This is a genomic window from Pedobacter sp. Bi126 (assembly GCF_918698245.1).
Lineage (GTDB): Bacteria > Bacteroidota > Bacteroidia > Sphingobacteriales > Sphingobacteriaceae > Pedobacter.
The window spans coordinates 1-50654 of record NZ_CAKKMS010000013.1; the positions used below are offsets into that span (position 1 = coordinate 1).

General features: G+C 41.9%; 32 protein-coding genes. 14 read left to right on the plus strand and 18 right to left on the minus strand.

Going from position 1 to position 50654, the window contains the following annotated elements:
- Window positions 1-394: 394 nt before the first annotated feature.
- From LQ201_RS25280 to LQ201_RS25330, 11 genes are all read right to left on the minus strand, one after another.
- Entirely contained in the window at window positions 395-2020 is a 1626-nt protein-coding gene (locus LQ201_RS25280; protein ID WP_230146455.1) for a RagB/SusD family nutrient uptake outer membrane protein, read from the minus strand.
- Between the two features lie 33 nt (window positions 2021-2053).
- Window positions 2054-5161, minus strand: coding sequence for a TonB-dependent receptor (locus tag LQ201_RS25285; RefSeq protein ID WP_230146456.1), 3108 nt, complete (start codon window positions 5159-5161; stop codon window positions 2054-2056).
- Between the two features lie 834 nt (window positions 5162-5995).
- The gene (locus LQ201_RS25290) at window positions 5996-7177 is read right to left on the minus strand and encodes a DUF4998 domain-containing protein (protein ID WP_230146457.1); all 1182 of its coding nucleotides are present in this window, start codon (window positions 7175-7177) and stop codon (window positions 5996-5998) included.
- 20 nt (window positions 7178-7197) lie between these two features.
- On the minus strand, window positions 7198-8376 hold the full coding sequence (locus LQ201_RS25295; RefSeq protein WP_230146458.1) for a DUF5000 domain-containing lipoprotein: 1179 nt from the start codon (window positions 8374-8376) through the stop codon (window positions 7198-7200).
- A 32-nt stretch (window positions 8377-8408) separates the two neighbouring features.
- Window positions 8409-10304, minus strand: coding sequence for a RagB/SusD family nutrient uptake outer membrane protein (locus tag LQ201_RS25300; RefSeq protein WP_230146459.1), 1896 nt, complete (start codon window positions 10302-10304; stop codon window positions 8409-8411).
- A 2-nt stretch (window positions 10305-10306) separates the two neighbouring features.
- Complete coding sequence (locus LQ201_RS25305; RefSeq protein ID WP_230146715.1) at window positions 10307-13510, minus strand: TonB-dependent receptor; 3204 nt, start codon at window positions 13508-13510, stop codon at window positions 10307-10309.
- Window positions 13511-14266: 756 nt separating this feature from the next.
- Complete coding sequence (locus tag LQ201_RS25310) at window positions 14267-15154, minus strand: helix-turn-helix domain-containing protein (protein WP_230146462.1); 888 nt, start codon at window positions 15152-15154, stop codon at window positions 14267-14269.
- Window positions 15155-15501: 347 nt separating this feature from the next.
- The gene (locus LQ201_RS25315; protein ID WP_230146463.1) at window positions 15502-19605 is read right to left on the minus strand and encodes a two-component regulator propeller domain-containing protein; all 4104 of its coding nucleotides are present in this window, start codon (window positions 19603-19605) and stop codon (window positions 15502-15504) included.
- A 251-nt stretch (window positions 19606-19856) separates the two neighbouring features.
- The gene (locus LQ201_RS25320; protein ID WP_230146464.1) at window positions 19857-20207 is read right to left on the minus strand and encodes an L-rhamnose mutarotase; all 351 of its coding nucleotides are present in this window, start codon (window positions 20205-20207) and stop codon (window positions 19857-19859) included.
- A gap of 215 nt (window positions 20208-20422) precedes the next feature.
- Window positions 20423-22087 (minus strand): alpha-L-fucosidase, encoded by a 1665-nt coding sequence (locus LQ201_RS25325; RefSeq protein ID WP_230146465.1) that lies wholly within the window; start codon window positions 22085-22087, stop codon window positions 20423-20425.
- Between the two features lie 275 nt (window positions 22088-22362).
- The gene (locus tag LQ201_RS25330) at window positions 22363-22695 is read right to left on the minus strand and encodes a helix-turn-helix domain-containing protein (protein ID WP_230146466.1); all 333 of its coding nucleotides are present in this window, start codon (window positions 22693-22695) and stop codon (window positions 22363-22365) included.
- Window positions 22696-22804: 109 nt separating this feature from the next.
- Between LQ201_RS25330 and LQ201_RS25335 the strand changes: the two genes are divergently transcribed.
- Together LQ201_RS25335 and LQ201_RS25340 are read left to right on the plus strand one after the other, a co-directional pair.
- A complete protein-coding gene (locus LQ201_RS25335; protein WP_230146467.1) occupies window positions 22805-23701 on the plus strand; it encodes an SDR family oxidoreductase in 897 nt (298 codons plus the stop codon).
- 13 nt (window positions 23702-23714) lie between these two features.
- Window positions 23715-24104: a nuclear transport factor 2 family protein gene (locus LQ201_RS25340; protein ID WP_230146468.1), complete on the plus strand. Its 390-nt coding sequence runs from the start codon at window positions 23715-23717 to the stop codon at window positions 24102-24104.
- Window positions 24105-24169: 65 nt separating this feature from the next.
- Here the strand turns inward: LQ201_RS25340 and LQ201_RS25345 are convergent, their stop codons facing one another.
- Window positions 24170-25072, minus strand: a complete 903-nt coding sequence (locus LQ201_RS25345; RefSeq protein WP_230146469.1) for an AraC family transcriptional regulator — start codon at window positions 25070-25072, stop codon at window positions 24170-24172.
- 199 nt (window positions 25073-25271) lie between these two features.
- On the opposite strand from LQ201_RS25345, the gene LQ201_RS25350 reads away from it, so the two are divergent.
- A complete protein-coding gene (locus tag LQ201_RS25350; RefSeq protein ID WP_230146470.1) occupies window positions 25272-26111 on the plus strand; it encodes an MBL fold metallo-hydrolase in 840 nt (279 codons plus the stop codon).
- Between the two features lie 171 nt (window positions 26112-26282).
- Here the strand turns inward: LQ201_RS25350 and LQ201_RS25355 are convergent, their stop codons facing one another.
- Window positions 26283-26612, minus strand: coding sequence for a helix-turn-helix domain-containing protein (locus LQ201_RS25355; protein WP_230146471.1), 330 nt, complete (start codon window positions 26610-26612; stop codon window positions 26283-26285).
- Between the two features lie 111 nt (window positions 26613-26723).
- Here LQ201_RS25355 and LQ201_RS25360 point away from each other — a divergent pair, with 111 nt between their 5' ends.
- The 8 genes from LQ201_RS25360 (at window position 26724) to LQ201_RS25385 (ending at window position 36613) form a co-directional block, all read left to right on the plus strand.
- Window positions 26724-27101 (plus strand): nuclear transport factor 2 family protein, encoded by a 378-nt coding sequence (locus tag LQ201_RS25360; protein ID WP_230146472.1) that lies wholly within the window; start codon window positions 26724-26726, stop codon window positions 27099-27101.
- Between the two features lie 188 nt (window positions 27102-27289).
- Complete coding sequence (locus LQ201_RS25760) at window positions 27290-27514, plus strand: DUF417 family protein (protein WP_371823073.1); 225 nt, start codon at window positions 27290-27292, stop codon at window positions 27512-27514.
- A complete protein-coding gene (locus LQ201_RS25765; RefSeq protein WP_371823074.1) occupies window positions 27433-27621 on the plus strand; it encodes a DUF417 family protein in 189 nt (62 codons plus the stop codon). Before LQ201_RS25760 ends, LQ201_RS25765 begins: the two co-directional genes overlap by 82 nt.
- A 271-nt stretch (window positions 27622-27892) precedes the next feature.
- The gene (locus tag LQ201_RS25365) at window positions 27893-28477 is read left to right on the plus strand and encodes an RNA polymerase sigma factor (RefSeq protein WP_230146473.1); all 585 of its coding nucleotides are present in this window, start codon (window positions 27893-27895) and stop codon (window positions 28475-28477) included.
- A 53-nt stretch (window positions 28478-28530) separates the two neighbouring features.
- The gene (locus tag LQ201_RS25370; RefSeq protein ID WP_230146474.1) at window positions 28531-29688 is read left to right on the plus strand and encodes a FecR family protein; all 1158 of its coding nucleotides are present in this window, start codon (window positions 28531-28533) and stop codon (window positions 29686-29688) included.
- Between the two features lie 286 nt (window positions 29689-29974).
- Entirely contained in the window at window positions 29975-33127 is a 3153-nt protein-coding gene (locus tag LQ201_RS25375; protein ID WP_230146716.1) for a SusC/RagA family TonB-linked outer membrane protein, read from the plus strand.
- Window positions 33128-33137: 10 nt separating this feature from the next.
- Complete coding sequence (locus tag LQ201_RS25380; RefSeq protein WP_230146476.1) at window positions 33138-34808, plus strand: RagB/SusD family nutrient uptake outer membrane protein; 1671 nt, start codon at window positions 33138-33140, stop codon at window positions 34806-34808.
- Between the two features lie 2 nt (window positions 34809-34810).
- On the plus strand, window positions 34811-36613 hold the full coding sequence (locus tag LQ201_RS25385) for a hypothetical protein (RefSeq protein WP_230146477.1): 1803 nt from the start codon (window positions 34811-34813) through the stop codon (window positions 36611-36613).
- 161 nt (window positions 36614-36774) lie between these two features.
- On the opposite strand, the gene LQ201_RS25390 is transcribed toward LQ201_RS25385, so the two are convergent.
- Together LQ201_RS25390 and LQ201_RS25395 are read right to left on the minus strand one after the other, a co-directional pair.
- Window positions 36775-37569, minus strand: a complete 795-nt coding sequence (locus tag LQ201_RS25390) for a carbonic anhydrase (RefSeq protein WP_230146478.1) — start codon at window positions 37567-37569, stop codon at window positions 36775-36777.
- Between the two features lie 329 nt (window positions 37570-37898).
- On the minus strand, window positions 37899-38288 hold the full coding sequence (locus LQ201_RS25395; RefSeq protein ID WP_230146479.1) for a nuclear transport factor 2 family protein: 390 nt from the start codon (window positions 38286-38288) through the stop codon (window positions 37899-37901).
- 238 nt (window positions 38289-38526) lie between these two features.
- Between LQ201_RS25395 and LQ201_RS25400 the strand changes: the two genes are divergently transcribed.
- The 3 genes from LQ201_RS25400 to LQ201_RS25410 all read left to right on the plus strand — a co-directional run bounded on the left by LQ201_RS25400 (window position 38527) and on the right by LQ201_RS25410 (window position 43827).
- Window positions 38527-38769: a hypothetical protein gene (locus tag LQ201_RS25400; protein ID WP_230146480.1), complete on the plus strand. Its 243-nt coding sequence runs from the start codon at window positions 38527-38529 to the stop codon at window positions 38767-38769.
- A 54-nt stretch (window positions 38770-38823) separates the two neighbouring features.
- Entirely contained in the window at window positions 38824-40896 is a 2073-nt protein-coding gene (locus LQ201_RS25405; RefSeq protein WP_230146481.1) for a sulfatase-like hydrolase/transferase, read from the plus strand.
- 387 nt (window positions 40897-41283) lie between these two features.
- Entirely contained in the window at window positions 41284-43827 is a 2544-nt protein-coding gene (locus tag LQ201_RS25410) for a heavy metal translocating P-type ATPase (protein ID WP_230146482.1), read from the plus strand.
- A gap of 863 nt (window positions 43828-44690) precedes the next feature.
- Here LQ201_RS25410 and LQ201_RS25415 read toward each other — a convergent pair.
- From LQ201_RS25415 to LQ201_RS25425, 3 genes are all read right to left on the minus strand, one after another.
- A complete protein-coding gene (locus tag LQ201_RS25415; RefSeq protein WP_230146483.1) occupies window positions 44691-46649 on the minus strand; it encodes an OmpA family protein in 1959 nt (652 codons plus the stop codon).
- A gap of 20 nt (window positions 46650-46669) precedes the next feature.
- Complete coding sequence (locus LQ201_RS25420; RefSeq protein ID WP_230146717.1) at window positions 46670-47641, minus strand: type IX secretion system membrane protein PorP/SprF; 972 nt, start codon at window positions 47639-47641, stop codon at window positions 46670-46672.
- Between the two features lie 47 nt (window positions 47642-47688).
- On the minus strand, window positions 47689-50654 hold a 2966-nt coding region (locus tag LQ201_RS25425; protein ID WP_230146718.1), incomplete at its 5' end, for a gliding motility-associated C-terminal domain-containing protein.

Consider the following 50654-nt stretch of genomic DNA (forward strand, 5'->3'; position numbering starts at 1 on the left):
GATGAAAAACTTTGCTTTGGTAATATACTTCCCAGGGGTCGGATTTTTTTGAATAAAATCACATGTTTTTTTTAGGAGAAACGATATGTTTCTCCTTGGAAATATTGCTGGAAATTAAACTCATGTACCTTTTTTGATTGTATATAAATATACTAAAAAAAACTATCTCAAAATCCAAAAAACCTTAACTTAATAGCATTGGACACGCTAAGACCAGATGAGGTATCGTATAGACCTCTTTACCCGCAAGAAGTGAAAAGGCGTAACCTTCTTAAATTAGTGTTAGAAGGAGGATGTTTGCACTATTGAATAGTACTCAAATAAAAACGCCATTCCCTTAGGAATGACGCTCATCATACTAACCAAAAGTATCTTAATTGACTACATCAAAATATCAATAGCCCGGATTTTGGGTTAAATTTTTATTTAGATCCCTTTCTGACTGTGGAATTGGCCAGAGCTCATTTTTACCAACGACAAAACTGCGCTTTTTGAAAATATAGTATCCATTTGCGTTTACGGGATAATCTTTATAATTGGCAGGGTCGTTGGTAAGTTTCATACCGGTAAACTGCTGATTGTTCTCTGAGCCGATGATCCCCCATCTCAAACAATCAAAATACCTGATCCCTTCAAACGCAAATTCTACACGGCGTTCTCTGCGTAGGATTGTTCTGAGTGCTGTTGGATCTAAGGTGGTTATTGCTGGCATTGCCACAGCTGCCCTTCCCCTTACTTTATTTATTGTTGCATCCAATAACACCTGATCTACACCACTGCCAGACTCTAGCTTTGCCTCTAAATAGCCAAGCAATACTTCTGCATACCTGATCAAAGGAAAGTTGTTTCCCGTATTATTGGTTGTTGCTACAGCAGGATCATCCTCGAGGAATTTATAGATAGCATATCCGCTCCAGACACCAGGGTACTGGTTCAAGCGGTCGGGAAGCGTTGTCCCGGGCTTTGCAGAGTAAACTTTTCCGCGAAAACTCGTACGGTCGGAGATCATGATGTTGAAATCCATTCTTGGATCGCGGTTGTTATATGGATTGTTTTTATCAAATAAAGGAGATTCTGCTATCGTTTTCCCGTCCTTACACTCATATGCTTCAACCAGTTCATTAAATGGTGAGTATTGGTGCCACCCGCCCCATGTTTCGGGTGTAAGGTATTGCAACAAGGCATGGTTGTAAGTATCCCTAATGTACTGCATTGACATGATGATCTCACGACTGGTTTCCCCTGCATTTAAGAAAAGTTCACGGTATCTGGGATCGATAGCATAATAATTATAATCGATGATGGTTTTATAAGTAGTCGCTGCCTCTGCCCACTTTTTCTGAGCAAGCTGCAACCGGCCAAGAATGGCCAGTGCCGATGCAGCAGTCATGTGACCAAGACGGTCTGCACTTACAGAAACAGGAAGTGCAGCGGCCGCAGCCTTAAGCTCACTTTCGCAAAATGCCCAAACCTCTGCTTTAGGAGTGCGGGATACAGAGTTTGCCTCATCTACCGTCAACAGTTTTTGTACAAGAGGAACATCGCCGAAATATAAAGCGAGATTGAAGTAGTTGTATGCCCTAATCGTTTTTACCTCACCTATCATTACTGCTTTTTGCGCCGCATCCATACTCACCAGACCAATATTGGCTAAAAAATTATTGCACCTTCCAATCTGTGAATAGGCCTGGGAATAATACGATCCCACAAAGCTATAGGTAGAATTTAATGTACCATTGGTGAAATTATCAGGAATAGACTCCTTTTCGGATCCATTACCAGCCATCAGGTCAAGGTTAACCATTGATGTTGCCGCCCAGAAATTATAACCGGTAAAACCTGCCCCACTGTCATAGACCCCATTCAAAGCAAGTGTTGCATCACCAGCTGTTTTCCAGAAAGTGGCATCTGAAATTGATGAAAGCGGCTGGGTATCTAAAAGGTCTTTTTTACATCCTGCAACCACACTCAGGAAGGTACATCCCACCACAACTGTTAATTTATATATATAATTTTTCATTTTGTTTTATTTAATGATCCTAACTACATTAGATTACAATTTCACATTTATACCAAAGGTATAGATGGCAGAGAGTGGATAGAAGTTTGGGTTGTCTCCCGAACCCTGGCCGTTTTCTGGATCCCATCCTTCGTAAAAATCATTTAATGTGAAAAGATTTTGACCACCGACAAATAGCCTAACCTTATCCAAACTGATTTTTTTAGTCAGATTAGATGGCAAGGTATACCCGATCTGGACGTTTTTCAATCTCAGAAATGTTCCTGATCTATTCCAGTAAGAGTTTCTCTGAACATTGGCACTACCCTGGCTCAGATTGGTAATGCGTGGATAAAGTGCATTTCTGTCAGGATTTTGTGTGGTCCATGCATTTTCATATTGCCATTGCTGAACATTCCCACCGTTATATAATGCGTAGGCCTGATAAGATCCCATCTGCACCGTATATCCTCCAAGTCCGGAAAATAAAGCTGAAAAATCAAACCCTTTGTATGCAGCAGTTAAGTTTAGTCCGTAAGAAGTTTTTGGATTGGTATTTCCTAAAATCTGCCTGTCATAAGTGGCATCTACCTTTCCATCCGGAACCCCGTTTGGTCCGCTGATGTCCTTAAATCTGATGTTACCAGGGACACCACCATTTGGTTGTGTTGGGTAACTTGCAACATCCGCAGCATCAACAAAAAGACCATCGGCCACGAAGCCGTAAATCGGGTTTAATGGTTGGCCTAGAAAGAAATTGGGGATTACGTTTTGAATATCGCCCGCTATTTTGATTACCTTTTGATTATTGTATGAGAAATTTGGTGATACGCCGAAGTTTACCTGACCTATTTTGGCATTGTAGGTTAAACTTACTTCGACACCTCGATTCTGAATTGAACCCGCATTCTGCGTTGGTGCGCTTAAGCCAAGTGTAGAAGATACCGGAACCTGGTATAAAATGTCTTTAGCTGTTCTGTCGTAAATATCCACTGTACCACTAAGCGCATTATTGAACAAGGTGAAATCAAGACCAAGATTGGCAGTTGTTGTTGTTTCCCATTTGATATCCTGATTGGCAGCTGCAGTCACCGCAGCACCAGGGGCAATTACCCCTCCGAAATTATACCTTACATTGGTGCTGATGTTATATTGATATGGGTAATTGGAAATATTGGCATTACCCAAGGAACCATACGATGCTCTTATTTTCAGCTCATTAACCCAATTAATATTATCTTTAATAAATGATTCCTCGGAAAGTCTCCAGCCGGCAGAAACCGCTGGAAAAACCCCATATCTGTTTTTAGGCGCAAATCTTGAAGAACCGTCATAGCGAACATTGGCCTCAAAAAGATATTTACCACCGTAATCATAGTTAAAGCGGGCGAAGAAAGACCTGAAAGCGTATTCATTGGCAGATCCGGCGTTTTGCATATTTGTCGTTGCGCCAGCGTCGAGCTGATACAACAGATTGTTCGGAAATTTGTCGCGGTAGGCACTTGTGAAATTATCGCGGTGTGCTTCTTGCTGATAACCACCTAAGATAGAGAAGTTATTTTTGCCAAAACTTTTAACATATTTTAAAAGTAAATTAAGGGTAACTTCATTTCCATCGGTATTACCTATCCCCAAACTATTTGGGCCCACATAAGTCGTCTTATCAATGTTAATATCCGCAATATATGTTGTATTTACACTCGTGTAATAGTGATATCCAGCAGTTCCACTTAGGTTCAAACTTGGTATGATGTCCCATGCAAGTGTGGTATTACCATAAAAGTTTTTAGCACGAAGATTATTAAAACCTTCACTAGCCAGCCACGCTTCGGGGGCGAAGAAATCCTGTCGGCCGTAGGTACCATCTGATTTCAGTCCTGCAATAGTATTGGGCTCACGTACCGAAAATCCAATAATCCCACCTATTCCAGCGGAATTGGACTGAGGCTGTGTCTGAAATTGAGAAAAACCGAGTATACTGGTTTTAAGGTTCAGATTATCTTTGATACGGGTATCGATGTTAGCCTGTATATCGTATCTTTTGTTGTTGGTTTCTGCCGTTAACCCGTTATGATCCCGATAGCTACCTGATAGATAATACACATTATTGCCTTCACCGCCAGAAACATTAACATTGTGGTACTGCTGAAATCCAGAACCTGTATTCAACAGATCCTTTAAATGGGAAACGTTGGGAAAGTTATCCGGATCGGTACCACTTTTATATTTTGCGACCACATCGGCACTTGCACCAGTTAATTCCGCATAAGTCCATGAGTCGACAAATTGTGGTAAACTCGTTATTTTCTCCCAGCCAAAATAGTTGTTATAACTGATAATGGTTTTCCCCTTTTGTCCACGTTTAGTGGTAATCAATATTACGCCATTTGCCGCCCTGTTGCCATAAATTGCTGCAGAGGCCGCATCTTTCAGTACGGTCATACTGGCAATATTGTCCGGTGCCACATCATCCAGTGACCCTGCAATTCCATCAATCAATATTAGGGGGCTGCTGCCTGCATTGAACGTCCCTACACCTCTAATGATTACCCTTGCTCCGTCACTGCCCGGACGGCCTCCACCCTGCTGCACCTGCACACCCGGGGAAAGCCCAGATAAAGCCTGGGATGCCTGGGTAATGGGTCTGTTATCAAGGTCTTTTGAAGAAACTGTAGATACCGATCCGGTAAGGTTTACTTTCTTTTGGGTTCCGTAACCAACAATAACAACTTCATCTAGTTTTTTATTGTCATCGGCGAGCTGAACATTGATCTGTGTCTGTTGTCCAATAACAATTTCTTTGCTTGTAAAGCCTATAAAGCTAAATACCAGCGTTCCTTTACCATCGGGGATAATTAGTGAATAATTTCCCTGTGAATCTGTCTGAGTTGCTTTTCCAGACTCTTTGTGCCTTACCACAGCCCCTGGTATTGCTTTTCCGGTAAGATCGGTAACTTTACCGCCAACAGTAATATCAATTTTTATATGCCCGGTATTGAAAACACGTGGCTTGTGAATAACAATAATATTATTTAAACTATTGTAACGGCTTAAATTTGTACCTGCTGTTCCGCTAAAGGGGATAGCGAAAAGTATTGAGCAGAAAGTGAACAGTGTTAATAATCGGCGCCATTTTTCTGGCGACTTTGGCATCATTTCCATATTTGGTCAGTTGGTTGTTATTATTGAGAATCAGGCAAGGATATTTCAGTTGCCTGCTTATTGTGACTTGAACAAATTACCTCAGCCCATATAAAAAGGCTGGTCAAATAGCTTTAGATTAAGTTCGTTTTCTTTTCATGGGCATATGATGATTTATTTGCACTTTTCCTACACGATAATTACAGGAATGGATAATATTGAGACTTTTTAGGCCGGAAAGATCCATTTTAGTTATAGGCGACAGTTTTACCATGCTTCAAAATATTTGGTTGCACATTCTTCAAATCAGACAAAGAATATATTTCAAATATAAAAGGCGCAATAGTTGCAGGATTTATGGTAATCAGACTTCTTTTTATACTTTTCCGATTTTTCGCATTAAACCAACGCTGATAATTTTTCCTAAAAAACAAACGAGTTGATTTGCCCTCTATTTTTATGGGACTAGGCTGATGATGGTATGGACAGTTATTTGGCTTTAAACGCTATAAATCAGCAGAATCCTTAAACTGCCGATAAACGAGATCAATTAACAAGCGCAGCTTAATGACTTCTAAAGGATCGTGAAACGCTTAAAGTATTTAACGTGCTTTGTTATCCAGACTCCATTAGACCGGAACACAATTACCAATATACCCTTTTGATTTACAGATACTTACAAAACAACCACATTAACAAACTGATTTATAAATAATTGAGTATTGGAAAAAAGTAGTGATTGTGCCTAACAGGCTAACCCGCAAATCAGAAATCCAAACCATTAACATGGCTTGGATTTCTATTTATTACAGTAAAGGATGTTTCTTGATATCGGATGTATTGTTTCCGAGCCAATCAGTCCTTATATAACCGCACTTTACTGAACCTTACACTACTCTGATTTTTGACTACCATGGTAGAAACAAATCCTAATGTAATCTCCTGGGTCTGTGTCAATGAGAAAGGAACGGCAAAATCTTTTCCATTCTGCGAATTATCCAAAAATTTAAAACTTCCCAGGGCCTGTGAAATGTCGGCCACATCGGGCAGTGTTTGGCCCAGGTTTACAACGGCGTAAGTAGCCTCTAGTGGATTGGCAATTTCAGACACTGTTACCACATAACGATATTTCCCTGGTGGGAGTGTAATAGTTTGATAGATTTTTCCATTTGTAATTTGGGGTGTACCCCAATACTCAAAAGCAATAAAACCACCCCCATTATATGAATCCCACCCACCTACGGCGCCATTGGACATGTTTCTAGCGGCGGCATTGGTAGTCCAATCTGCAACTAAGCCCCACCTTCCATCTCTTTTACTTTGAAGAAATGGTGCTCCCGGGTTTTTTAAATAAAACTCTGTTATTTTCCGGGATGCAGAAGCGCTATAAAATGTATCAATGGCCAAGGAATCTGGTAAAAAAAGAGTCCGGTACTGAATATCTGTACCAGGATTTTGATCGGTCAAGGTCGTCTGTATTGCGTCTTTGGATATCCTTTTAATCGTTACTTTTCCGTTTATGTTGGTATAGGTAACTTCTGCACCTATCGATCCTGCATCTGAAGCGCGCCAGTTGAGATATGTTGTTCCATTGGATGGCTGATAAACAATATTTTCCAATATACGGTTCAACAACGATTTCTCAAAAACATCGCCATAAGCGGCACCTTGCTTCAAGGCTGCGACAGATTTATTTCCACCTTTATCGTAGGTTAACACCTCAAATGAATAATTGCCTTCCGGAAGTGGCGACACCATTGCTTTTATGGTATCTATTCCTTTTCCCCTGGTGATGGAAACATCCTGATGATTTGCCTTGTTGTTCCAGTATATAGTCGCTTTTACGATATTTGGATCGGATATAAGCAGGAACCTGACCAATGCCCTGTTGCGTCCCGGCTGGATCCTTAATGAATCGGCTTTACCTGGGTAGACAATAACTTTGCCATCGGTGAATTTTTTGTAATCATCCATTTTGCTGCAGGAAACCATTAATAAGGTAACTGCAATAACTGAATAAGCAATAATATGTTTCATACTATATAATTTAATAAAGATCATTTGTCGTTTCCATAAAAAGTCATCTCTGAAACGTGAGCTGCCTGTCCCCCTGGTCCTATCCAAGTTTCCAATACCTTAATTCGGATATATCTTACAGGAGGTGCATCCAAAGGAACATTGGTCTCTTCACCGCGTGCAGCAGCGGCTACATCCTCATTGGAGTTGGAACCGATCGGCTGAGCAGAAGGCTTAATAGAAACACATGATGCCAATTTGGTCCAATTGGTATAACTGCCATCGCTGGCCGGATTGGTCGAACCCCAAATTTCATATCTTTTGGGATTTCCATGGTTATAAATCCATATACCCTGTCTTTGCCAAAGCGTAAAACGGCTTATCTTCGCGGTCACACCAAGATCGAAAGTAACCTGGCATGGCATACCGACATCTGTGGTATGCCACATATTTCCCTCTGCCGATATTACGTTGTTCCACAGGTTACTGATAGGCAGGCTCCAGCCAACCGGAGCGTCTGTAGGCAGGGTAAGCACCTTAAATTTGCTTTTGTCGAGCTGTTTTTCAAAAATCGGCGTTAGGGTTGCTTTTGCCGTATCGGTGCGGTTGTCCCATCTGTCTCTGATATAAACCCCGAAAACTGTTTCTTTAGAGGGAAAGCCCCTCGAGGAGAAAAGACCGTTTTTAGATTTGGTATAGATGGTTTCTCTTGTTGCAAAATTGCCCAAAGAATCTTTATAAGTTACCACTACTGCAATATTGGCCTCCGTAGGATTGGCAAAGCTTATATTGATGCCACCAAAATCGGTAACCAAAGCCAGGCTTCTGCGAACGGCGAAAATGGGCGGCTCAAGCGCTTTTACTTTAATGGTTACCGGTGCTGACCTGTTTTCGGATTTGTCTACGGCATAAAGGTTAAGACTGTAAGATGCAGTATCGGCGAAACCATCAACAGTTAAGGCATTGGTGTAAGAAGATGCTTTAACGCTGATTACCTTACCGTATTTATTTGTATATTCTGCCACCACATACATCAGGTCTGCATCTGAGGGCAGATTATAGGAAACCTTAACTGCGCCTGCCATGCGTTCAGAAACGGGATTTGAAATCGGAGGCGGTGCTACTGTATCTTTTTCCAAAGGTGTCAGTATATCTTCTTTGCAGCCAAATATCATCACACAAAACAGTGTGGCCAATACATACCATTTATTATTTTTCATCACATTCAATTATTAAATTATCCTATAATTAATTACCAACCAGGGTTTTGAACCAGATTGGGGTTGACAATCGTATTGTATTCTTTTATTGGCCACAAATAATCACGGGGCGCTACAAACTTCTGGTTGAAGAGCAGTTTTGGCCTATAATATCCAGTAGCATCGGTCTGCTCAATGTCCCATCCATAAACTGGGGTATTGAGCGTAGCTGAAGCTTCTTTCCACCGCCTTAGATCCCAGAACCTGCTCCCTTCGAATGCCATTTCAATTCCGCGTTCCTGATGGATTATCTGTCTTAGCCCTGCCTGATCTTTATATTTGCCAGGGTTATTGGAATAAGTATCCCAAGATAGCTGAACGGCTTGCAGACCGGCTCTTTCCCTAACCAGATTGAGGTATTGATAAACCGGTTCCGAAGGGCCGTTTGCCTCGTTCAATGCTTCGGCATACAACAGATACAGATCGGCTAAACGCATCAAAGGCCAAGGATATTCTTCCTGGGTATAACTCAGGCCATCCTGTATTACAAACTTCCAGTTTACGAGCTTTTTGGTAAAGTATCCTGTAATTGAATAGCCAAATGCTGCACGCCTTGATTGCCCCTGTCCTGATTTAGCCTGTACCGGCCAGGTTTTATTCTGCATATACCATAAAGAGCCGTCAAAGGCCAAATCTGCGTAAAACCGGGGTTCTCTGTCGAAATGTAATGCAGAGGTGGTGTAGCCATCCTGCAGATAATCCCGATCTAAGGAGGAGGCAGTTTTTAGACTGTATCTGTCAGAAAAGTTCCAATTTTTATCCTCGGCGATAGGCACTCCGTTTTTGGTATAAAACAATTCGGCCATGCGTATTGTCGGCGCCAGTTGTCCCAGTAAACTCTCATTGCCCGATCTAGCAGCATCTAGCCTTGGTATGGACTGAAGCTGTATCCCCGATCCCGTTCCATTTGTAAAACCCCAGATCAATTCCTGGTTCCAAGGCTCACAGACACTGTTTCTAATATCCATCTCCTTCTTGAGCTTATCGGATATGCTGGTTAATGCAGAATTGAATTTATACAAACGGATCCCCGCAAGCTCACAAAGATCAATGGCCTGTTTACAGGCATCAGCAGCTTTTTTCCATTTCGCGACGCTATAAGTCGAGTTTACCAACGCTGTCCCATCTGCATTCTTTAATCCGTTATAATCCGAATTTCCATTAAACTGCGGACTTGCGGCCAATGTTAATACCCTTGCTTTTATGGATATGGCAATCGGGCGGGTAATGTGACCTAGTTCAGAAGAGCGGTTTTGAATGGTAATAGGCAACTTGGCAGCAGCGGTATCCATTAAACCTGCGATATAGTCAAATACCTTATCAACCGGCTCACGTTTTATCCTTACCTCCTCGGTTGTTGCGGTAATGGGCAGGTTTTTATCGATGATTGGAATCGGCCCATACATCCTGAGCAAATAAAAATGATAGTAAGCTTTCAAAAACTGCACCTCGCCTGTCCATATATTTTTTTGTGATGGATCCAGGTCTGGCACTTTGTCTACATTATCAAGGAAAATATTGCAGTCACGCAATGCTTTGTAGATGGCTTTACCATCCTGCTCACCGTCCCAATAATTGAGCAAAGGCGATGTAAGGGACTGATTGCCCCTGGCAATCTGCTGAGGGTAAGACGGGAGCCGGCTGAGTGAGGTAATAGGCCAATAAGTCCAGAACTCATCACTGGCCAGCATTGCCGGATTCTGACTGACATTGCTTTCCTGGGGCAGGTAAGAGTAACAGGTAAACAGGTATTTTTCAGCTTCATTCCGATTGGTGAATGCGTTTTCTATTGTTGCGATATTATCCGGAACGATATCCAGATAATCTTTTTTGCAGGAGAGTATCAAGGTTAAGATAACTGCTGCCAAAAATATGCTTGTCTTTTTCATAATTAAAACCCTATTTGTATACCCACATTATAAACTCTCTGTACCGGGTAACCTAAGCCGTTGCCACCCATTTCAATGTCCCATAGCTTAAAACCACTAAGACTCAATAAGTTGGTTCCGCTCACATAAAAGCGTGCATTGCTTAGCTTAACCCTGTTGATTATTTTTTTTGGGATTGAATAACCTACTTCAGCGGATTTCAACCGTAAAAATGAACCGTTGCGCATAAACCAGGTATTTGTCTGTACGTTATTATTGTTCTGACTGTCGCTCAACCGGGGCCAAAGCGCATAGAGGTTCTGGTTGTCTTCAGACCAATGATCGTCTGCATAGGCTTTGATCAATGCATTTTGTGTCCCCCCCAATGATTCACCGGGATAGTTGTAAGGTACAAATGGTGCTGTAGCCCTGGTGTCGATCCAGAATGAGGAACGGGCAGACCCCTGGAAAAACACCGACAGATCAAAGTTTTTATATCCTGAAGAGAAGCCAAAACCGTAAATGATCTCCGGAACGGTAGGCAGGCCGATAGGTACCCGGTCGAGGTTGGTAATCTGACCATCTCCATTTACATCCCGGTATTTGATATCGCCCGCTGCATATTCGCCGAAGGTCTGTTTTGGAGAATTGGCCACATCATATTGATCGATAAATAACCGTTCTGCAATTAAGCCATAATTCTGATTAAGCGACTGCCCGATCCTGGAAAGATAACTTTCTTTGTACTGAGGTTCCTCAAACTGTGAAAATTCACTGTGTGCATAGGTAAAGTTTCCATGCAGACGGAGCCATAAAGAAGAATTAAAGTTTTTGCTATAATCGGCTGAAATATCTACCCCATTTGCTTTTGCCTTACCTGTATTGGCTTTGATGGCAGCAGCAAGGCCCATTGTACTGGGAATAGCAGCACGCTCCATTAAAATGTTATCCCTGGTTTCGGAGAAAATATCTACCTGTAAATTGAAATCGTTAAACAGGGTCAGCTCTGTACCAAAATTGAATTTCTTAGCCCTTTCCCATGTAATAAAAGCATTATCGTAACGATTGACAGTTATTCCCGGCCTGTAATAGGCAAATTGCTCACCAAACCTGGCCCCCTTGCCTCCATCGGACAAGTTAACTTCTGAAAGATAAAAGAAACGGTCTTCCGGTGATCCGATAGCATCATTCCCGACAATTCCATAGGTTGCTTTTAACCTTAGTTTACTTACGATAGTGCTGATCGGTTTCCAGAATTTCTCATTGGATACCTGCCATCCAAGCCCTATCGCTGGAAAAAAACCATACCTTTCGGTTTTGAAAAAACGCTCAGATCCATTATAGCCAAAGCTGAGTTCGGCGAGGTAACGGCTGTTATAGCCATAAGTAAAACGTCCAGACACACCTTGATTACGGTACGGCAAAGATTTTTGCAGGGTACCGCTGTTTGCAAAGAGCTGTTGCCTTCTTTGATATACCAGTAGGGCCGTTATATCATTTACTTTCGAAATCTGCTTCACATAATTTACCGCAGCCTCCATGTAGGTTGTCGTATTGATATCCTTTGCACCTTCGTTGTAATTCAGGTATTCGGTCGCCGAACCCTCATTCAGCAGGGTTAAACCATAAGTATCCTGCAGGCTATTGTAACCACTGGCCGAATAATAAAAAGGATTGTAATTCCGGCTGACATCGAAATAAGAATACCGGGAGGTATTGAACATGCCCCTCGCCGAAAGGCCCTGCGTGATGAATGACAGATCCTGTTTCACCTCAAACTGTGCGTTCATCAGCGATCTTGAGTAATCGCGGTAACCTTTCACCAGATCTGCATAAGGATTGATCAGCAGACCGTTACTTGAATTTCCGAACAAAATGTGGTTTGTTTTTGGCATTTGGCCTGCCGGATAATATGCAGGGAACAAAACGGGATTGCTTCTCATAATTTTGGTATACAACCCGCTTCCACCATCTATCGGCCCTGTATAGTCATCAAAACTTCCGGCTAAACGCACAATGACTTCTGTGGTTTTCGTCATATTGATATTGATGTTCGAGCGTAACTGATAGGATTTAAGGCTGATATTGCTGTTAAAGTTATTACGTTCATCAACTTTAAGAAGACCGTTGTCATTGTTGTAGGTACCTGCTATGTAATAACGGGCTACCTTACCGCCACCATTGGTACTAAAATTCATACGCTGATTATTCGTACGGTTTTTAAGTAACATTGTCCTCCAATCATTTGAAGGATAAATATTAGGATTGGCACCCAATGCGGTCTGATCGATCTTGTTTTGGGCATATGGAAGTATGCCTAACGGATTGCGGGTAACAACGGCCTCATTTGCAAGTTTCATATAGGTTATGGGATCTGCAAACTCCAGGTTTCTTGTATTTTCAGATGTAGAATTTTCAAACCTGACCTGGATTTTTGCTTTCCCTTCCTCACCTGTTTTTGTCACAATCAGGATGACACCATTTGCGCCCCTAGCGCCATAAAGGGAAGTAGCTGTAGCGTCTTTCATGATGGAAAAACTGGCAATGTCATCTGGCTGCATTCTGGCCAGATCGGTTGAGGTAACCTCAATTCCGTCTATTAGTATAAGCGGGTCTTTTTTATACCCAAAAGTTGTTACTCCGCGGATAAAGAAGGATGCATTGTCCTGTCCAGGCTCTCCACTGCGCTGATAGGCAATAACTCCCGCCAGTTTACCTGCTAATGCAGTGGTCAGGTTACTGGATGGAACTTTCAGGTCTTTTGGGTTGATGGTGGTAATCGCACTGATCATGCTGGATTTCTTTTGCGTACCAAAAGCGACTACGGCTACCTCATCGAGATCATTCAGGGACTCCATCACTACATTTATTGTACTTTCGCCCTTAATTTCCACTTCTTTGGTCTTATATCCGACCATACTGAAAACCAGGGTACCATTTGCGGGAACCTTTAGGCTAAATTTCCCATCGTTATCTGCCTGTACCCCTATTTTGGCAAATTTCAGCGTAACGGTTGCACCTGGAAGTGGTCCCTGAGCATCTTTTATGGTTCCTTTGACTACAATCTCATCCCGTAAAAAATAAATATCGGAAAAGGGAGTGTGACCGGTAGTTTTGGAGCGGGCGGTCTCTGGACTGGATAAGCCCAAAATCAAAAAAGGTATGCAGAACAGATTGACTCTGGTTCTCTTCTTCGATCCCAAAAAAGGCGTTGTTCGTCGCTTCATAGCAACATACTTCATTAAAGCATTCACGTTCATTTAGTTTATATTTGGTTAATCGGTTGGTTTTTAATAAGTGGAATACGCCAAATAGCCTGTTCAATGCCCAACTACCAGCAGTATTCTTTAAATTGGGAATGATCGGTAAAATTCCTTTCCCAAGGGCCCGACAGCTGATTGCCAGATGAAACGGCGCGCCTATTCTTTCTTTGATCACTTTAAATTCCCCATCAAATACTCCTGTGGTTGCATTTACCTGCTTACCAGTACTGAAAGCGCTATAAACCATAATTTTGTCTTAAGCAGAACCTTTAATGCGTTATAGTCGCTTTTCATTTGAAGTGCCTAAAAAAAGAGTCAAAGCAGTTCCTTATACCCCGACATACAGGGTTCAAACAGAAAAACGAAATGGTTGTAATGGCCTACCTTAAGTTGCAGACGGGGCTAGTAATAGTTTTCTCATAATTGTCGCGTTAGTTGGTACTTTTATATCCACCTGGCTTACCATGATCTTCATCAGATCACTCAAAATCCGCAGCGGGTATTAAAAATTAATTGTGTAAAGGCAAAACCTGTTGCCTTAAATATTTGGTTATACATCCTTAACAGCCGGTTAATGATGTGATCAAATATAAAATCTAATCAGGCGATATGATTTATTGTAAACAGACTTCTTTTTATACTTTTCCGATTTTTGATGTGCTGTTCAATGGAAATTAAATGATGTTCAGCATGAAATTGATGTGCATTAATCCCGTGGGATCAATCAATAAAATTCAATGTCTTATTCTGCGTTTTGTAAGCGCCTGGTGTTAGTCCGGTAAGCTTCTTAAAAACCCTGGAGAAATAATGAACATTTTCAAATCCAGTTAATTCGGCAATTTCATCTTGTTGTTTTTTACTGGTAATAATGAGGTACTGGGCCCGTTCTATTCTTTTTTGTAAGATATAGTTCACGGGGCTTTGACCTGTGTAGCGGTGAAAGAGCCTTGAAAAATAATCTGTATTCAAATTTGCCCGGTCCGCAAGATGACTTACTTTTAGCGGTGTCCGCAGATTGATCTGTATATAACCAATGGCATCCATCACTGCAGAGGGCTTGGCAATAATCTTGTCTTTATGAAATATTTCCGGTTTTAAGAATCTGGATATCAACTGAAAAATAATCCCCTGTGTTTCATATTGCACAGCAATACTCTGAAGGTTATTCAGCTCGGTGTATTCCTTGTAATAAATATCTTTTTCATACACCATTGGATCGTTGGACCTGTTGATCCCTCTGCCCGGATTAATAGCGATCAGTCGCTTAAAATTGGCGATATCGTTAGTGTTTGCCTCAATCTGCAGACTTTCCATGCAATTGGAAAACAGCGATATCCCGTCTGCCGAATCTTCAAAGAACTGAACAAAATACTGGCTTAAAAAGTGTTCGCAATAGAGGTTACACAGGGTAAAACTGGGAATGAGGTAGAGATTACCGGGAATTAGCCTAAGCGAACCGTTCGGACCGGATATTATACCTTCGCCTTCATCGATATAATACAGTCTATAATACGGGCTGATTACATTTCTAAAGTTCCACTTATTTCCGAGTTTTACGTAGTCGACGTTCAGCAGCCGAAAAGAATGCCTGATGAGCCGTTTATTCATTGTCATATTGCCTTCTTTAATTATTGATAATTTGATAATCGGTTTTTAATAATTTCTGCCATCCACTCATTATCGCGGGTTTGCTGTCAGAAAGTATAATCATACCAACCTTTAAAAGCAGGAGTCCCGTGATAGAAAGGAAACGACAGTTCAATGATCAGTATTGATAATGTTCACTAAATTCAGCCTATTTCAAACTAGAAAGGGGGGGCTAACAGGTAAAATTGGAGGGGCAAACGGAGGGGGTGTCTTTTGGATTGACAAATAAGGGACAATATGCGTCAGACTTGGCTAACCTTACCGTTGAAAAAAAGTTAATATAGGGAGAGCGGCTTAACAGTGTACCCTTATATTTTTTTACGCTTAAGATCCTGGTTGACTGAAACGGTCTTTGAAAAGACTCTTCTATATTTTTTGATGTATTCCGAGGGGTTCATCAGGAATACTTTTTTGAATTGTTCTCTAAAATATTTTATGTCATTCATTCCAACGCTGTACATGGTTTGCCTAATGGTATTTTCGGTGCTAATAAAAATTTCGGCGGCTTTGCGCAAACGTATAAAACGTATGAAACTATTGGATGAATGTCCGGAAATGGATTTGATCCGTTTATATAGATTCTCTCTGGACATTCCCAATTCTTCGGCTAATGTTTTGATATTAAAATCAGGGTCATCAATATGCCGCTCAACAATACTGATACAGTTCTTTAAAAAGTCTTTATATTCTGCGGATATTTTTAAGCTGTTTGGATTCAGCGTGATTTCACTATAAAAATAGTTCTGCAGGCTGTTTTTGCTTCTTAGAATACCCGCGATCCTGGCCATTAACAGATTCTTATCGAATGGCTTACTGATGAAATCATCCGCACCGCTTTCAATACCTTTTAATTTGACTTCTTCAGAAGTATTCGCGGTGAGTAGTACGATGGGAATATGGCAGATAGATTCGTCTTCTTTTACTTTCTGGCAAAGTTCAATCCCCCCGATCCCATTCATCATTACATCACTAATTACCACATCAGGAAGAAGCTCACGTATAATCGATAAGCCACTTTCTCCATTCCAGGCCTGTAGAATGTGATATTCCTTAGCAAAAATTTGACGGAGGTAACTGGCAATCTCTTCATTATCATCGATAATAAGAATAGATTTTCTTTCTTCGGAAACAAAATCGTTAAGCAACAGTTCATCATGCTGCTCAACGGCAATTTCCAGTCCATGCTGATCAAGCGCTTTAAAAAATATTGGATCTTGCTCGACATCGGTATCAATCGTAGAAGAACTGATATAATTTCCGCCTTTTAAGATCTGGACATGGAAGGTTGTTCCGGAATGTGCATCGCTAAGGCAGTTTATCTTTCCCCCATGCAGTTCTACAAAGGTTTTAACCAAATAAAGTCCTATTCCAAAACCACCTCCAAACGACCTGTTTTTTGCAGGTTCCTGATAAAATCTGTTAAAAATCTTTTCCTGTGCTTCAGGGCTGATGCCACATCCCGAATCTTTCACCTCTATAGTAACATCAGCATCATTTTCCTTTATGTCTATCCCTATCTTTCCACCCTCTGGCGTAAACTTAAAGGCATTTGAGAGTAAATTAAAGATCACAATCTCAAGCTTTTCCCTATCGGCAATAATTTGAATGGCCGCTGAAGAGCTATGAAAGGAATAATCGATCCTATTTGATTTTGCCTGATGATCAAAACATAGATAAACCTCTTTCACCAGTTCAACAATATTAACTCCTGATGTTTTTAAGGTATCTCCCTGCGCATCCACCTTACTGTAGCGTAGCAATTGATCGACAAGGCCTAACAGACGCTTAGCATTCCTGTAGATAATATTCATGTTGCGGGTATCCAGGTACCTGCCATCCTGATGGAGAAGATCCTTTACGGGGTTGATGATCAGTGTGAGGGGAGTTCTGAATTCATGCGAAATGTTTGTAAAGAATGTCGATCTCTTTTCATTGAGCTCCTTTTCCTTTTCACTTTCCAGATGGGCAATCTTTATCTCATATCTCAGTTTTTCCTGTTTTCTCCGGTAAGAAATATAAATCCCGGCCCCTAGAAGAATCAGCATAGTATAAATCACATAAGCCCACCATGTCAGATACCATGGAGATCTGATCCTTATAATCAAAGTTGTTGCTTCGTTGTTCCAGGTCCTGTCACTGTTGGTTGCCTTTACTTCAAAACGATAGAGTCCGGGGTTCAGATTTGTATAAGTAGCATTACGCTGATTGCCTACCTCATTCCATTTTTTATCGAAGCCCACTAACCGGTAAGCATATTCTATTTTCATCGGATCGGCATAATTTAGTGCAACAAATTCCAACGAAAAAACACTTTGATCATACTCAAGGACAATTTCTTTTGCAGTATTGATGTTTTCCTTTAAGGGACCGGTTTGCTTTGGCAGCACGGATTTGCTAAATACCATAAAATCGGTAATATAAACTTTGGGACTGCCCTCATTTAAGGTAACCTGTTTAGGGTGAAAAGCAATATAACCTTTGCTTCCGGCAACAAAAATAGAATCGCCGTTACGCCCAAGAATAGCATTTACCGAAAACCCGTCAGCCTCATCAAAATTCCTAACCTTACTGGTCGCTGGAACCAAGCTGGATATACCGTTCTCGGTTATCAGCCAAATGGTTCCCTGGCTATCTTCAATGATATCTTTGAAGATATTACTGGAAAAGCCTTCCCTTTTCGAATAGCCCTGAAACTGCTTTGTGCGTGGATTGTACATATTTAATCCATCAGGAGTACAGATCCAAATATTCTTTTTAGTGTCAAGGAAAATTTTATTTATAACATTGCTGCTTAATCCATTATCAGTCGTGACCTGCGTGAAGCTACCAGTTTTTCTATCGAATATATTTACCCCTCCACCATAAGTCCCTACCCAAATCCTACCATCAGAAGCTTTGCAGAGCACATAAGCGTGATTATTATTTATTGAAAGCGCATTTTGAGGCTGGTTATAGAAATGCTGGTATTTGTTTTTATTCCGGTCAAAAATCTTTATTCCTGCATCAGTCGCCAGAACATATACGCCTTTATCAAGCTCTAAAATACTCCTGAAAACATCTTCGTTAAATAGATTACCGATTGAAGAGTGATGATAGTGGTGGGTGAAGACAGCTTTACGCTCATCGTAGCTATCAAAACCGTTCTCTGTTAATATCCAGAGAATCCCATTGGTGTCGAAATAAAGGTCACTTATGTTATTACTTGTAAGACTGTTAGCTGCTTGGCTCTTTGTAAACAGCTGTGTTTTTCCAGATTTTCTTTCAACTTTAAAAAGGCCATTATCAGTGCCGAACCAAATTGATGAATCTCCTACAAGCATACTGCTGATACCCCTGTTTCCAAACGGCAGTGGCTTAATTTTTAAATTATAACGCTGATGATCTATTTTGTACAGTCCGTTTACTGCATTTATCCACACGATACCGTTCATGTCTTTATACGACTCACCGTTGGCATAGTTTTTTATGCTACCGATCTTTTCCCACTTTTTTGACAGTATACCATAGCGATAAAAACCGTTGCTACCCCCAATGAGCAGCGATCTGTCATCCAAGGGCATAATACTGAAGACGGAATATGTTTCATTTTCCGGATGCTGAATCTTAGAGAATTTACTGCTTTTTACGTCGAAATTAAAAAGACCGTTCCAATAGGTTCCAACCCATATACTTCCATTTGAAGCGTAACTGAGGGACCAAATGTCATTTGGATTTTTCTCTCCATTGACGTGATATTGACGGAAGCTGGTAAAGAGCCTGCTTTTTTTATCAAATTTGTTAAGCCCCCCGCTCCAATTCCCCAGCCATAAATTGTTGCCGTCATCCTGGATGATCGCGTTAACAGATTTGCCTACCATACTGCCTGGTCTTGTGGGATGTGGCTTATAAATCCGAAATTGTTGCCGATCGGGTATATACTGATTAAATCCATCATCGGTACCAATCCAAACGGTTTCTTCCCTATCACACAAAATAGACCATACCTTATTATTGCTTAAAGAGCCTGGCTTTTTTTCGTTGTGGAAAAATCTTTTGAAAGTTTCAGAAAGCGGATCGAACAGATTGAGCCCGTCCATTGTTGCCACCCATATCCGGCCCTGACGGTCCAAACAGAGTGCGTTGATATAATTATTTGTAATGGAGGTGCTATCACCTATTTTCTTTGAAAATACCTTAAAATTAAAGCCATCGAAACGGCACAGGCCATTTTCGGTTCCAACCCATATAAACCCCTTTTTATCTTGTAATGTAGCAGTAGTGCTCTTTGAGGGAAGCCCATTGGCTATCGTATAGTTTTTGGCAGTTAACCATCGTTTGCTGACGGATTCGTCATTTATAGACTGGGCAAAAGCAGCATGAAAGCTAATTATGATCAGACAAAATGAAAAAAACATTCTGATGGCAATCATCATAATATACTTGGTTTGGTGGGTAAACTTAGTACATTAAAGGCGGATATCATACAGGGCGATAAAAATTCACGTGTCTCAGACTATCTAAATGGGCTCATTTTTGTAATCAGACCAAGATGTCTTTTGATCCCATTTAAGATTTCTTATCTCAAAAGCCACATCAGAATAAGATGCAGTACACCATCAGGAAGGTCTTTTTCTAGCGGTTAGCGGGAAGAGGCATAGCGCTGCTTTCATTAATGGCTGGTCGTTTACTTAATTTGTTTTGCGCAATCCAATTCGAATATTTTTTCCATAAGTACCCACTTCACTCCTTCGTCGGCAAAGGGCAAAGGTTGCTGAAACTTCCACATGAGTTTTTCCCATTGCTGGACCTTTTCATTTTTCTCATCCATCTGCGCCTTATGTGAGAAACTGAACTCTTCGGTGGTTTCCATCGACATAAATAGCCGATTTGAAACCCTATAGATTTCCATTTTTAAAATTCCGGAATCAATAATGCTAGCCGTTATTTCCGGCCAGCCATGTTTATGGTAGTCTTCGTATTCTGCAATGAGCGCAGCGTCATCAATTAGATCAAGCGCAAGGGCGTATTTTTTCATATTTAAAGGTGTATTTGAAAGTTCTTTGGCTTGCAATTGAGACGCTGATGGGCAGAATAGATTTTTCTAAACCTTGGCATTTATTGTAAGTCTTCAAGCCAACAATGGGGTAAAGTAAGCTGACCGATGTAAATCTCCGGTTATGTAAACACTACTGATACAACCCACCATGCTTGAGGCTATTATCAATCTCTTAAAACCGGAGAACAATACCATTAAGCAATTCTTAGTGGATTGGCATAAGAAGCCGATGGCTTAACATCAGGAAAGTAAACTTTAAGGCCATCTGCATTTCTTTCAAATTTCAGTTCCTGGCCTGTTGCTACAAGCTGTACACTGTTTATTTTTTGGGGATAAGATGAACTATCTATCGCTAGACTTGTAATAAGCACAGATCCGTCAGTTGGCCAGGCCATCACAGTAGCGAAAAGCGCGTTTCCCTTTGCGGTGAAGCGTATGTCCTGCTGACTAAAAGGCTTTCCTTTACCTTCATTAAACCCCTGTGCAGTTAATGAAGCGGCCTGGTTCTGTGCCGGTCCTTCTCCAAATATCTTCCACGGCCGCGTTCCATAGATACTGTCTCCATTTGCGTTCATCCAGATACCGATTTCTTCAACAATTTTGCGTTCCAGTTCATCAATTGTGCCATCACCCCGAACAGGAATATTCAGCATCAGGTTTCCATTTTTACTCACCACATCAACCAGGGTATGGATAATCGTTTTTGGGGTTTTATAAGCCTTCCTGTCGTATATCCCCCTATCGTAGTGCCAGTCACCGATGCAGGTGTCAGTTTGCCATGGCAGAGGCTCTATACTATTGCTCTGCCCGCGTTCAATATCCCATACCATCGCTTTCCGCTGCTCTTGGGTGAGGATCTTACCGGTGATAACTGCGGTTAGTTTACCATTGTCCTTAATGCTTTTATTGTACATATGAGCAGCAATTTTCAAACCGGCATCACTAATGGGCCACATTGGAAACTGTGAATCATCAAAATATATCATATCCGGGCGGTATTTATCGATCAGGTCGATTGTCCGGTTAAAGAATTTATCGATGTATGCTTTGCTAGGTGGAGTTACGCCATTACCCCAATGCCATTGTTTATGGATCATGCCATCATCTTCGCTGTTTTTACTGAGCTCATGATTTTGGGCGTAAAGTTCCTGTGGATCAAGTCCATCCCACCATTTGCCTTTTCCATCCTTTTTGGTAAGGGTTCCATCATAGGGTACTCCTGCCAACGGGCCCGTTTTATCAGCTCGCTGAGCAGTTTCAAACCAGCTCCAGGTATGTGCTGCATGGACACTTACAGCAAAAGGAAGCCCATGTTTTTTTGCGGCGGCGGCCCAGCCGCCGATGATATCCTTTTTAGGTCCTTGTTTTACCGAATTCCAGTTTTTCTGATATTTACTATCGTATAAGTCTAAATTGTCGTGATGATTGGCGAGTGCCATGAAATATTTTGCCCCTGCGCTTTTGTATAGGGAAACCAATGCTTCCGGATCCCATTTTTCTGCCTTCCAGATATTGATTACATCTTTGAATCCAAATTTAGACGGATGCCCATATTTCTCGACATGGTATTTATATTTCCAATTGCCCTCCATGTACATGTTCCTTGCATACCAGTCTCCTGCTTCCGGCTGGCATTGTGGTCCCCAATGAGCCCACATTCCAAATTTTGCGTCTCTAAACCACTCAGGCGTCTGATAGTTGGAGAGCGATTCCCAAGTTGGAGAAAATGGTCCAGCTAAGATTTTTTCAACAAATTCTTTTGCGGCATCCCTGTTTATTGCCAGGGCAGAAAGTTTACTGGAAAGCAATATTGCAGGCAAACCTAGGCTAAGGCTTTGGATAAGTTTTCTACGGTTCATATACATTTGGTCAGCATGATCTAATACAAAAACAAATTTATCGATGTGACCAGGTACATTTTTATAAAAAAATGACTTTTTTTTATAAAAATCCGACTTTTCGAACATCCTTCACTTACCCTAATGGCCATAATTTTTACTCAGGCAACAATCCTATAAGCCTTGTTAACAATCCATATGATCGAGCGAACTCTATTTCGATAACTTGCCTGACTTATCCAAAACCGTCTACAGAACTCGCTCGCTTTGGTGGCCAAATGATCCTTCCTTCAGCATTACACCAAATTCTCCAGACCGAATTCGATTAATTTATCAAGAACCGGAAGGGTTTTCTTTCCTAGGTCGGTCAGCCTGTATTCAACTTTTGGAGGGATTTCAGGGTAAGCCTTTCTACTGACGAGTTTATTTTTGACCAGCATCGTTAACTCCTGTATGAGCATTTTCTCACTGATATCCGGAATTGCCTTTTTCAGCTGACCGTACCTTATCACATTATCATTGATCTGAAAAATTATCATCAGTGTCCATTTGCCTCCTAAAAGCCTTAATGATGCTTTAACGGGACATCCTTTGTCGCAAGGAATAATTTTTTGTGCTTTTTCTTCCATTGATAATCAATAATTCTAACCAAAAGGTATGTGCCCAACCTTTTGGTAAGTACTTGTACAAAGGTATGTAAATATTGAATTTTGCTCTAGTTAACCTTAAATAAAAAAAATGAAAATATTAGTATTTGGAGCCACAGGCTCCCAACAATTCAATATCATACCTGAGGCAATAAAGAAAAACGCAGAGGTATTTGCTGTAACAAGTAATGAGAAAGGTGCTACCAAGTTAAAGGATGCTGGTGCGGTTCCCTTGTTTGGAAACATGGGCGACGCTGCGCAAATGCTAGAGGTCACAAAAGATATTGATGCAATTGCCTTTATGATTCCAGTTTCGTTGCCCAACCCTCTTGACGGATTCCAATTTTCAAAAAATGTTATCGACGCGGCCAAAGCGAACGGTGTTAAAAAAATTGTTTGGAATACCAGCGGTTGGCTGCCGGACCAAAAGACAGGTATGCCCACGGATGATGTAAAACTGGATGTCAAGGATTATCTTTTGGAAAGCGGGTTGCAGTACGTAATAATCGAACCCACCATTTACATGGAAAATATGATGGGCGCTTTCTGTGCACCTTTTGTTTCCGAAAAGAAAAAACTCGCCTATCCGACTCCTGAGCCTATGCCAATCGGTTGGATTGCCTCTAGGGACGTGAGTGCGCTAGTCGTTGAAGCTATCTACAGCGCCGATCTGACTGCGGATACTTTTCAGGTAAGCGGGCTTGAAAATCTTAAGGGAGATGAGCTTGCGGAACGCTTTTCTCAAGGTGTTAGTGAGAAGATAGATTACTACACACAGCCTACTGAAGAGTTTAAAGGAATTTTGGCGCCATTTGTTGGTGATGCTGCAGCTGACGCGGTAGCTTCATATTACAGAGGCCTTCAGGAAAGCAATAAATATCCCCTGAAATTCAATTCTGAAATGGATAAAATATTGCAGAAGCTGCCTGTAAAGATGACATCGCTGGCCCAGTGGGCCAAAATAAACAAGGATTTTTTTATTAAATAAATGTTGATATTATATGGATGCAAAAGATATTGTAGCATCATACTTTGATGCATTGGCAAAAGGCGAAATGGAGCGGACACTTTCGTTTTTTGCCCTTGAGGCCAAATGGGACCAACCGGGCAGAAACAAATTTGCAGGAATTAAAAGCAACCTGGGTGAAATTATTAAAATGTTTGAAGGCATTATGAGTGATACCTTGGGGCATATGACTGTGGCACCAACCGGAAAAATGATGGAAAATGCCGGTCTGGTGGCAGTTCCAGTTTGGTTTAGCGCCCAAAAGGAAGGCAAAACAATGAACCTTGGAGGTTTAGACCTATTTGAAATCAAAGAGGACAAGATTATCCACGTGTGGACGTTTTCAGCAGACCAGCCGGTTGACGACGAGTTTTGGGGAGAATAGCTGTCGAATAGAACGGAGCTGACCGGAATCTTCAAGCTATGCGGCTCCGTTTAAATATTATTGTTTTAAATGAAAATTTTTCCGGCCATAAATTCTGAAGTTGTCATACCAGTCTGAACTTTAAAAAACCTCATCAGATTGTTCGGCTCAGAGAAATTCAGATCATATGCAATTTCATTGATGGTCCTATTAGAGTGAAGGATCTGGTCCTGTATCTCAAATAACAACCGCTGTTTTAACAGCTGGCTTGCTGTTATCTGAAACTGAGCTTTTACGGCTTTATTAAGTGAAATCCTACTGACACCAAGCATTTCCGTGTAGTCTCCGATCCGCTGTTTTTCCTTGAAATGAAGTTCGATCAGGTTCTTAAACAAAAATGGGATCTGTGTATTTCCATCAACGTTTAAAGGCAGTCCGTATTGGCTGGCATATTGACGGTTCAACGATTGTAAAAGATAATATGTCAAAGATCGGATGATGTGCGAACTATCAAATTTACTGTCAATAAGCTCCGTTTTTATTTCGGTCAAAAACTTACAGTATTTTCGAAGATCCTCATGATCAATTGTAATGGACAATGGGAAGCTGAGCTGGTAAAAATACAGCAGACGATAGGTAAACAGCTTATCTGCGAAAAAGTCGTTTAGGAATTCCTCCTGAAATATTAATGTCGTAACTTCCAGACGCTCGACATCGAGTTGCCAGTTACGCTTTTGATAGGGTGAAATGAATATGATTGAATTATCTGATATGTTTATTTGCTTCTCATTAAGCAAAACAATTCCCGATGCTTTTTTAAAAAATAGAATTTCAAAGTAATCAGTATTAAATGTTGCCGTCAGGCTATAGTCAATATCCTTTTCTGTTAATACATTCAGTAGAAAATGTACACCGCACTCGCCTTTATGGAATTTTATTGTTTTCAATTTTTTCGATCCGGCTAAAATTACTAAAATTCCTGTAACCATTTGATCTGAATGTTTTCTCGTGTATAATACCGGTTTCAAATAGCTCAGCTTAGTGCTCATAAACCGATTCTACCACTACTGCTGATCAATGGTTATCAAAACGCCACTTTTTAAACCAGGTTTGATATCCCATGACCGACGCCTTCTATCGACCTTTGTTGCCATAGATAGAGGAATCAAAAAAAGTAAAGTTTAAGTTATGAAAAAATTATTAGTAACAGCTGTCTTGTCATTGACAGCGATAGCGTCGTTTGGACAGAAAGTGTCCGGATCAAAGTCCAGCATTCAGCTTGTAAGGAACGCTACATTGATCATTCATTATGGTGGCCACAAGATTCTGGTTGACCCCATGCTCTCTGCCAAAGGTGCAATCGAGTCATGGGCCGGTATTGCAAGAAATCCGACAGTGGATATACGGATGCCAATGCAACAAATTACCGATAGTGTCGATTTAGTATTGGTCTCCCATACGCATGCTGATCACTTTGATGATGCTGCAAATAATATTTTGAAAAAATCTATAAAGATTATTAATCAGCCGGCAGATAAGGTATTCTTCAGTTCGAAAGGCTACATCAATGCCGAGACCCTTGAAAACCAGACAAAGTGGGATAATATCAGTATAGAGCGGATAAATGGGGAACATGGATCAGGCAAAGTGTTGGAGATGATGGGCAAAACGTCAGGCTTCGTATTAAGAACAAAAGGTGGACCGACAATTTATATTATGGGTGATGCTATATGGACCGACACCATCAAAGCAAATATCAAAAGCATCAAACCTGATATTATTGTGGTTAACTCAGGAGGAGCGCAGATCAAGGGTTTTGAAAATGTGCCGATCATTATGGATGAAAAACAGGTTATGCAACTTATATCCTCAAGCGGAAAGGCAAAAATACTTGCAGTGCATATGGATGCGCTTGACCACTGCCGTACCACAAGACTCACATTAAGCGAGGAAGCAAAAAAAAATGGCGTTGGTAAGAACAAACTGGTGATCCTTAAGGATACGGAGATTTTTACCCTGACCAAATAATCAGAAAACGAAAATACACCGCCCAAAAAGAGTATTTGACTCATTTTTGCGGGTATTTTTATGCAAAAATAATCAACTGCATTTATCCCGGGCACGGCAAAGGCAATTTTCGGTCAAAGGATCTGCTTTTTCGAAATGGATTTTACTAGCTTAGTTATTTGTGATAGATGGTTATAAGTTTTCCAATCCAAATGCTGCAAGTTTGTCAATAATAGGAAATGTATCCAGGCCAAGTTTGGTTAAACTATATTCAACTCTTGGAGGGATTTCTGGAAACGATTTTTTGGTTACAAATTTATGCTCTACCAAAAAATTCAACTCTTGAATCAGCATTTTTTCGCTGATACCGGGAATAGCTCTTTTAAGTTCTCCGTATCTTAATACGCGTTCGTTTATTTGAAATACTATTAACAGTCTCCATTTACCATTCAATATAATCAACGACTTCCTTACCGGACAGTTTTCATCTGACTGTAAAATAATTTTCTGATTTTTTTCCATTGACACCCAGTGTTTCTAACCATTTAGTAAGTACCTAACCATTTGGTATGTACTTGTACGAAGGTAGTCGTTAGCCTACCTTCGTACAAGTAATTTCTAAAATATAAACTTATGTCACAGGAAGAAACAAACAAGCAGCTGGCTATTACCGCTTATCAAAGAATTTTTGGCGACTTGGATGCCACAGGAGTAGATCAATACATGAGCAGCACTTTCATACAGCATAACCCCACAACACCCGATGGGCCCGAGGGCGTGAAAGCGCTTCTCCAAATGCTTATTTCACAAGGTGTTCCCAAACAAAAAATCATGTTTAAACATGTTGTTGCGGAAGGTGATACTGTTTTTCTTCATTCCCGTTATGAAATGGCTGGAAAAGAATGGAGATTTATCGACATTTATCGAATAGAAGATGGGAAATTAGCTGAACATTGGGATGCAATGATGCCGATGCCTGATGAACGTGGCAATAACAACCCTATGTTCTAATTGTACCGTTAAATAATTAGAAAGATTCCTATTTGTCATCTAGCCAGCTCTGATTAAATCAAAGCTGAGCACTACCATCAAGCATTAAAGTAACTAATTTATATTACTAAGAAAACCATATAATTTCAAAAGACTCTCAGGTTTTATTCGATATTGCCTCTCAACCTTTTTAGTTTTATTAAATCACAATGAGGTTGGGATTATTTCTAATCATCACAGGCATATTTGTAGGGCTCTACAGATTTACTCCACTGTGCAGCATGATTGCATGTCTTCTTGTATTTTTGATGACGGTAGGTACATTATCCTTCCTGATTATCACTCCTGAAAGTTGGGTACCCTGGATAATGATCAGGACTGGGGTTTTTCGTATCTATCCGGTCGCGGAAGATTGGTCCTTAAAGACATTTTAATACTTGGTGAGGCAATAATCAAAATGAGCGAGTCGGCCAAACTTTATTTGTCACTTAGATGGGCACATAACAAACCATTGTTGGTCAACTTTCCCACAAAAGCTTGATTTTATTAAACTTGCTTCACAGAAAATCTCACGGAGGTACTGCTATTGGCATGCAGGAGCTTAGTATTTACCTATGATCGAAACGCAACTTCCAGATACTGAGAAATCAAATACTTGTCTTTAAAAAATTTGCACTTTTGAGAAAAAAAATTACATTCGCAAAAGTAATTATAATGGAAGTCCCTGATATGCTGGCTTTTTGAAGGCTTATAAGGTTTACCAGCAATTAATTTTTTTCCAATAGAATTTATCTGAATTGTAGTATCAAACTATGCCGCTAAACAGAAAGCTGACCGATGATGAGTTATCCAAACTTTTAAGATTGGGGCAAGAATCTGCATTTATAGAAATTTATACCAGATACTGGAAAAAAATATACTCCGCGGCCAAAAGCCGCATCAACGATGCGTATGCGTGCGAGGAAATCGTTCAGGAAATTTTCTGTAACCTATGGCGTAATCGTGAACACTTTGAAATTATTAAGGGCTTCGACAACTATTTTTCGGTGGCAGTCAAAAATCAGGTAATCAATTTTCTGGCAAAAAAGGCGAAGATTCTCCGGTACGAGGAAACGGCTAAAAAAACCCATTCTGAAGCGGATTACAGCACCCTGCAGCAGATCAGTTATTCCGAACTGCAGCTACACATCCAGAAGGCATTAAGTGTCCTCCCTAGTAGATCAGCCGTTATTTTTAATTTAAAATATGTCAGCGGCTACTCTCAAAAAAATATAGCGCAGGAACTATCGATATCCGAAAAAACAGTTGAAGCCCACCTGGCCAGGGCGAGAAAAACAATAAAAGAATCTATTTCTATCCTGCTGTTCGCGCTTTTGTTCTTTTCGATAAAAAATTAATCTTTTAAATAGGGATTTTCCTTCCAGCGCTGTCTGTATATAAAACGGGCTTGATGAATAGTGATAAAAATATCGAACGGATGATGGAACTTGCCAAAAAATGGCAGGAAAATACGATAAGTCTGGCCGAACGGGAAGAATTTGATCGATGGTACAATTCATCGCATAAGCACCTGGAAAAAGATAAGGGCGCTGATGAATATGGGTTAGAACAAAGAATGTTGGATTCTATCCTCAAGGAAATCACTCCTAATGTCGTCAAACGACCATCCTATGGCAGAATAGCATTATTTTCCGCGGCGGCCGTTATTACCGTTCTTATATGTCTTGGCCTTCTTTCAAAGATATACCTGACCCCAAAAGTGGCTGCACCCGTTCAGTCAGCAATACAATATGATGCGCTACCGGGATCGAATAGGGCGACATTAACCCTTGATAACGGCGAGAAAATCGACCTTGCCCATGCCCGCAATGGCGACCTCAAGACCGACATTTCAACAAAGGTCAGCAAAATTTCGGGAAACAGGTTGGTCTACAGCCAACTGAGCCGCCCTGGTTCAACTGACCATTCTCAGCCGGTCTATCATACGCTTAGCACGCCACGCTCGGGTATGTTCCAGTTAACACTCTCTGATGGCACACACGTTTGGCTGAATTCTGGCTCTGTTATCCGCTTCCCGAAGGTTTTCGAAAATAAGGAGCGTGTAGTCTATCTTACAGGAGAAGCTTATTTTGAAGTTACCAAAAACCGTCATAAACCGTTTTTGGTCGTTACACCTAAACAAACCGTAGAAGTGCTCGGAACCCATTTCAATGTGAGTGCATATGAGGACGAAACCGTAACCAAGACTACCCTGCTTGAGGGAAAGGTGAAGGTAGCCAGCACTAACAGTAATGGGTTTAAAGTAATCCATCCCAATGAGCAGGCACTCTCCCAGGCAAATGGAATCCAGATTATAAAGGTCAATGCCTCCGACGTCGTGGGCTGGAAAAACGGGTACTTCATTTTCAACCGCACCGATCTTAGGTCGTTGCTTAGACAGTTTTCAAGATGGTATGATGTCGATATCGTTTATAAAGGTGAAGTGCCAAATGATTTCTTCCAGGGACAGATCCGCCGGGATATCAAGCTTAACCAGGCACTCAAAATCCTGGCTTTTGGCGATATACATTTCAAACTTGAAAACAGAAAGCTTATTGTATTACCCTAAATAAATAATGTAAAACCCTTAATAAATGACTATGACGAATCAAATACACTATTAATCAGGGCCAAAATGCCGAAAGTGCTGCAAACACTTCCGGCTTTGATCGAGCCAGCCAACAAATGCATTTTTCAACTAACCAAATCAAACCAAAATTATGAAATTAAATTCATGTGCGGAAACGCCGTCCACATGGACGGTTATGGCCATACGATTTTCGATAACAAAATCAGCCATTTTCCTACTTCTTAGTACATGCCTATTGTTATCGGTAAAAGGGTATGCTCAAAATGTGAGCATATCTAAAAAAAACACACCGTTATCCCAGGTCTTCGATGAGCTGCGCAAACAGACCGGCTATACCTTTTTTTACAAAGATGCTTCTGTAAAAGACCTCAGGGTTTCTGTTTCGATAAAAGATGTCCAGCTGGACAAAGCGCTGAACATCATTCTTGAAAACCAGCCCCTTGTTTTCAGCATTATCGATAAAACGGTAGTGCTTAAGCGTAAAACCGAAAACCCTAAAACTATACCCAGTGCCGTATCTCCCGTCCAAGTTAAGGGGAAGGTCGTCGATGAAACCGGTGGGCCTATCGTCGGCGCTACAGTAAGCGTCAAAGGCACCAAGACCATATCGGCAACCGATGCATCCGGAAATTTTGCCATTTCGGCGCCCGAAGATGCCGTTTTAGTCGTAAGCTACCTTGGCTATCAAACCCAGGAATATCAAAATGTGGAGGGAAACGCAATCGTCATCAAAATGGTTCCGACACCAAAAAATCTGGATGAGGTGGTCGTTGTTGGATATGGAACCCAAAAAAAATCAGATGTCACCGGATCGATTGTCAGGGCAGATCTGGAGTCTTTCCGGACTTCCCCAAATTCAAATATTGCCCAGCTCCTACAGGGCGCTGTTCCTGGTTTGAATGTTGGGCCGGTAACCTCTGCCGGGCAGACCCCAAGCATACAAGTCAGGGGGCAATCTACACTAAGTGGCTCTCAAGGCGTTCTGATCGTTTTAGATGGTATCGTTTATGCTGGCGATCTCTCCAGGATCAACCCCAATGATATAGCATCTGTCGATGTACTAAAGGATGCAAGCAGTAAGGCAATATATGGTGCCACCGCTGCAAATGGAGTGCTTTTGATCACTACAAAAAAGGGGAAAATCGGTAGCAAGCCGATCATCAATTTTTCTTCATCTTATGCTACACAGAATCCTGCAAATATCCTGCATCCCCTTAACAGGGAACAATTCATCCAGAAGATCAGGGACATCAATTGGCGTACGGCATATCTGGCTCCTGAGTATACAACCCCTAATCCTGCCTTTAATGTTCGCTCCGCACTCGACCCCACACAACAGGCTGGTTATGATAATGGTACTGATTTTGACTGGTACGGTGCCGCTACGAATTCCGGATTTTTATATGACCAGCAGGTAAGCATCAGCAATGCAACCGAAAAGACCAACTTTTTCTTATCAGGTGGATATACCAAGCAGAAAGGGTTTATCATCAATAATCAGTTCAATAGGAAATCGGTAAGATTGAATCTGGAAACAAAGGTATTTGATTGGTTAACAGTCGGTACAAATGCATTCGCCTCCTTCGCTGATTATTCCGGTCTATCGCCAAATTTGAGGGATATCATGCTTTACAGTCCATTGAACACACCCTATGATGCAGCTGGAAATATCATACTCACCCCAAATGCCTCCATCAACAATCCTTTCCTGGCTACTTTGGGAAACAATTATGACCGCAGGAACAATCTTTCGGGCAATTTCTATGGCATTCTGAATCTACCGTTCATTCCGGGACTTTCCTACCGTATAAACTATGGTAACAATTATTTCTGGAACCAAAACTACTCCGCTAATCAGTATGCTGCAAATTTTACGGGAGCAGCATCCAAGACAAATGATAATACCTATGACAGTACGCTGGATCACATCCTCACCTACAAGAGAACTTTAAATAATATCCATTCCCTTGACCTCACCATGGTGTATGGATCCAGATCAACAGGTTACCAGACCACCAATGCCAATGGTACCGGATATAACAATATTGTTTTAGGCTATAACAAACTCGACCAGGCAACAATACAAAAGATATCCTCGGGCGCTTACAGCGAAACATACAATTACCAAACGGCGCGGCTGAGCTATGGCTTCCGCCAGAAATACATTCTCACCTCAACGGTTAGGCGGGATGGCTTTTCGGGCTTTGCCTCCAACAACAAATGGGGCATATTCCCGTCAGCAGCATTTGCATGGGTGGCAAGCAATGAATCATTTATGCGCTTTAGCTGGCTGGACAACTTAAAAATGAGAATAGGCTATGGCGCCAATGGGAATCTTACCAACCGTTATGCTTCGCTTGCAACAGTTGGCCAGGGTGCCGCTTATGTATTTGGTGATGGTGGAACGACCTTGTTTGGCCAGGTTGTAAATTCGATGGGAAACAATGATCTTTCCTGGGAGAAAACGGTTGGGATAAATACAGGACTGGACTTTTCTATACTGAAAGGAAGAATCTCCGGCAGTGTAGATTATTATAACACCATTACAAGCAATCTGCTATATAACATCAATATCCCGGAAATAACAGGCTTTTCGTCTATACCAAGTAACGTGGGCAGGATCAGGAACTCAGGGACTGAAATAAATGTGAACACCATTAACTTAAAGCTAGAGAACTTTCAATGGAACTCTGTTATAAACTTCGCCACCAATAAAAACCGGATAAAAGAGCTCCTTGGTACCGGGGACCTGGTTGCGAGCAATCTTTTTGTTGACCGTTCAATAGGTACAATTTACAACTATCAGACTAATGGATTATGGCAGTTAGGGGAAACACCTCCTTCAGGTTATGCTGTTGGAAGCAATAAGCTGGTAGACCTCAACGGTGACGGAAAGATAGACGCGAATGACCGGACATTCCTTGGTTATACGGAACCTGCTTACAGGGTGAGTTTCGGAAATACTTTCAGTTACAAAAATATTTCCCTTTTTGTTTTTCTTAATGCTGTACAAGGTGGAAAAAACGGTTATATGAATGTGAACAATCCATGGACTGATTTGGGGATCCAACAGGGTGATAATGCAATCAGGAACAACTGGTTCAAGGAAATCGACTACTGGACACCATCAAATCCCGGTGCACAGTACAGGATTACGGGCAGCGTACCTGCAGTAGATCCACAGCTTTATCAGCAACGAAATTTCATCAGGCTACAGGAAGTATCATTAAGGTACAATTTTGACGGCCGGATCACTAAAAAGCTAGGCCTGAACAGTCTACAGGTTTTCGTAAGCGGAAAAAATCTTGCCCTATGGACCAAATGGCGTGGATGGGATCCGGAGACACTGCAAGGCCTGGCTTATGGAGCCAGTCCGATTATAAGGGGATATTCTGCTGGTTTAAATGTTACGTTCTAATTCGATGGTTATGAAAAATTCACTAAAAATATTTGTTTTAATTATATTCTTGACGGCCGGTTCTTGCAAAAGAGCATTTCTGGATGAAAAGCCCCTGGACTTCACAAGTACTACAAACTCCTTCAATACGCTTAAGGATTTTAATGCTTCTATCTACAACATATACAACATTGTGCGTACCGAGTTCTATACCTCGGATGAGAATAACCCATTTGATTATATCTATGGCCTTGACCTAGTATATGACGGACAGCCAAGTGGTCCACAACGTTTTAGTAACTACACCACCTCCACGAACCCTACCAGTACTTATCTGGTAAGCCACTGGAGCCGTTTATACAAAATAATTTCAGAAAGCAACACCATTCTGGATAAGTTAGGCGCATCGCAGGTAGCGGGCAATGATATAACTTTCGTTCAGGCCAATGCCAGGTTCTTCAGGGGATTTGCCTACCGCACGCTTGCCTATCTTTATGGCGGGGTTCCCATCGAATTGCACCAGGTGACAAGCCCGAAGACCGATTATGTACGGGCCAGCCGCGAGGAAGTGCTAAAACAATCTATTGAAGACCTGAAGTTTGCTGCTGGCAATCTTCCCAGCATCACAACTGTGCAGGAGGGACAGATCAGTAATGTAGCCGCGCAGCACTTACTGGCAGAGGTGTATCTTGCTGCCGGTCAGTTCAATGATGCGGTTTCAACTGCTTCCCTTGTTATTAACAACAGTAACATGGCCTTGATGAAAACCAGGTTTGGCGCTCAGGCTACAGATCCCGGAGATGTTTATTGGGATCTATTCAGGCCGAAAAACCAGAATAGGACAAGTGGCAATAAAGAATCCATCTGGGTAATCCAATTTGAAAATGATATTCCCGGGGGCTCTTCCACTGCAACGGATATCGCAGGCAGTTACAGATTAGAAAGACAGATTGCACCCTTGATCAGGGATGTCACACTTAGCAATGGTACCAAGCCATTTCTATGGCCAGTATCAGATTATACTGGCGGGCGGGGAATCGGTTGGGCAATATCCACAACCTATTTCTCAAATACAATATGGGCGAGTGACTTTAACAATGATATGCGCAACTCAAATTTTAATTTTGTTAGAACGTACGTTTATAACGATCCAGGTAAGACGGCCTATTTTGGCAAAACGGTCTCAACCGAAGCGCCTCCTGCCGGGGTTACCGTTCCTAGCCGAGCTTTCTACGCTTACCAATCAAAATGCACCACTCCTGGAAAACATCCCGATGGCCTTTTTTCAAATAAAGCAACCCTATTACTGAGCCCTGCAGCAGGCGGCACTTACACAGATCAATATATGTTCCGACTGGCAGAAACCTATCTTATACGCGCTGAGGCATACCTGGGCACTGGGGATAAAACTAAAGCCGCTGAGGATATTAACGCGATACGTTCTCGTGCAAATGCCAGCCCTGTTTTGGAAGGTAATGTTACCATCAATTACATCCTGGATGAAAGGATGAGAGAATTAGGGATTGAAGAGAAACGCAGGCTGACGCTGTCGCGACTTAATATGGTCTATGAACGTACCGTAAATATTGCCAAAAATCCATTAGCCGCCAACATTCAGCCATTCAATAACCTTTGGCCTATTCCCCAGCGGGAGATCGAACGCAATAAGGATGCAATCCTGACACAAAACCCAGGCTACTAACCATGTTCAGTACAAAAATCATATATTATCTACTACCGTGCCTGTTTGCATTTTGCAAACAGGCTTACGGCCAGACCGAACATGCTCCATTGACATATATTATGGATATGGTGCATAACAATCCAGGTGAGGAACCGTATAAAACCAAGTATAATGACCCTTTGGTTATGAAAGCAAACGGGTTCAATGGAATGGTAACCCACTGGTTTGTAAACTGTGCCATCACCTATGACGATTATCAGAAGGGATTGCTGCCTTTAGGAGCGCAGGAAAGAAAGTGGGTTACAGCTAAAGCTGCCGAGATAGACCGTAAGTTACAGGCTTGCAAAAAAGCAGGGATCCAGGTTTATCCTTTTACCGATTTCATTGTATTTCCAAAATCGGTTTGGGACCGCTTTGGAAAAGAAATCAGGGGGACCGGGACAGTAGAAGGTACAGGAGGAATGGCTGAACGTTCTGCAAAACCAGATATGCAGAGCAGGCGGACCCAGGAACTTCTGCGTGCTCAGATAGACGGAATTTTCAAGAGGTTCCCTGATCTAGGCGGGCTCACCCTTCGCTTTGGCGAGACTTATTTACAGGATACTCCTTATCATATGGGCGGTGGGCCTATCAGAAACGGCAAGGAAGGCATTGATGACCAGATTACGATGCTAAATTTACTTCGTGAGGAAGTATGCGAAAAAAGGAACAAAAAACTTTTCTACCGCACCTGGGATTTTGGATATAACTTTCATACCAACCCGGAATACTATCTGGCGGTAACCAACAAAGTAAAGCCCCATCCAAACCTTATTTTTGTGATCAAGTATCAACAGGATGACTTCCATAGGATGACCCCTTTCAATCCGACGATAGGAATAGGAAATCATCAACAGATTGTAGAAGCACAGTCCAGGATGGAAGCTTATGGAAAGGGTGCACATCCTTATTATACAGCCAAAGGCGTTATTGATGGCTGGCCTGAAACAAAATACGAGATCGCCTTTGGTAGCCATAAATTTACAGGCAGAGAGAACGATCGGTCTAAACCAAGAGGTATAAGGGAGATGTTGAGCAACGGACTGCTCAGTGGGGTGCTCACCTGGTCTAATGGTGGAGGTTGGGACGGTCCTTATACCAAAAGCGAAATCTGGACAGATTTAAACACTTACGTGGTTTCGCAATGGGCACTACATCCCAATAAAACGGAGGAAGCAATTTTTAACGAATTTTCCGAAAAACTGGGCCTTCGGGGTTATCAAGCAGATCTGTTCCGACAATTGAACTTACTCACCATTGAAGGAGTTCGCAAGGGTCAGCTCAATAGTTATGCCTCCAATCAGGTTTGGTGGAGCCGTGACCAGTATTTTTCTGCCAAAGCTAATGAGGAGGTGATTGCAGAGATCATCGAAAAACATAAAGAACCAGAAGTACTTTGGGAAAAATCAGAAGCATCTGCCATCTGGAGACAGATTGAAAGCTTATCCAATCAAATAACCTTTCCAAATGCAGAAAATCAGGAAGCAGTTCGTGTCTCTTGTACCTATGGACGGATAAAATTTGAGCTAATAGAAGAAATGTGGCGCCTCATGCTGGAAGCCCATAAATTGAAAACCAAAGGAAAAATGGATAATAATGCAATCCATAAATCGATAAAGCACTATGATTCGCTCTGGGCAGAATGGAGAAATTTAAAAAGTAAAAGCAAGTATTGTGCAACACTATATACGGACCTTGCTTTCAGGAACCAAAGGAAAGGCAGTGTAGGTGAATTGGTTGACAAATTGAGAAAACTCAGCCAATTGCCTTTCCGACACCAATAATCAATAGATGAGCGGTAATTCCTGAGCCAGGCGGCCGTTATCGTTTTCTAGCTTAAAGTCCTGAAATCGAAGTCAAGATTCAAAAATCTAGATAAGCCCCGAGGTACGCCTCGGGGCTTATGAATATTCCCGTATTTATAAAGTAAACGAACTTAGATTATTTAGCGTTTTTTGCCGGGAAGGTTCTGCATCGTTTCTTTTAAAAATTCTACTTTTCCTGTATGAATATCGTACACGGCCCCTACAATCAAAATTTCTCCTTTTGAATATTTGCTGTGCAGGATTGGATCTAGATCCCTTAATACATTTACCTGATCGATCACATTTTGCCTCACAGCATTATTCAACGGATTTCCAGCCATTTTTGCGGTTTTTGCTACAGCTGGTTTAATTTCATTTATCAAGGTAACTATATGGCCTGGAACATTTTCCGGCCGTTCTACTGCAGCGGCTACTGCGCCACATTCTGAATGGCCCAAAACCACAATTAAGCGGGTATACAATTTAAGTACCGCATACTCCATGCTACCGTAAGATGCTGCTGATGAAACCTGTCCGGCAGTTCTTATGATAAAAAGATCACCTAAACCCTGATCAAAAACCACTTCGCTGGGAACCCGAGAATCAGAACAGCCTACGATGGTTGCAAAAGGCTTTTGTCCAAAGCCCAATTTTTTTATGGTTTCTGCACTTTGCCTAGGGCGGGTAGATCTGTTCTCGACGAATCTTTTGTTTCCTCCCATTAGTTTTTTTATTGCAAGGAGTGGATTTTTGAATGCAGAATCACGGTCGACCAGGTAATGGTCATTATCCCATTTTATGGTATCAGTCTTTGATCGCTTTTCATTTACGGGCGTGGCTGATTTGACATTCTGGGCAGATGCAGAATGCTGAAGGTAAAGTAATGTAGTCAATCCCAATAGGATTGTTTTCAGGCTTAAAATCGTGTTTTTCATTAAAAGTAATAAGTTATTTTTTTATGTCTGGTAGTTAAACCGGCAGCATACATGCTTCACAGCCGCTATCTATCAGTTAGATCTGAGTCTTTTGATGCAACAATGTTACATTAAATCTATGGTTTTACCTAATAAACAATTATTGCTTAGGAATAGGATCATTAGAAGTAATTTAACCAGTTATAGGCAAATAAAGTTAGCCCCTAAGGGCTATTCTTATGGGAACACATCCCCTTAATTAAAAGCTTTATGAATTTGGGTGTGCTAAAAGAGGGCATTCAATAGAAATGCCCTCTTTAATTTCGGTCGTAATAAAATAGCGCGCCAAATTACTCTCCCCAGAACTTGTTTTCAAGCTCCTGATCATCAGAAAACAACCATACATTTATGATTTTACCATCTTTTACCTCGAATAGATCTACGCCTGTCATATCCATAGTCCGATCTTCGATAGTACCAGTAAAGTTAACAGGTAACGCTACCATATTGCCATTGATCATCAGGTTCCCGATTGGTTTTAGGGCAAAAGTGCCTTGGGTAGCTTCCATCATTCCACCAACCATTTCACCAATTTCTTTAGGACCAGTTTTTAATCCGGCAAATTGATGCGATCCTGGCTGGTGCCATTGCGCATCTGTACTAAAGTAGGAAAATGCAACAGCTATATCGCCTTTACCTAAGGCTTCCAAATAAGCAGTAATAATTTCTTTCGGCATCATATATTTAAGTTTTTCTGTAAAGTAAGCCTATATATCACTATCGAACAAGTACTTACTGGTTAGTTGGGTACTTACCTGAAGGTTAGATATACTGGTAATCAGATCAAAAAAAACAGAAATAATTATGCATTTGAATACAAACTGCTATAGACCTTATTATTCAAGGCAATTAGCGATCAATAAAAAATAATAAATCATAATCATTAAAATAACTATCTTAATCTAAATTTATAGTGTTTTGAGTTTAGTCTTAGCAATAAAGGGAACAGACGTCCCTGCCAATAGTATCATTTCCATTCAGAACGGAGCAACTGCAGGTTATATCTCCTATTTGGGCATATCCCAAGTCCATTTCCAGAATACGATTAATTATATCCGGTTCCATCAAACCAAATTGTGCTCAATTCAAAAATCGTGCAAAATCCAGGATGGAAATAATCCAACAATCAGTAATTACCGCCCATTAAATTTATGGCGGTAACTTTCTTCATACATCATTTATTGTCTTTTTTATTTTCGTTCCTTTATTCTTAATATGAAAAACCGTAAAAGCAAAGCACTGATTTTTAGTTTCCTCATCATTTCATTTTTCTCAATCAATGCTAATGTATGCGCCCAGCAAAAACCAAACATCATTTACATTTTAGTGGATGACCTTGGATATGGCGATCTTGGCATCCTGTTTCAGAATCAAAGGGGCAAAAGCCTTCCTGCTTTAATGTCCCCACATTTAGATGAAATGGCAAAATCGGGAGCTATATTGACTCAGCATTATGCAAATGCTCCGGTATGTGCACCATCAAGGGCATCTTTAATAACTGGCGTCAACCAGGGTAATGCCACCATCCGGGATAATCAGTTCGATAAAGCTTTGGAAAACAATCATACCATAGCCACGGTATTAAAAAATGCAGGTTATACCACTGTTGCCATAGGGAAATGGGGTTTACAGGGAGCCGATGAAAAACAAAAACCAAACTGGCCTGCACATCCTTTAAAAAGAGGTTTTGATGATTATTTCGGATATATGCGCCATGCAGATGGCCATGAGCACTATCCTGTAGAAGGCATATATAGAGGCAAAAAAGAAATTTGGGCCAACTATAAAGAAGTTTCCGAAGGATTGGAAAAGTGTTATACCACCGATTTATGGACTGCAAAAGCAAAGGATTTCATTATAAATTTTGAGCAGAATAATCAGAAGAAAAAACCTTTTTTCATGTATCTGGCTTACGATGCACCACATGCAGTACTCGAGCTGCCAACCCAAGGGTACCCAACAGGTGGTGGGTTAAAGGGAGGACTGCAATGGACCGGTCAAAAGGGAAAGATGATCAATACCGCTTCTGGCACTGTTGATAGTTATGTTCATTCTGATTATGCAGCTGCTACTTATGATGATGATAAAGACCCAAATACCCCGAAGGTTCCATGGCCAGATACCTATAAAAGATATGCAACAGCGGTAAGACGTCTTGACGATGCCGTTGGCGATATCAGAAAATTATTGTCAGATTTAAAAATCGATGATAATACACTGGTTGTTTTCACCTCTGATAACGGTCCATCGATAGAATCTTATCTACCCAAATCTTTTGTAGCTGTTAAACCCACTTTTTTCAGTAGCTATGGTCCTTTTGATGGAATAAAACGTGATTGTTGGGAAGGTGGGGTGCGTATGCCCTCATTAGCGGTTTGGCCGAAACACATTCCCGCAGGCAAAGTGGTAAACACTCCCTCAATGCTCTCCGATTGGCTACCCACCTTTGCAGGAGCCGCTAAAACCTTTGCACCGGTAAGGACAACTGGTGTATCCCTGCTTCCTTCATTAACCAATATCGGAAAGCAGGATAAAGCTTTGGTATATAGTGAATATTTTGAGGCTGGTAATACACCGGACTTTGATCAATTCGAACCTGGACATGCTGGCAGAAAACGCAATCAGATGCAGCTGATCAGAATAGGAGATTTTGTGGGGGTGCGATATAATATCAAATCAGCGGATGATAAGTTTGAAATTTATAATGTAGTAAAAGATCCAAAAGAAAAAAATAACCTGGCCGGTCAAAACGGTTTCGAGAAGCTGCAAGCTAACATGAAAGCTAAGGTATTGCAGATAAGAATTTCAGATCCAGATGCATTGCGTCCTTATGATGGTACACCGGTACCTGGTATAGCTGTTCCGAAAAACACGAAAAAAGGCATAAAATGGTCGTTTTTCAAAGGAGATTTCCAATTTATACCGTTATTAAATGCTCAAAGTGCTGATCAATCTGGTCTTACTAAATCACCCGTTCCAATTAAAACGGCAAAAGGAATGATCATGTATAAAACCTTTATCAAAATCCCAAAAAGAGGATTATATACCTTTAAACTTGTTTCTGACAACCGTGCATTTGTCAAGCTTCATCAATTTAATTTGCTAGATGCTGATTTTGATTATAAAACCGGGGAAGCCGTTCAAAGGGCTGTCACACTTGATGAGGGATATCATCCGCTCACGATTTATTGTTTAAAAGATCAAGATGCAAAAAAAGGGTTCAAATTGCAATTTAAAGCTGCATCTGGAACATGGGAAGATTTAGGAGAGAAAAATTGCTTTTATTAGTGCGAGTTTATCCATCACAACAGCCCGATAATTTGCATTGTGGTACTTTGAGCACAACCCATGAGGCGGTTGTGCCAAGCCATAAACTTACTGCTATCCCGTAGAATTATGGCAATGAAATCTTTTATAAGAAGCTATTATAATTATATAAAAGATAAGGAAAATTGTGTAAGGCTAATTGCAGGTCCTTATATAGATTTGTGATGTAAAAATTAACATTGAGCGCTTTTAAATGTAGGTTCCCGCTAACTACATTGCCGGAACCGGCTGAACGTAAATATATCCGACAGGACTAAAAAACCCTGGGGGCAGACTGGTGACTTGAGTAAAATTGAATAGTATGTGCTAGTCTCAGTTATTAACCTTAGATCCTTAAGAATTAAAAACATGGAACATCGCTATAAAATAACCGGAATGAGCTGTCAGGGCTGCAGGGCAAAAGTTGAAAATGCACTAAACTCGATTGATGGCATTTCAGCAAAGGTATCCCTTGAGCCGGCTGAAGCCATTATTAGCATGGAAAAACATGTCCCAACCGAGAAATTGCAAAAGGCACTATCTGCGGTGGGAAATTACAGTATTGAGATGGGATCTCATGAAAAAGAGATTTCAAAGACACCTGAGCAAATATATAGTGTTCATCAAGCATCAGCATACAAACATAATTCACCGGCTAAAAAAAACAATATAAACAAAGGAGGAGAAGTGTTCTATTGTCCGATGCATTGCGAGGGCGAAAAGACTTATCCAAGAGCGGGGCATTGCCCTGTATGCGGAATGGACCTGGTGAAACAGCCTGTAAAGATCCGGTCATCACAGTTTACCTGTCCGATGCATCCCGAAATTATCAGGGATAAGCCAGGAGCATGCCCGATCTGCGGGATGGATCTGGTTCCTACCGGAGCTGTTCTGGATGAAGAAGATAAAACTTATGATTCACTGCTCAGAAAGTTTAAGATTGCAGCAGCCTTTACTATACCCATTTTTGTCATCGCAATGACGGAAATGATTCCCAATAACCCACTGTTTGATTTGCTGGAACTTAAATACTGGAACTGGATTCAGTTTGGACTATCCATTCCTGTAGTTTTCTATGCTACCTGGATGTTCTTTCAGCGTGCCTGGATATCGGTGATAACCTGGAAACTGAATATGTTTACCCTTATAGGAATAGGTGCGGGAGTAGCCTGGCTTTTCAGTCTGGTCGCACTGATTTTCCCCGATATTTTTCCTGCCCAGTTTAAAACGCACCACGGGACGGTCTTTGTTTATTTTGAAGCCGCAACGGTTATCCTGACATTGGTACTGCTCGGACAACTTTTAGAGGCCAGGGCGCATGGAAAAACCAATAGTGCCATTAAGGAACTATTGAAACTAGCCCCAAACACCGCCACAAAAGTGGTTGAGGGTAAGGAAGTGTCGGTACCCATTGAAGACATCCACAAAGGAGATCTGCTGAGGGTAAAGCCTGGAGAAAGCATTCCGGTAGATGGCAGCATTGAGACCGGAGAAGCCGTAATTGATGAATCGATGATTTCAGGAGAACCGGTTCCTGTGGAGAAAAAAACAGGCGAAAAGGTAACTTCGGGAACAATCAACGGAAATAAGACTTTTGTAATGGTAGCGGAAAAGGTAGGCTCGGAGACCCTCTTATCCCAGATCATCGAAATGGTAAATTCCGCCAGCCGCTCCAAAGCGCCCATCCAAAAGATGGCCGATAAGATCTCCGGGTATTTCGTTCCGGTTGTGGTGCTCATATCCATTATAACATTTTTATTATGGGCATTATACGGTCCCGATCCGGCTTATGTTTATGCCTTTGTAAATGCGATAGCGGTATTGATCATTGCATGTCCATGCGCGCTGGGGCTTGCGACACCTATGTCTGTAATGGTGGGCGTTGGCAAGGGTGCACATTCAGGCATCCTGATAAAAAACGCGGAATCGCTGGAGAAAATGAATGTTATTGATGTAGTGGTCATCGACAAGACCGGAACGGTAACCGAAGGTAAACCTTCGGTTGAAAAAGTGGTTAGCGTAAATTCAAACTTTACCCAAAAGGATATTCTTGAAAAAATTGTGGCTTTGAACAGCAGCAGTGAGCATCCACTGGCTCAGGCAACTTTACGTTATGGCGAAGAAAACAAGATAGAGGTCAAGCCCCTAACAAGCTTTGAGGCCATCACGGGAATGGGCGTAACAGGCAATTTGGGATCGGAGACACTGGCTTTAGGCAATCAGAAATTAATGGAGCAGATTAAAGCGGTAATAGATCCTGAATTAAAAGAGCAGGTTAAGGCTGCTCAAAAAGAGGGCAAGACGGTCTCTTATCTGTCTGTAGGAGAAAAAGCTGTCGGATATGTTGTGATTTCTGATAAGATTAAGCCTTCCAGTGCATCTGCAATTCAAAAACTCCAAAATGAGGGCATAAAGGTCATGATGTTTACCGGCGACAATGACGATACAGCTAAAGCAGTTAGCGAAACGCTGAAATTAGACGGCTATAAAGCCCAGAGGCTTCCTGAAGATAAATTAAAGGAAATAAAAAGTCTCCAGGCTGAAGGCAGGAAAGTGGCAATGGCGGGAGATGGCATTAACGACGCCCCCGCTCTTTCCCAGGCTGATATCGGCATAGCCATGGGAACAGGAACCGATGTGGCCATACAAAGCGCCGAGATCACCCTTGTGAAAGGAGATTTAAATGGAATTGCGAAAGTAAGGCTATTAAGCCATAAAGTAATGGCAAATATCAAAGGCAATCTCTTTTTTGCACTTGGATACAATATTGTGGGCATCCCGGTTGCTGCCGGCCTGCTGTATCCTTTTTTTGGGATACTGCTCTCGCCAATGATCGCAGCCCTCGCAATGAGTTTGAGTTCCGTTTCTGTTATCCTCAATTCCCTGCGCCTGAGGAATGCAAATATTGATTGATTTTTTAGCAACGGGCAAACTGGACAAGAACTTCCTGATAAGAGGAAAAATTAGCTGGAAGATGGGTAGGTATCTATATTGGCCATTAGGCCATAACCAAATGGGGGATCAATATTATTAAAATCTTAAATTATTAACAAATTGCAACTGGTAAATCCTTTAAAATAGTGATAACTTATTTTTGGAACAGTCTACTATGCATGTAAGCTGGCAAGGTGGCTCAGATAAATTGCTGTTACACATTTTCTGATAACTTCGGTTTCTAGCTGGTCTGCTTATTAAAAATGGGATTTACCTTTTGAAAAGTTTAATAAATAGCCCAATCATATAATGCAAAGTATGGTACCGCCTTTGTCTCGTCGAAAGTAATAATGAACTTCCCCTATACGATTATACCTGTCAATAGCGATGACTCTTCCTTTTCTACCACTTTCATCTATAAGAAGGTCCCCTATCCTGATCCGCATGAGAAAATCATGATCTGTCATGTTTTTTTTGATTACATACGTCTGCCTTCGCATAAAATTCAAATTGATTTTGAACATGAAACAATTAAATGAGTGTGAGAGAAAAAATTTAGCTATATTAACTTTAGTGAAAAAAGATAGCTACCTAAAAAATCAGGTAGCTATCCATTAATCGTAAATTCAGCATTAGGGTACGTTCAAGAAGCTATGTTTTTGTATTTAGCTTTATGACCATTTTTATAGGTGTCTCAGAAGGTATTTTGCGAATGAGAGAAATCTTCAACGCTTTCTACGGCGCTTTTTACTGTCCCATTCTGATCTTATGAAATTCACATATAGTAAAATCATGGCGGCGAAAAACACAATAACCACACCAGTCAGTACCTGTCGCATCCATTAATATTTAGTAATCTTAAATTCAGTTCTTCTGTTCAGCTGGTGCTGCTCTTCTGAACAATCCACACCATTTTTGCAGTTATTAACAGGTTCAGATTCACCATATCCCTTGGCAGTAATCCGGTTACGGTTTATTCCCCGCGAAATAATATAGGCAACCGCCGATTCTGCTCTGCGCTGCGACAACTGCTGGTTATATCTGTCGCCCCCTCTGCTATCGGTATGCGATCCAAGTTCGATCCAGATGGTTGGATTTTCCTCCATGATCTGTACAAGTTTATCTAATTCCAAAGCAGCATCCTTGCGGATATTCGATTTATCGAAATCATAATAAATGTTTTCGATCCGGATGCCCTGGTTAAGTTTTATACGCTCAAGATTTAGGTCTATACGAACAGTTTGCTCATGCGCCGAAGGTTCCATCACAGTTTTGACCTCGCTCCGGAAATCTGTTTTCTCGCCACTGATTGTATAGCTGGCCAGTGGAACCTCAAAACTAAAAGATCCGTCTTGGGCTGATTCAACAGACAGTCGTTTGCCGCCGGGACCAACTAAAGTCACTACTGCTCCTGGCAAAATCCGGCCAGTTCCTTTTTCAAAAACTCTTCCTGCTATTAAATAGGTTGAACCCATCTGTATTGACACGCTATAGATATCATCACTTCCCTTTCCTCCGTCGCGGTTTGAGGAGAGATATCCTGGCGATTGGGCGCTGGACGGAAAATAAGCCAGGTCATCCTTCGGAGAATTAAACGGGTATCCCAGGTTTTGAATACTTGTTATTTTATCGGCATGAGTAATAACCCTAAAAACATCAAGCCCGCCCATTCCAATATATCCGTCGCTTGCAAAATACATATTGTTGTGCTCATCAAACGAAACTGTTCGCTCGTTCCCAGCTGTATTGATTTCCTCTAAATTCACCGGCCTGCCCCAGTCTCCTGACTGCGTTTTAGTGCATACATAAAGATCTGCTCCGCCATTTCCTCCAGGCATATTTGAGGAGAAATAAAGACTTTGCCCATCAGCTGAAATGTAGGGGTCGCTGAGTGAGTATTCGGCTACGTTGTTAAAGGGAAAAGGAATTGGTTTCTGCCAGCCGCCTTGTCCATCACTTTGTGAGGAGTAGAGCTCAACATTTATCGTAGCAGGTTCCTTTCCGCTCCGTTTAGTCCTTTCTGGGATCCTGGTCATGGTAAAGAAAATAAGTTTTCCATCTCCTGTGAAGCTTGCCGGCCCTACATGATACTCAGAACTACCGGAAATGGGTATCACTTTTACACTATCCTGCCCTATATGCTGCGCATATAATTTAAGGTATCCGTTTCCTGTCCAGCCATAAATATCCTTATCGGGCCGCTTTGCACCGTCGAACTTTAAAAACGGCCTGTTTGCCGCTGTTGTTTCTGAATGAGCATTGCGGTCGGATGCAAAAACAATCTGCCCGGATTTTTGAACAGCCCCCCAGTCAGACTGAGAAGAGTTGAGCGCAGATACATTCATAAGCTCAATGGGTCTTGGATTGCGCATCCATTTTAGTGCAGAGTCACACGAGCCCAGCCATAAGTTGCGCTGCCGTTCAGTCACTTCGCTATGGCGGTCTATGTAACGCTGAAACTGGGACTTTGCTTCAGAATATTTTGCGTTGTGCTGTAGGGCACTGGCGTATTTCAGGATATTTTGATCATTGCTTCCGGGCATGGCAGAGGCAATCGCATACCAGCTTTCCGTCTGTTTGTAATCGTTCATGTACCCATAGGCCGAAGCCAACCGTTCTGCCGTGCGCAGAACTGCTTTCTTGCGGTAGGCCTGCTCGTATAAATCTGCCGCCTTGCTAAAATTAAATAAATCATATTCCGTGTCGGCCTGCTTGAGGATATATTGAGCTGATGCCGGGTGGATAACCGTAAGGGTGATTATCGTAGCTGCAAAACAGGCCAGTAAGTGTTTGTTGTTCATGATTCCTTGCTAAATAGTGATTAAAATACCCTTGGGGTGGCCATTCTGATGTTCGGTTTGATAAAGGAGTATCCAATGGATATCTCGTGTGTGCCACCACTGTAGCCTTGTAGCGGCCCGACTGAAAAGTCGTATGCATAACCGATCCGTATCTTTTCCGACGGAAAGAACTGCAATGCGGCAACAGCTGAATTGCGCATGCTCAGATCTTTTTGAAGATGGCTTTTGTCATAAAGCTTTACTCCGGTGCGGTAAGCACCTCCCACCCAGAAAACATCCTTGATCATCAGAAATGCATTTACGTCAAGGCTTGTAGGACCTCCTCTGTCATCTTTGATCAAAAATGAAGGTTTGAGTTGAAAGGATTCGTTCAGCGGCAGTAACATTCCGGCCGTCAGGTAAAAATGTGGCTTGGGCTGTGGAATAAACGCATAGCGGTCGATATTAACATAACTGGCGATCAGATTATCAGCAGATAACCCGGCATAGAAACGGTCATTGGCAAAATAAACCCCTGCACGCGCATCGGGTACTATCGTACGCTGAACGTCTACAGGCTGGTTGGGTTCAGGGTTATTTGGGTTGAGCATTGCGCCATCGATACCAAGCTGCACCATGCCCACACCAAGCCCCAGTGAAAGCCTGGAACTTCCGTCATCGTTCATTTTGATGCGATAGGCGTAGTTTCCGTAAATACTCAGGTTGTTCTGTGCACCAAGTTTGTCGGAAGCCACCTGAAGGGCAAGACCAACGTTACCACTATTGGCAATTGCATCAACTGCTAATGCAAGACTTTTGGGCGCACCGTTGATGCCTGTCCATTGGCTCCTGTAAAAAGTGTGCGCATTGAGTACTTCTTTATAGCCGGCATATGCTGGATTTATATAAATCCCATTGAACATGTACTGACTGTACTGAGCATCCTGTTGTGCTGAAACTGTTCCGGCAACCAGCACTAGTGCGCAGGTTATTGATATAATAATTCTTTTCATCATTGTCTTATCTTAGGAGCCGGCAATGCCGGCTCCTCAACTTCTTATTATTTTTTAAAGGCCCTGATCAATGTGATGTATCCCTTAAATACCTCAACTTCACTTCCCTCAGTCCGTTTTACACGTAACAGGTAGAAATAAGTTCCTTCGTTCAATCCTTCTCCTGTCCAGGTATTGTTATAGCCTTTGGCATGGAATACCTCATTGCCCCAGCGGTTTACAATTGTAAGTTCGCTAGACTGATACTGGTTCAGGCCGATGATCTCGAAGGTGTCGTTAATTCCGTCTCCATTTGGCGTAAACAGGTTTGGCACCTTGATGGCATTAAAGTCAGCAGTTATCTTAACTGAAGCTATATTGGTATAATATCCATCTTTATCTTTCACCCTATAGGTAAACTCGTCGCCTCCTGTATATCCTGCACGTGGCTCATAGCTAATCGTACCATCAGAATTGATTTTTAGCGTGCCGTTTTTCGGCTGAGCAGTAATCTCAATGCTGCTAAGGTCAAAACCTGAATTTTTAGCATCATCATTGCCCAGCACCGGTATTTTCACGATCTGATTTGCCTTGGTAGAGGCAACATCATCCACCGCTACCGGAGATGGAGTTACAGGGGTTACGGTTGGTTTGTCATTGGTACTGTCAGAACCAGATACATCACCTACATGTGTGCCTTCCGGAGTTAGCGCATCCACCTTAGCCGTATTACTCACGCTACCTAAATCTCTGTCTGCCTGACTCAATTTATAAACCACGCTATGGCTGATCGATTGTCCAGGTAACAGCCCTGTAGGCAGCGGCAATAAAAGACCTGAAATTCCAGCCTTGGCATCATTCAGTGTAACCGAAGTTAAAGTCGTCATGCCTGTATTGGTGATTGTAAAGGTATAGTTGATTGAATTACCGGATACCACCGCTGTTTTAACAAGCGCGATGGACGAACGCTGTGGCATAAGGGTTTGTGTAGGCTGATCATTATCCTCAGCTGTACCCGAGCGGTCTGTCACCTTGTCTCCTGAAGGTGAACTGGCAGTAACCTCAGCAGTATTCTCTACTTTTCCGTTGTCCCTGTCTGCCTGGCTTACCAAATAAGAGTACTGGTATGAAACCTCGGCTGCAGGTTCCAGTCTGGTTGCTACAATTACATTCAACGACAGTTTATTATCTGTAAGCGTAACAGGTGCCAGCTCAACATTTCCTGTGTTTCTGATCTTAAACGTATAAACAATATTGTTTCCATCTGTACTTAGCACTCCAGATTTCACCAGTGAAATTGCTGGTTTTGCAGTAATTATTGTCACAGTTGGATCGCCAGCTGCAGGAGTTGATGGATCATCAGAATCAACTACCACTGTCCCTCCCTTAGGATCTGTTCCTGAAGCGGTAGCCTGGTTGGCAAAACGGCCGCTGTTTACATCAGCAAGAGTAAGGGTGTGCCTTGCAGTCACAGTAACCTGAGCGCCTGGCTGCAACACCGCGATGCCCAAAGGAATAATGCTTCCCGGATCTGCTTTTGCATCAGTAATGGTGACATTCTTTAAAGTCACATTACCGGTGTTGGTAACAATTAATTTATAATTAATTACATCCCCTACTTTAGTCGCCACATTTGTTGCTGTCTTCGTAAGGCTCATCGATGGAGCAGCCGGGATAATGGTTACCGTAGGATCATCTGGTGTAGCTGTTGAAGGATCATCAGAGTCCTTGTCCACACCATTACCTTTAGGGTCTTTGCCCGTAGCCTTAGCCTGGTTGGTCACACTTCCCCCGTCGAGATCTGACTGGGTCATTGTATGCACAGCAGTTAAGGTAACCGAAGCGCCCGGTGCAAGGCTCGCTACAGGAGAACCTGTAACCACTGCATTGGCATCGCTCACTGCGATATTGTTTAAAGTAACATTACCGGTATTGGTAAGCACTAAATTGTATTTAAGTGCTGCACCCAAAGTATTCGGTACCGTGCCGTTCACCGATTTTGCAAAGCTCATCGATGGAGCAGCAGGGATAATGGTTACCGTAGGATCGTCTGGCGTACCTGTTGAAGGATCATCAGAATCCTTGTCCACACCATTTCCTTTAGGGTCTTTGCCCGTAGCCTTAGCCTGGTTGGTCACACTTCCCCCGTCAATATCCGATTGGGTCATTGTATGCACAGCAGTTAAGGTAACCGAAGCGCCCGGTGCAAGGCTCGCTACAGGAGAACCTGTAACCACTGCATTGGCATCGCTCACCGCGATATTGTTTAAGGTAACATTGCCGGTATTGGTAACGACTAAGTTGTATTTAAGTGCTGCACCAACCGTGTTCGGTACCGTGCCGTTCACCGATTTTGCAAGGCTCATCGATGGAGCAGCCGGAATAATGGTTACCGTAGGATCATCTGGTGTAGCTGTTGAAGGATCATCAGAATCCTTGTCCACACCGTTCCCTTTAGGATCTTTGCCCGTAGCCTTAGCCTGGTTGGTCACACTGCCACCGTCGAGATCCGACTGGGTCATCGTATGCACAGCAGTTAAGGTAACCGAAGCGCCCGGTGCAAGGCTCGCTACAGGAGAACCTGTAACCACTGCATTGGCATCGCTCACCGCGATATTGTTTAAGGTAACATTGCCGGTATTGGTAACGACTAAGTTGTATTTAAGTGCTGCACCAACCGTGTTCGGTACCGTGCCGTTCACCGATTTTGCAAGACTCATCGATGGAGCAGCAGGGATAATGGTTACTGTAGGATCGTCAGGGGTTCCTGTTGAAGGATCATCAGAATCCTTGTCCACACCGTTACCTTTAGGATCTTTGCCCGTAGCCTTAGCCTGGTTGGTCACACTTCCCCCATCGAGATCCGACTGGGTCATCGTATGTACAGCAGTCAAAGTAACAGAAGCACCCGGTGCAAGGCTCGCTACAGGAGAACCTGTAACCACTGCATTGGCATCGCTCACCGCGATATTGTTTAAGGTAACATTGCCGGTATTGGTAACGACTAAGTTGTATTTAAGTGCTGCACCAACCG

Excerpts from the sequence above, each read along its gene's own strand:
- LQ201_RS25415 (WP_230146483.1), bottom strand. The coding sequence starts at position 46,649 with ATGAACAACAAACACTTACTGGCCTGTTTTGCAGCTACGATAATCACC.
- LQ201_RS25395 (WP_230146479.1), bottom strand. The coding sequence starts at position 38,288 with ATGATGCCGAAAGAAATTATTACTGCTTATTTGGAAGCCTTAGGTAAA.
- LQ201_RS25385 (WP_230146477.1), top strand. The coding sequence starts at position 34,811 with ATGTTCAGTACAAAAATCATATATTATCTACTACCGTGCCTGTTTGCA.
- LQ201_RS25305 (WP_230146715.1), bottom strand. The coding sequence starts at position 13,510 with ATGAAGCGACGAACAACGCCTTTTTTGGGATCGAAGAAGAGAACCAGA.
- LQ201_RS25345 (WP_230146469.1), bottom strand. The coding sequence starts at position 25,072 with ATGGTTACAGGAATTTTAGTAATTTTAGCCGGATCGAAAAAATTGAAA.
- LQ201_RS25355 (WP_230146471.1), bottom strand. The coding sequence starts at position 26,612 with ATGGAAAAAAATCAGAAAATTATTTTACAGTCAGATGAAAACTGTCCG.
- LQ201_RS25300 (WP_230146459.1), bottom strand. The coding sequence starts at position 10,304 with ATGAAAAAGACAAGCATATTTTTGGCAGCAGTTATCTTAACCTTGATA.
- LQ201_RS25420 (WP_230146717.1), bottom strand. The coding sequence starts at position 47,641 with ATGAAAAGAATTATTATATCAATAACCTGCGCACTAGTGCTGGTTGCC.
- LQ201_RS25760 (WP_371823073.1), top strand. The coding sequence starts at position 27,290 with ATGAGGTTGGGATTATTTCTAATCATCACAGGCATATTTGTAGGGCTC.
- LQ201_RS25390 (WP_230146478.1), bottom strand. The coding sequence starts at position 37,569 with ATGAAAAACACGATTTTAAGCCTGAAAACAATCCTATTGGGATTGACT.
- LQ201_RS25360 (WP_230146472.1), top strand. The coding sequence starts at position 26,724 with ATGTCACAGGAAGAAACAAACAAGCAGCTGGCTATTACCGCTTATCAA.
- LQ201_RS25310 (WP_230146462.1), bottom strand. The coding sequence starts at position 15,154 with ATGAATAAACGGCTCATCAGGCATTCTTTTCGGCTGCTGAACGTCGAC.
- LQ201_RS25405 (WP_230146481.1), top strand. The coding sequence starts at position 38,824 with ATGAAAAACCGTAAAAGCAAAGCACTGATTTTTAGTTTCCTCATCATT.
- LQ201_RS25335 (WP_230146467.1), top strand. The coding sequence starts at position 22,805 with ATGAAAATATTAGTATTTGGAGCCACAGGCTCCCAACAATTCAATATC.
- LQ201_RS25330 (WP_230146466.1), bottom strand. The coding sequence starts at position 22,695 with ATGGAAGAAAAAGCACAAAAAATTATTCCTTGCGACAAAGGATGTCCC.
- LQ201_RS25320 (WP_230146464.1), bottom strand. The coding sequence starts at position 20,207 with ATGAAAAAATACGCCCTTGCGCTTGATCTAATTGATGACGCTGCGCTC.
- LQ201_RS25325 (WP_230146465.1), bottom strand. The coding sequence starts at position 22,087 with ATGAACCGTAGAAAACTTATCCAAAGCCTTAGCCTAGGTTTGCCTGCA.
- LQ201_RS25410 (WP_230146482.1), top strand. The coding sequence starts at position 41,284 with ATGGAACATCGCTATAAAATAACCGGAATGAGCTGTCAGGGCTGCAGG.
- LQ201_RS25295 (WP_230146458.1), bottom strand. The coding sequence starts at position 8,376 with ATGAAAAATAATAAATGGTATGTATTGGCCACACTGTTTTGTGTGATG.
- LQ201_RS25285 (WP_230146456.1), bottom strand. The coding sequence starts at position 5,161 with ATGGAAATGATGCCAAAGTCGCCAGAAAAATGGCGCCGATTATTAACA.
- LQ201_RS25280 (WP_230146455.1), bottom strand. The coding sequence starts at position 2,020 with ATGAAAAATTATATATATAAATTAACAGTTGTGGTGGGATGTACCTTC.
- LQ201_RS25365 (WP_230146473.1), top strand. The coding sequence starts at position 27,893 with ATGCCGCTAAACAGAAAGCTGACCGATGATGAGTTATCCAAACTTTTA.
- LQ201_RS25315 (WP_230146463.1), bottom strand. The coding sequence starts at position 19,605 with ATGATGATTGCCATCAGAATGTTTTTTTCATTTTGTCTGATCATAATT.
- LQ201_RS25380 (WP_230146476.1), top strand. The coding sequence starts at position 33,138 with ATGAAAAATTCACTAAAAATATTTGTTTTAATTATATTCTTGACGGCC.
- LQ201_RS25350 (WP_230146470.1), top strand. The coding sequence starts at position 25,272 with ATGAAAAAATTATTAGTAACAGCTGTCTTGTCATTGACAGCGATAGCG.
- LQ201_RS25340 (WP_230146468.1), top strand. The coding sequence starts at position 23,715 with ATGGATGCAAAAGATATTGTAGCATCATACTTTGATGCATTGGCAAAA.
- LQ201_RS25290 (WP_230146457.1), bottom strand. The coding sequence starts at position 7,177 with ATGAAACATATTATTGCTTATTCAGTTATTGCAGTTACCTTATTAATG.
- LQ201_RS25370 (WP_230146474.1), top strand. The coding sequence starts at position 28,531 with ATGAATAGTGATAAAAATATCGAACGGATGATGGAACTTGCCAAAAAA.